The sequence below is a fragment of the Longispora albida DSM 44784 genome (assembly GCF_000379825.1).
Taxonomy (GTDB): Bacteria; Actinomycetota; Actinomycetes; order Mycobacteriales; family Micromonosporaceae; genus Longispora; species Longispora albida.
Map to the genome: position 1 here is coordinate 394,928 of NZ_KB903835.1, position 55,559 is coordinate 450,486.

54 protein-coding genes and 1 tRNA gene (2 of these 55 running past the window's edge) are annotated in these 55,559 nt (G+C 70.1%); 28 read left to right on the forward strand and 27 right to left on the reverse strand.

Annotation, left to right across the window (positions count from 1 at the left end; genetic code table 11):
- Together A3G1_RS0125170 and A3G1_RS0125175 are read left to right on the forward strand one after the other, a co-directional pair.
- Positions 1-378, forward strand: the 3' portion of a protein-coding gene (locus A3G1_RS0125170) for an Rv3654c family TadE-like protein (protein WP_018352268.1). 15 nt of this gene lie to the left of the window's left edge; only the last 378 of its 393 coding nucleotides appear in the window; its start codon lies off the left edge, out of view; its stop codon occupies positions 376-378.
- A gap of 531 nt (positions 379-909) precedes the next feature.
- A complete protein-coding gene (locus A3G1_RS0125175; protein ID WP_157641382.1) occupies positions 910-1,245 on the forward strand; it encodes a hypothetical protein in 336 nt (111 codons plus the stop codon).
- A 195-nt stretch (positions 1,246-1,440) separates the two neighbouring features.
- Here A3G1_RS0125175 and A3G1_RS0125180 read toward each other — a convergent pair whose 3' ends face one another.
- Both A3G1_RS0125180 and tmk read right to left on the reverse strand, forming a co-directional pair.
- Positions 1,441-2,625 carry a DNA polymerase III subunit delta' gene (locus tag A3G1_RS0125180; protein WP_018352270.1) on the reverse strand — a complete coding sequence of 395 codons (1,185 nt, stop codon included), beginning with the start codon at positions 2,623-2,625 and terminating at the stop codon, positions 1,441-1,443.
- Positions 2,622-4,778, reverse strand: a complete 2,157-nt coding sequence (gene tmk / locus A3G1_RS0125185; protein ID WP_083937093.1) for a dTMP kinase — start codon at positions 4,776-4,778, stop codon at positions 2,622-2,624. The genes A3G1_RS0125180 and tmk overlap by 4 nt, the downstream gene beginning before the upstream one ends.
- Between tmk and A3G1_RS0125190 the strand changes: the two genes are divergently transcribed.
- Positions 4,777-6,000, forward strand: coding sequence for an amino acid deaminase/aldolase (locus tag A3G1_RS0125190; protein WP_018352272.1), 1,224 nt, complete (start codon positions 4,777-4,779; stop codon positions 5,998-6,000). The genes tmk and A3G1_RS0125190 overlap by 2 nt on opposite strands.
- On the opposite strand, the gene A3G1_RS0125195 is transcribed toward A3G1_RS0125190, so the two are convergent.
- Positions 5,997-6,533, reverse strand: coding sequence for a TetR/AcrR family transcriptional regulator (locus tag A3G1_RS0125195; protein WP_018352273.1), 537 nt, complete (start codon positions 6,531-6,533; stop codon positions 5,997-5,999). The two genes, A3G1_RS0125190 and A3G1_RS0125195, sit on opposite strands and share 4 nt — an antisense overlap.
- A gap of 222 nt (positions 6,534-6,755) precedes the next feature.
- Between A3G1_RS0125195 and A3G1_RS0125200 the strand changes: the two genes are divergently transcribed.
- Positions 6,756-8,027, forward strand: a complete 1,272-nt coding sequence (locus tag A3G1_RS0125200) for a D-arabinono-1,4-lactone oxidase (protein ID WP_018352274.1) — start codon at positions 6,756-6,758, stop codon at positions 8,025-8,027.
- Positions 8,028-8,067: 40 nt separating this feature from the next.
- Here the strand turns inward: A3G1_RS0125200 and topA are convergent, their stop codons facing one another.
- A complete protein-coding gene (gene topA / locus A3G1_RS0125205) occupies positions 8,068-10,959 on the reverse strand; it encodes a type I DNA topoisomerase (protein WP_157641383.1) in 2,892 nt (963 codons plus the stop codon).
- Positions 10,960-11,160: 201 nt separating this feature from the next.
- On the reverse strand, positions 11,161-11,742 hold the full coding sequence (locus A3G1_RS0125210; RefSeq protein ID WP_018352276.1) for a hypothetical protein: 582 nt from the start codon (positions 11,740-11,742) through the stop codon (positions 11,161-11,163).
- Positions 11,743-11,829: 87 nt separating this feature from the next.
- Here A3G1_RS0125210 and A3G1_RS0125215 point away from each other — a divergent pair, with 87 nt between their 5' ends.
- The gene (locus A3G1_RS0125215) at positions 11,830-12,375 is read left to right on the forward strand and encodes a hypothetical protein (RefSeq protein WP_026212499.1); all 546 of its coding nucleotides are present in this window, start codon (positions 11,830-11,832) and stop codon (positions 12,373-12,375) included.
- A gap of 61 nt (positions 12,376-12,436) precedes the next feature.
- Here the strand turns inward: A3G1_RS0125215 and A3G1_RS0125220 are convergent, their stop codons facing one another.
- From A3G1_RS0125220 to A3G1_RS0125230, 3 genes are all read right to left on the reverse strand, one after another.
- Positions 12,437-14,779 carry a sodium-translocating pyrophosphatase gene (locus A3G1_RS0125220; RefSeq protein ID WP_018352278.1) on the reverse strand — a complete coding sequence of 781 codons (2,343 nt, stop codon included), beginning with the start codon at positions 14,777-14,779 and terminating at the stop codon, positions 12,437-12,439.
- A gap of 315 nt (positions 14,780-15,094) precedes the next feature.
- The gene (locus tag A3G1_RS0125225; RefSeq protein WP_018352279.1) at positions 15,095-15,496 is read right to left on the reverse strand and encodes an ATP-binding protein; all 402 of its coding nucleotides are present in this window, start codon (positions 15,494-15,496) and stop codon (positions 15,095-15,097) included.
- Between the two features lie 5 nt (positions 15,497-15,501).
- Complete coding sequence (locus A3G1_RS0125230; protein ID WP_018352280.1) at positions 15,502-15,843, reverse strand: STAS domain-containing protein; 342 nt, start codon at positions 15,841-15,843, stop codon at positions 15,502-15,504.
- Here A3G1_RS0125230 and A3G1_RS0125235 point away from each other — a divergent pair.
- Positions 15,801-18,215, forward strand: a complete 2,415-nt coding sequence (locus tag A3G1_RS0125235; RefSeq protein ID WP_083937094.1) for a DEAD/DEAH box helicase — start codon at positions 15,801-15,803, stop codon at positions 18,213-18,215. The two genes, A3G1_RS0125230 and A3G1_RS0125235, sit on opposite strands and share 43 nt — an antisense overlap.
- A gap of 70 nt (positions 18,216-18,285) precedes the next feature.
- Here A3G1_RS0125235 and A3G1_RS0125240 read toward each other — a convergent pair whose 3' ends face one another.
- The 4 genes from A3G1_RS0125240 to A3G1_RS0125255 form a co-directional block, all read right to left on the reverse strand.
- On the reverse strand, positions 18,286-18,723 hold the full coding sequence (locus A3G1_RS0125240; RefSeq protein WP_040479520.1) for an adenylyltransferase/cytidyltransferase family protein: 438 nt from the start codon (positions 18,721-18,723) through the stop codon (positions 18,286-18,288).
- A 62-nt stretch (positions 18,724-18,785) separates the two neighbouring features.
- Entirely contained in the window at positions 18,786-19,391 is a 606-nt protein-coding gene (locus A3G1_RS36785; RefSeq protein WP_157641384.1) for a hypothetical protein, read from the reverse strand.
- On the reverse strand, positions 19,384-19,638 hold the full coding sequence (locus A3G1_RS0125250) for a hypothetical protein (RefSeq protein WP_018352284.1): 255 nt from the start codon (positions 19,636-19,638) through the stop codon (positions 19,384-19,386). The genes A3G1_RS36785 and A3G1_RS0125250 overlap by 8 nt, the downstream gene beginning before the upstream one ends.
- Positions 19,638-19,964, reverse strand: a complete 327-nt coding sequence (locus A3G1_RS0125255) for a YbaB/EbfC family nucleoid-associated protein (RefSeq protein WP_018352285.1) — start codon at positions 19,962-19,964, stop codon at positions 19,638-19,640. Before A3G1_RS0125255 ends, A3G1_RS0125250 begins: the two co-directional genes overlap by 1 nt.
- Before the next feature lie 207 nt (positions 19,965-20,171).
- On the opposite strand from A3G1_RS0125255, the gene A3G1_RS0125260 reads away from it, so the two are divergent.
- The 7 genes from A3G1_RS0125260 to A3G1_RS0125290 all read left to right on the forward strand — a co-directional run bounded on the left by A3G1_RS0125260 (position 20,172) and on the right by A3G1_RS0125290 (position 26,510).
- On the forward strand, positions 20,172-20,354 hold the full coding sequence (locus tag A3G1_RS0125260; protein WP_018352286.1) for a hypothetical protein: 183 nt from the start codon (positions 20,172-20,174) through the stop codon (positions 20,352-20,354).
- Positions 20,355-20,420: 66 nt separating this feature from the next.
- Positions 20,421-21,404: a proline racemase family protein gene (locus tag A3G1_RS0125265; protein WP_018352287.1), complete on the forward strand. Its 984-nt coding sequence runs from the start codon at positions 20,421-20,423 to the stop codon at positions 21,402-21,404.
- A 12-nt stretch (positions 21,405-21,416) separates the two neighbouring features.
- Positions 21,417-22,283, forward strand: a complete 867-nt coding sequence (locus tag A3G1_RS0125270; protein ID WP_018352288.1) for an ornithine cyclodeaminase family protein — start codon at positions 21,417-21,419, stop codon at positions 22,281-22,283.
- A gap of 88 nt (positions 22,284-22,371) precedes the next feature.
- The gene (locus A3G1_RS36790) at positions 22,372-23,718 is read left to right on the forward strand and encodes a serine/threonine-protein kinase (protein WP_051110650.1); all 1,347 of its coding nucleotides are present in this window, start codon (positions 22,372-22,374) and stop codon (positions 23,716-23,718) included.
- A gap of 138 nt (positions 23,719-23,856) precedes the next feature.
- Complete coding sequence (locus A3G1_RS39035) at positions 23,857-24,750, forward strand: hypothetical protein (RefSeq protein ID WP_157641385.1); 894 nt, start codon at positions 23,857-23,859, stop codon at positions 24,748-24,750.
- Positions 24,751-24,819: 69 nt separating this feature from the next.
- Positions 24,820-25,491 carry a response regulator transcription factor gene (locus A3G1_RS0125285; RefSeq protein WP_018352290.1) on the forward strand — a complete coding sequence of 224 codons (672 nt, stop codon included), beginning with the start codon at positions 24,820-24,822 and terminating at the stop codon, positions 25,489-25,491.
- The gene (locus tag A3G1_RS0125290) at positions 25,491-26,510 is read left to right on the forward strand and encodes a HAMP domain-containing sensor histidine kinase (protein ID WP_018352291.1); all 1,020 of its coding nucleotides are present in this window, start codon (positions 25,491-25,493) and stop codon (positions 26,508-26,510) included. The genes A3G1_RS0125285 and A3G1_RS0125290 overlap by 1 nt, the downstream gene beginning before the upstream one ends.
- Positions 26,511-26,525: 15 nt before the next feature.
- Here A3G1_RS0125290 and A3G1_RS0125295 read toward each other — a convergent pair.
- Positions 26,526-26,599, reverse strand: a tRNA-Thr gene (locus A3G1_RS0125295).
- A gap of 162 nt (positions 26,600-26,761) precedes the next feature.
- On the opposite strand from A3G1_RS0125295, the gene A3G1_RS36800 reads away from it, so the two are divergent.
- On the forward strand, positions 26,762-28,342 hold the full coding sequence (locus A3G1_RS36800; protein ID WP_018352292.1) for a metallophosphoesterase: 1,581 nt from the start codon (positions 26,762-26,764) through the stop codon (positions 28,340-28,342).
- On the opposite strand, the gene A3G1_RS0125305 is transcribed toward A3G1_RS36800, so the two are convergent.
- Positions 28,339-29,160, reverse strand: coding sequence for a PSP1 domain-containing protein (locus A3G1_RS0125305; protein ID WP_018352293.1), 822 nt, complete (start codon positions 29,158-29,160; stop codon positions 28,339-28,341). The two genes, A3G1_RS36800 and A3G1_RS0125305, sit on opposite strands and share 4 nt — an antisense overlap.
- A gap of 173 nt (positions 29,161-29,333) precedes the next feature.
- A complete protein-coding gene (locus A3G1_RS0125310) occupies positions 29,334-30,611 on the reverse strand; it encodes an MFS transporter (RefSeq protein WP_018352294.1) in 1,278 nt (425 codons plus the stop codon).
- 95 nt (positions 30,612-30,706) lie between these two features.
- Here A3G1_RS0125310 and A3G1_RS0125315 point away from each other — a divergent pair, with 95 nt between their 5' ends.
- A complete protein-coding gene (locus A3G1_RS0125315; RefSeq protein WP_018352295.1) occupies positions 30,707-31,171 on the forward strand; it encodes a MarR family winged helix-turn-helix transcriptional regulator in 465 nt (154 codons plus the stop codon).
- 125 nt (positions 31,172-31,296) lie between these two features.
- On the opposite strand, the gene A3G1_RS0125320 is transcribed toward A3G1_RS0125315, so the two are convergent.
- Both A3G1_RS0125320 and A3G1_RS36805 read right to left on the reverse strand, forming a co-directional pair.
- Complete coding sequence (locus A3G1_RS0125320) at positions 31,297-32,118, reverse strand: LURP-one-related family protein (protein WP_018352296.1); 822 nt, start codon at positions 32,116-32,118, stop codon at positions 31,297-31,299.
- A gap of 69 nt (positions 32,119-32,187) precedes the next feature.
- On the reverse strand, positions 32,188-32,721 hold the full coding sequence (locus tag A3G1_RS36805) for an inorganic diphosphatase (RefSeq protein WP_051110651.1): 534 nt from the start codon (positions 32,719-32,721) through the stop codon (positions 32,188-32,190).
- A 220-nt stretch (positions 32,722-32,941) separates the two neighbouring features.
- Between A3G1_RS36805 and dacB the strand changes: the two genes are divergently transcribed.
- From dacB to folE, 8 genes are all read left to right on the forward strand, one after another.
- Positions 32,942-34,300: a D-alanyl-D-alanine carboxypeptidase/D-alanyl-D-alanine endopeptidase gene (gene dacB / locus A3G1_RS0125330; RefSeq protein WP_018352298.1), complete on the forward strand. Its 1,359-nt coding sequence runs from the start codon at positions 32,942-32,944 to the stop codon at positions 34,298-34,300.
- 25 nt (positions 34,301-34,325) lie between these two features.
- Entirely contained in the window at positions 34,326-34,838 is a 513-nt protein-coding gene (locus A3G1_RS0125335; RefSeq protein ID WP_018352299.1) for a phosphoribosyltransferase family protein, read from the forward strand.
- 4 nt (positions 34,839-34,842) lie between these two features.
- The gene (locus tag A3G1_RS0125340; protein ID WP_018352300.1) at positions 34,843-35,862 is read left to right on the forward strand and encodes a zinc-dependent metalloprotease; all 1,020 of its coding nucleotides are present in this window, start codon (positions 34,843-34,845) and stop codon (positions 35,860-35,862) included.
- Entirely contained in the window at positions 35,859-36,794 is a 936-nt protein-coding gene (tilS, locus tag A3G1_RS0125345; protein ID WP_018352301.1) for a tRNA lysidine(34) synthetase TilS, read from the forward strand. Before A3G1_RS0125340 ends, tilS begins: the two co-directional genes overlap by 4 nt.
- Before the next feature lie 118 nt (positions 36,795-36,912).
- Positions 36,913-37,464, forward strand: a complete 552-nt coding sequence (hpt, locus tag A3G1_RS0125350) for a hypoxanthine phosphoribosyltransferase (RefSeq protein ID WP_018352302.1) — start codon at positions 36,913-36,915, stop codon at positions 37,462-37,464.
- A 110-nt stretch (positions 37,465-37,574) separates the two neighbouring features.
- Positions 37,575-38,990, forward strand: coding sequence for a DUF11 domain-containing protein (locus tag A3G1_RS0125355; RefSeq protein WP_157641386.1), 1,416 nt, complete (start codon positions 37,575-37,577; stop codon positions 38,988-38,990).
- Between the two features lie 146 nt (positions 38,991-39,136).
- A complete protein-coding gene (gene ftsH, locus A3G1_RS36810; RefSeq protein ID WP_018352304.1) occupies positions 39,137-41,119 on the forward strand; it encodes an ATP-dependent zinc metalloprotease FtsH in 1,983 nt (660 codons plus the stop codon).
- A gap of 50 nt (positions 41,120-41,169) precedes the next feature.
- Positions 41,170-41,835, forward strand: a complete 666-nt coding sequence (gene folE / locus A3G1_RS0125365) for a GTP cyclohydrolase I FolE (protein WP_026212503.1) — start codon at positions 41,170-41,172, stop codon at positions 41,833-41,835.
- Between the two features lie 22 nt (positions 41,836-41,857).
- On the opposite strand, the gene A3G1_RS0125370 is transcribed toward folE, so the two are convergent.
- The 4 genes from A3G1_RS0125370 to A3G1_RS36815 all read right to left on the reverse strand — a co-directional run bounded on the left by A3G1_RS0125370 (position 41,858) and on the right by A3G1_RS36815 (position 45,927).
- On the reverse strand, positions 41,858-42,118 hold the full coding sequence (locus tag A3G1_RS0125370) for a hypothetical protein (protein ID WP_018352306.1): 261 nt from the start codon (positions 42,116-42,118) through the stop codon (positions 41,858-41,860).
- A 1-nt stretch (position 42,119) separates the two neighbouring features.
- Positions 42,120-42,746: a hypothetical protein gene (locus tag A3G1_RS0125375; RefSeq protein ID WP_018352307.1), complete on the reverse strand. Its 627-nt coding sequence runs from the start codon at positions 42,744-42,746 to the stop codon at positions 42,120-42,122.
- Positions 42,747-42,871: 125 nt separating this feature from the next.
- Positions 42,872-45,391: an FtsK/SpoIIIE domain-containing protein gene (locus tag A3G1_RS0125380; RefSeq protein ID WP_018352308.1), complete on the reverse strand. Its 2,520-nt coding sequence runs from the start codon at positions 45,389-45,391 to the stop codon at positions 42,872-42,874.
- Positions 45,392-45,447: 56 nt separating this feature from the next.
- Positions 45,448-45,927 (reverse strand): very short patch repair endonuclease, encoded by a 480-nt coding sequence (locus A3G1_RS36815; RefSeq protein WP_245563589.1) that lies wholly within the window; start codon positions 45,925-45,927, stop codon positions 45,448-45,450.
- 82 nt (positions 45,928-46,009) lie between these two features.
- Between A3G1_RS36815 and A3G1_RS40170 the strand changes: the two genes are divergently transcribed.
- Positions 46,010-46,621: a hypothetical protein gene (locus A3G1_RS40170; RefSeq protein ID WP_157641387.1), complete on the forward strand. Its 612-nt coding sequence runs from the start codon at positions 46,010-46,012 to the stop codon at positions 46,619-46,621.
- Between the two features lies 1 nt (position 46,622).
- Here A3G1_RS40170 and A3G1_RS0125395 read toward each other — a convergent pair whose 3' ends face one another.
- From A3G1_RS0125395 to A3G1_RS42135, 6 genes are read right to left on the reverse strand one after another with little or no spacing between them, the layout of a single operon-like run.
- Entirely contained in the window at positions 46,623-47,816 is a 1,194-nt protein-coding gene (locus A3G1_RS0125395; RefSeq protein ID WP_018352311.1) for an ABC transporter permease, read from the reverse strand.
- 24 nt (positions 47,817-47,840) lie between these two features.
- Positions 47,841-48,332, reverse strand: a complete 492-nt coding sequence (locus tag A3G1_RS0125400) for a DUF3180 domain-containing protein (protein ID WP_018352312.1) — start codon at positions 48,330-48,332, stop codon at positions 47,841-47,843.
- Positions 48,329-48,826, reverse strand: a complete 498-nt coding sequence (folK, locus tag A3G1_RS0125405; protein WP_018352313.1) for a 2-amino-4-hydroxy-6-hydroxymethyldihydropteridine diphosphokinase — start codon at positions 48,824-48,826, stop codon at positions 48,329-48,331. Before folK ends, A3G1_RS0125400 begins: the two co-directional genes overlap by 4 nt.
- Positions 48,823-49,179, reverse strand: coding sequence for a dihydroneopterin aldolase (gene folB / locus A3G1_RS0125410; protein WP_018352314.1), 357 nt, complete (start codon positions 49,177-49,179; stop codon positions 48,823-48,825). Before folB ends, folK begins: the two co-directional genes overlap by 4 nt.
- Positions 49,176-49,991 (reverse strand): dihydropteroate synthase, encoded by an 816-nt coding sequence (folP, locus tag A3G1_RS0125415; protein WP_018352315.1) that lies wholly within the window; start codon positions 49,989-49,991, stop codon positions 49,176-49,178. Before folP ends, folB begins: the two co-directional genes overlap by 4 nt.
- 9 nt (positions 49,992-50,000) lie before the next feature.
- Positions 50,001-50,816: a hypothetical protein gene (locus tag A3G1_RS42135; protein WP_018352316.1), complete on the reverse strand. Its 816-nt coding sequence runs from the start codon at positions 50,814-50,816 to the stop codon at positions 50,001-50,003.
- 209 nt (positions 50,817-51,025) lie between these two features.
- On the opposite strand from A3G1_RS42135, the gene A3G1_RS0125425 reads away from it, so the two are divergent.
- The 4 genes from A3G1_RS0125425 to A3G1_RS0125440 all read left to right on the forward strand — a co-directional run.
- The gene (locus tag A3G1_RS0125425; protein WP_018352317.1) at positions 51,026-51,316 is read left to right on the forward strand and encodes a hypothetical protein; all 291 of its coding nucleotides are present in this window, start codon (positions 51,026-51,028) and stop codon (positions 51,314-51,316) included.
- Between the two features lie 19 nt (positions 51,317-51,335).
- A complete protein-coding gene (locus tag A3G1_RS0125430; protein WP_018352318.1) occupies positions 51,336-51,698 on the forward strand; it encodes a hypothetical protein in 363 nt (120 codons plus the stop codon).
- Positions 51,699-52,120: 422 nt separating this feature from the next.
- The gene (locus A3G1_RS36830) at positions 52,121-55,138 is read left to right on the forward strand and encodes an ATP-binding protein (RefSeq protein WP_425411408.1); all 3,018 of its coding nucleotides are present in this window, start codon (positions 52,121-52,123) and stop codon (positions 55,136-55,138) included.
- A 56-nt stretch (positions 55,139-55,194) separates the two neighbouring features.
- On the forward strand, positions 55,195-55,559 hold the beginning of the coding sequence (locus A3G1_RS0125440; protein WP_425411409.1) for an MFS transporter. Its footprint extends 1,390 nt past the window's final position; 365 of the gene's 1,755 nt are visible here — the first part of the coding sequence; its start codon is at positions 55,195-55,197; its stop codon lies off the right edge, out of view.

The following is a 55,559-nucleotide window of genomic DNA, read 5'->3' on the forward strand; positions in this document are numbered from 1 at the left end:
GAGGCGAGCCGGGTATCCGTGACCGAGTGGCGTGAGCGGGGGTCGGCCTCAGTCATCGCGATGGGTACCGGTGCGCTCCTGCTGAGCGTCGGCCTGGCTTGCATGGGCATCGGCTCAGCGGTCGTCGCCCGGCACCGGGCCGGCAGCGCGGCCGACCTCGGGGCTCTTGCCGGGGCGGTTCATGCGATGGCCGGGGCCGAGGTTGCCTGCTCGGAGGTGGAGGAGATCGTCGCAGCCAACGGCGGGCGGGTCGCTTCGTGCACTGTGGACGGGCTCGACGTGCTGGTGGCTGTGGAGGTGAGGCCTGCCGGGTACGCAGGACGGTTCGGGGTGGCCCGGGCTGTTGCCCGGGCTGGGCCGTTGAGCGCGCCTGGGTGAGGGGGAGCTAGCTGGACTGGGGGTGGGCTGGTTCTGGGCTGGTGAGCTGGAGCCGTCTGCTGGGCAGTGCGGTGCGGGCACGTTTGGGCTGGCTGGCTGGCTGGAGGCTTGGAGGTGTCTCTGGGGTCGAGGCTGGTTGGTCGCTGAGGGCGCTGGTTCTCTGTCGCCACGGTGGTGTCGGCGCGGTTGGGGGCGGGCGTTGGTCCTGGGTGCGTTGGGCGTGGGGTAGGGCGATGCTGCGGAGTGCCCAGGCGCAGCATCGCCTGGCCCTGGCGAGAGGCTGGTGCTGGTGCGCTCACCGGGCGGGATCTTGGGGCAAGTCAGGGGCGGGNGGGGGGGGGGAGGGGGNGGGGCCCCCAGGAACAACCAAACAAATTTCAACAGCAAGATCGACTTACCCTCAACCGGCCAAGCCCCCCACCAGCAAAAACTCTCACACCTCCACACCAGCCCCCGCCCGTCAACCCACCAAAACTGCTACCCGCAATTTTTTGCGGGTTTGAAAGCTCCCCCTCCTGCACCATCCCCCGCATGAGCCGCCTATCAACAAAATCAAAAAGCATCCTGCGCCGTGAGGTCATGCAGTTCCGCAACTGGATGCGCCCGGACCTGACTGGTTTCGAGATCGGGTTCTTCGACGATCACGCCCTGGTCATGGCGCTCACAACGCGTGGCCGGTATCCGATGTGCGAGATCTGGTACGAGGGCAGGTTCCAGCTGTGGCGGTTCACGCTACCCAGCCCGGCCGGATTCCTGCCTGGACGGCTGGCTGACGGGGCGATTCTCTCGGAAGTTCACGACGTGCTCTTCCACGCGAGCTTTCAGGTACCTCGGCTGCCGGAGTACCCGCCCCAGCTAACCCCCTGACTGCCTCTACCTAGCCAGCCAAGACCAACCACCAAGACCAGCCAACTACTAGCGACCGGTTTGGACGTCCCATCAAGCCAAGGACCATCCAAACCGGTCCCCACCCTCAAGCCCGCCGCCACAGTGGACCAGAACCCTCACCCAGCCACCAAAGCAACCGACCAGCGAATCAATCCCCAAGGACCGCCGCGCAACTCACCCCTGCCACAACGACAGCATCATCGCCTCAACGGCAATCTTCGGCTTGACGTTGGCGTCGATCGCTTCCCGGCAGGCCAGGACAGCCTCCAGCCGCCGGAGCGCAGACTCGGGTGTCCACTTCGCCGCCGCCGCCCGCGTCATCTCCGCCACGTCGGCATGAACAGGGGCGGTCCCCGACTTCAGGGTGAAGGCCAGGACATCCCGATACAGCCCGGCGAGATCCATCAGCGCCCGGTCCAGAGCATCCCGCTGTGCCCGCGTCGCCCGTGACTTCTGCTTGCGCTCCAGATCCTTCAAAATTCCAGCGGTACCGCGGGCCGCAGCCGCAGCCCCCTTCCCGGTCCCGCCCGCCCCGAGCGCCGTCTCCAGCTCGGCTTTCTCCTTGGCGGAGACCTCGGAGACACTTGCCGCCGCTTCCTCCTCGGCCGAGCTGATCAGCATGGCCGCCGCGTCGAACGCCGCCGAGATGCTGGTCAGCTTTCGCGGAATGCCCAGTACCGCCTGCCGCCGGTCCCGCGAAGCCGGATCCCTGGCCAGCTTCCGGGCCCGCCCGACGTGCCCCTGAGCCGCCGCCGCGGCCCATGCCGCATCGGCCTCACTGGCACCGTCCCGGGCCACCAGCACGCCAGCAATGGCCGCCGCAGACGGCGTGGTCAGGCTGACCACCCGGCACCTCGACCGGATGGTCACCGACACGTCCTCCGGGTGCGTGGACGGCGTACACAGGAGGAAAACAGTCCGAGGTGGAGGCTCCTCGATCGCCTTCAGCAGCGCGTTGCCCGCCGCCTCCGTCAACCGGTCGGCGTCCTCGACCAGCAGTACCTGCCACCGGCCCTGCGTCGGGGAGCTCGCAGCCCGCAGCACCAGCGCCCGCATCTCGCTCACCGCGATGGACAGCCCGTCCGGTACCACAAACCGCACGTCAGCATGTGTGCCGCCCAGCGTCGTGTGGCACGCCGCGCAGGTCCCGCATCCGCCGTTCACGCACTGCAAGGCGGCCGCGAAGGCCCGTGCCGCCATCGAACGCCCCGATCCGGGCGGCCCGGTGAACAGCCACGCGTGCGTCATGGCACCTGCCGGTACCTGGTCTCCCCGCACGATCGCCGCAGCAGCTCCTGCCGCCTTCTGGAGTACCTCGACGGCCGCGCGCTGCCCGGCCAGCTCGTCGAAGACGGTCACGGGGCGACCGCCCGCTTCACCTGCACGGTCGGCAGCAGCGACTCCACGCGTTCCCTGATCCTGGCGGCCAGCTCGTCCTCACCCAGGCCCGCGTCGAGGATCTGGTACCTCGCGGGCTGCGCGGAAGCCAGGTCCAGGAAGGCGTACCGGACCCGCTCGTGGAACGCCAGCGACTCCGCCTCGATCCGGTCGGCCCCGCTCCGGGCCTTCGCCCGCGACAGCCCGACCGACGGGTCCACATCGAGCAGTACCACCAGATCAGGCTTCAGCGAACCGGTAGCCCATCCCGACAGCCACGCGATCTCATCCGCCACCATCGTCCGCCCCGCGCCCTGGTACGCCAGCGACGAGTCCACATACCGGTCGCTCAGCACGATCAGCCCGGCATCCAGTGCAGGCTTCACCACCGACGCGACGTGCTGTGCCCGATCAGCCGCGTACAACAACGCTTCAGCCCTCGGCGAGATCTCTTCTTTCCCGTCCAGCACCAGGCTCCGGATGCGCATCCCGATATCGGTCGCCCCCGGTTCCCTCGTGACGACAGGCTCATGCCCTTCGTTCCGCAGCCACGCCGCGAGCTTCACCAGCTGCGTGGACTTCCCCGCGCCCTCGCCGCCCTCGAACACGACGAACAGCCCGCCGGCGCGTTCCTCCGGCTGGGACACGGGCCGTCGCCGGACAGCGCCGACGATGTCCTTCAGCAGCGGGATGCCCTTGCGGTCGTCCATCTGCCGGAGCGCCACGAGGCCGGTGACAACACCCACGACTCCAGCGACCGCGAGCAGCACACGCGTGGACGACAGGTGGAACCCGAGAATCGCCCGCGTCCCGCCCAGGCCGACCACAAAGCCGGACAAACTAATACTGAGCATCAGCACGACGCGAACAGCGGTCCAGACGAAAGCGAACACCCGTCCGCGCACGTCATCACTGACCTCGGCACCCAGCAGCGTGATACCGGCCAGGAAGGCCATCCCGGCCCCGACACCGACCAGGATCGCGCCAGCCACCGCCACGGCCAGATGCGGAGCCAGCGCCAGCACCAGCACCGCCGAACCAGCCAGCACGATGCTGACCCCGAACCACCGCTTCCGCGACAACGCCCCGACCAGCACCGGCCCGAGCGCGATGCCAGCACCCAGCCCGATGAAGATGGCCGCGAACAAGATGCCGAAGGTCGCGTCACCGCCGCCGAGCGAAGAGGCGTAGAACTTGGCGGTACCGATGACGACGCCCCCGCCGGCGAACGCCCCCAGGATCCCGTAGACGAGCCCCCGCACCAGCGGCGTCCGCCCCACGTACCGCCAGCCGTCAGCGAACTGTCCCAGCAGCCCGGCGTTCTTGTCGTCCTGCTTGGCCGACCGCCCGCTGATCTCCTTGATCCCGAAGAACACCACGAGCGCGGTCGCCAGGAACGTCAGCGCGTTGAAGTACAGCGCGATGTTCTCCGACGAGGCCCAGGTGCCTTCCTTCGCCTTCAGCAGCGAGGACAACGCCGACACCGTCAGAGCCGCCAGCACGGGCATGACTCCGTACGTCATGATCAAACTAAGCTGGTTGGCCCGCTCCAGCCGCGCCTTCGGCAGCAGGTTCGGGACGGAGGCCTCTTTCGCCGGCGTCCAGATCATCGACACCGTCTCGATCAGCACCGTGGCCACGGCGGCCCACGTGATCGCGACCCGCCCGTCGTGCGCCAGGGTCCCCACGAGCGGAATGGACGCGAACAGCCCAAACCGCAGAAGATCACAAGCCACCATCGTGTACCGGCGGTCGAACCGGTCCGCGAACACCCCGGCCACCGGCCCCAGCACCAGCGCCGGCAGCAGCCGCACCGCGATCACCGTGCCGAACGCCGCACCCTGTGCCACGGTCGTGCTCGCCTGCGACGCCGCGAACAGCGCCGTGGCCAGCAAGCCGAGCCAGTCGCCGAACGACGAGACGCTGAGAACCATCCAGAGCCGGCGGAAGGGCCTGATCCTGAGGATCGACCGCAGCTCGGCACCGCCCGACAGATCGACCTGCGCGCTGATGACGAACCCCCTGAAACCCGGCCAACCAATACCTGCAAATACCTGCCGACCACTGTATAACTGTTGGCTTGCCGTCTCCGCGCCACCATCAATATGAACAGGTTTCGCGTTAAGGTGATGCATGCCCACCACGGCCCCTGGTTTTCCCGGCTCGCGTACCGCCGAGCCGGCCGAGGCGACCGCCGCCCGGTACGCCGCAGCGACGGCGCATCTCGATCCGCCGTTCGCGATCGTCGACTCCGCCGCCTTCGACGCGAACGCGAATGCCCTGCTCACACGGGCCGCCGGCAAGCCAATCCGCCTCGCGAGCAAGTCGATCCGCTGCCGCGCGCTGCTTACCGACGCCCTGTCCCGCCCGGGCTATGCCGGCATCATGGCCTTCACGCTCGCCGAGGCGAACTGGCTGGCGTCGATGGGCGTCAGTGACGACATCCTCGTCGCGTACCCGGCCGCCGACCGCGACGCGCTGTCGAATCTGCCCTGGCACGCGGACAAGATCACACTCATGGTCGACGACCCGGCGCAGCTCGACCTGATCGACGCGGTTCTCCCGGCCCAGCGCCCGCCGATCCGGATCTGCCTGGAGCTCGACGCTTCCTGGCGCCCGCTCGGCGTGCACCTGGGCGTCCGCCGTTCCCCGCTGCACTCGCCATCCGCCGTCGGCACCCTGGCCGCCCAGGTCATCGCCCGGCCCGGCTTCCAGCTCGTCGGCCTCATGTCCTACGAGGCGCAGATCGCCGGCCTCGGCGACGCCCAGCCCGGCCGCCCCGCCTACAGCCGCCTGATCCGGCTCATCCAGCGCCGCTCGGCCCGGGAGCTCGCCGACCGCCGGGCTACCGCCGTGGCCGCGATCAGCGAGCACACCAAGCTCGAGTTCGTGAACGGCGGCGGCACGGGCAGCCTGCACACCACCTCCGCCGAATCGGCCGTCACCGAGGTCACGGCCGGCTCCGGCCTCTACGGCCCGACGCTCTTCGACGGTTACAGCGCGTGGCAGCCCCAGCCTGCCGCCCTCTTCGCGCTCTCCGTCACCCGCCGCCCGACGTCACGCATCGCGACCGTCCATGGTGGAGGCTGGATCGCGTCCGGCCCGGCGCACCCGAGCCGCCTTCCCCAGCCGTACCTGCCGCGCGGCCTGCGCATCCTCCCCGCCGAGGGCGCTGGCGAGGTGCAGACGCCGTTGCGCGGGGCTGGCCAGGACCTCAGGGTCGGCGACCGGGTGTGGTTCCGTCACGCCAAAGCCGGGGAACTGTGCGAGCACGTCAACGAGCTGCACATCGTCTCCGGCTCCCAGATCGTCGACACCGTCCCCACGTACCGGGGCGAGGGCAAAGCCTTTCTTTAGACGTGCCGGGACAGGTACTCCTTGATCATGGCCTTACCCTCCGCCAGCACCTCCGGGTCCCCGCCCGGCATCCGGCGGAACGCCAGCTTGATCAGGGCGTCGCCCGTCTCGACCGCCACCGCGAGCTGGAGCTCCGGTGGCGTGACGCCGAACCGGTCGGCCAGCAGCCCGCCCAGCCGCGCGGCGATGGCCGCGTTGTTGTCCATCTCCGGGTCGAGCAGGTGCACGTCCACTACGTCTCCGAAGTGGAGCGTGCGGAACCCCGGCAGGTCCCTCCGCAGCGCGATGTACTCCTCGATCACCGCGTCGACCCCGTCCCACCAGTGGTCGAGCTGGTCGGCGGCGAACCGCTCCGAGATCCGCCGCATGTACTCGGCGAGGTTGCGCTCCGTGAGCGCCTGGACGAGTGCCCGCTTGTCCGGGAAGAACTGGTACACCGAGCCGATCGCGACCTCGGCCCGCTCCGCGACCAGCGTGGTCGTGAGCGCCTCGTAGCCGAGCTCGTCGACCAGGGCGGCGCAGGCGTCCAGCATCCGCTCGACTCGTGCGGCACTCCGCTCCTGGACGGGCAGCCGCCGCAAGGGTCCGCTGCGTACCTGGTTGACCGCCATGTCTCCGCCGCCTCCGTGTCCGTTACCTAACTGTCCGTACATCATGCCCGATTCGTCCACTGAGTCCTCACCCAGTCCCTCGGCCACGCGCACGAGCCGCCGGGAACCCTTGACGACGGCGAATATGAAGAGTACTCACATCACATGCACGCTTGGCGGAACTGGGCCGGAAACCAGTACGAGACCGCGGCGCTGGCCGTCGCCCCCGCTACCCGGGACGAGCTTATCGATGCGATCCTCGGTTCCGAAGGCTCCGTCAAGGCCATCGGTTCCGGCCATTCGTTCAGTGCGGCGGCCGTGACGACCGGGCTGCGGGTCGCACTCGACCGTCTAGCAGGCCTGATATCCATCGACGGCCATCTTGTCACCGTCCAGGCTGGCATGCCGCTGCACCGGCTCAACGCCCTGCTCGCCGAGCACGGCTTGGCCCTGCCCAATCTCGGCGACATCGACGCCCAGACCATCAGCGGGGCCATCTCCACCGGTACCCACGGCACGGGCCACCGGCTCGGCGGCCTGGCGACCTTCGTGGAGGCCGTCGAGCTGGTGACCGCCTCCGGCGAGGTCCGCAGGTACGCGCGGGGCGACGACGGGTTCGACGGTGTCGTCGTCGGCATCGGGGCCCTCGGCGTCCTCACCGAGGTCACTCTGCGTTGCGTGGACGCCTTCACCCTCCATGCCGCCGAGAAGCCGCTGCCCCTCGCCGACGTCCTCGCGGGCCTCAGCGAGCACTTCGCGGCCAACGACCACTTCGAGTTCTACTGGTTCCCGTACACGGAACGAGCGCTCACCAAGGCCAACAACCGCGTACCGGCCTCCGACCGGCCGTTGTCGGCGTTCAGGCAGTGGCTGGACGACGACTTCCTCTCCAACGCCATGTTCGACAAGCTCTGCCGCACCGGCCGGGCCTTCCCGAAGCTGGTCCCGTCGATCACGCGGTTCTCGGCCTCGGCCCTGTCCGAGCGTTCGTACACCGGTTCCTCGCACGAGGTCTTCTGCTCGCCGCGCCGGGTGAAGTTCGTCGAGATGGAGTACAGCTTTCCGCGTGAAGCGCTCCGCGAGGCGTTCGCGGGCCTCCGGGCCATCATCGCCAGGCTTCCGTACAACATCGTCTTCCCCGTGGAAGTGCGCTGTGCGGCCGCCGACGAACTGTGGCTGTCACCGTCCTACGGCCGCGACTCCGCGTACCTCGCCATCCACCAGTACACCGGCATGCCGTACGAGGAGTACTTCCGGCAGTTCGAGCAGCTCGCGCTCACCCTCGGCGGCCGGCCGCACTGGGGGAAGCTGAACTACTGGACCGCCGAGGACGCCAGCTCCGCGTACCCGCGCCTCGCCGACTTCACGAAACTCCGCGACGAACTCGACCCCGGCCGCCGCTTCGCCAACGACTACACAAACCGCGTGCTCGGCTAAACAACAGGGGTACCCGGAATCCGGGTACCCCTGAAAAAATCTACGACGAAGCCGCAGCCTTCGCGGCCTTCTTGGCGGCAGCCATCGCCTTCTTCACCGCGTCGGTGGCCTTCTGGGCCTCCGTCAGCTCCTTCTCCGGAGCAGCGGCCTTCTTCGCAGTGGTCTTCTTGGCAGCGGCCTTCTTGGCAGCGGCCTTCTTGGCAGGTGCCTTCTTGGCGGCAGCTTTCTTCGCCGGAGCCTTCTTGGCTGGCTTGGCCTCGTCCCCGTCGTCCGAAGCCTCGTCAGCCGAAGCCCCGGCGGCCTTCTTCGCGGTCGTCTTCTTCGCCGGAGCCTTCTTGGCGGCGGCCTTCTTCGTGGCCTTCTTCGCCGGACCGGCAGCCCGCTTCTCGGCGAGCATCTCCGAGGCCCGCTCGATCGTCAGCTCCTCGACCGTGTCACCCCGGCGCAGCGAGGCGTTGTACTCGCCGTCCGTCACGTACGGCCCGAACCGGCCATCCTTGATCACCAGCGGCTTCTGGGTCGCCGGGTCCACGCCCATCTCGCGCAGCGGCGGCTTGGCCGCGCCCCGGGCGGCCCGGGTCTTCGGCTGGGCCAGCAGCGCCAGCGCCTGCTCCAGCGTGATCGTGAAGATCTGCTCTTCACTCTCCAGCGACCGCGAGTCCGTGCCCCGCTTGATGTACGGGCCGTAGCGGCCGGACGTCGCCAGGATCTCCTCGCCGGCCTCGTCCTTGCCGACCTGCCTCGGCAGTGTCAGCAGCTGGACGGCCTCCTCGAAGGTCACTGTCTCCGGCGACTGCGTCTTCAGCAGCGAGGCCGACTTCTCCCCGCTGGAGACGTACGGCCCGAACCTGCCCGACTTCACCAGGATCGGCTCGCCGGTCTCCGGGTGCTGCCCGAGATCACGCTCGCCGGAACCGCCGAGGAACAACTCCTCGATCTTCTCGGCCGTCAGCTCGTCCGGCGCCAGGTTCTCCGGGATCGCCGCGCGGGCCTCGGTGTCCTCGCCCCGCTGGAGGTACGGGCCGTAACGCCCCACCCGGACCACGACATCGCCGTCGAGCGGGATCGAGTTGACCGCACGCGCGTCGATGTCGGCCAGCCGCTCGGTGACCATCTTCTTCAGGCCGCCCGAGCGCGCGACCGATCCCTCCGGCCCGTCCTCGCCGCCGAAGTAGAAGCCGCGCAGGAAGTCCACCGACGCCGCCTCGCCGCCGGCGATCTGGTCGAGCTCGTCCTCCATCGACGCGGTGAAGTTGTAGTCCACCAGCCGCGGGTAGTACTGCTCCAGCAGCTGGATCACCGCGAACGCCGTGAAGGACGGGATGAGGGCCTGGCCCTTCTTGAAGACGTACTCCCGGTCCTGGATGGTCTGCATGATCGAGGCGTACGTGGACGGCCGGCCAACGCCCAGCTCCTCCAGCGCCTTGACCAGCGAGGCCTCGGTGTACCGGGCAGGCGGCTGGGTGGTGTGCCCAGCCGGGTCCAGCTTGTCGGCCGTCAGCCCGTCGCCCTTGGCCAGGTTCGGCAGGCGGCGCTCGGCGTCCTCCGCCTCGGCCTCCTCGTCGTCCGAGGACTCCACGTACGCCTTGAGGAAGCCAGGGTCGGTGATCGTCTTACCCGAGGCGTGGAAGTCGCACACCTCGCCGGTGCTCGACGTGGCCCTGATCCGCAGCGAGGTCGAGTTGCCGACCGCGTCGGTCATCTGGGAGGCGATCGTCCGCCGCCAGATCAGGTCGTAGAGCTTCAGCTCGTCGGCGGGCAGCTCCTTGGCCACGTCGCCAGGAGTGCGGAACGTGTCACCGGCCGGGCGGATCGCCTCGTGGGCCTCCTGCGCGTTCTTGACCTTCTTCGCGTACACCCGGGGCTGCGGCGGGACGAACTTGTCGCCGTACAGCTCACGGACCTGCTGCCGGGCGGCGTTCAGCGCCGTCTCCGACAGGTTCGTCGAGTCGGTACGCATGTAGGTGATGTAACCGTTCTCGTACAGCCGCTGCGCGATCCGCATCGTCTGCGCCGAGGAGAACCGCAGCTTCCGTGCGCCCTCCTGCTGGAGCGTGGACGTGGTGAAGGGCGCGTACGGCCTGCGCCGGTACGGCTTCTCCTCCACCCGGTCCACAGCGAACGGCTTGCCGAGCAGCCGGGCGGCGATGCCCCGCGCGCCCTGCTCGTCGAGGTGCAGCACGCCCGACCGGGCGCGGCCCGTCGACGGGTCGAAGTCCTTGCCGGTCGCCAGGCGCTCGCCGTCCACGGCGGCCAGCGTCGCGTTGAAGCTGATCCGCTCCTCGCCGACCAGGGTCGCGAGCACGTCCCAGTACGTCGCGGACCTGAACGCCATCCGCTGGCGCTCCCGCTCGACCACGATCCGGGTGGCGATCGACTGCACCCGGCCGGCCGACAGGCCACGCTGGACCTTCTTCCACAGCACGGCGCTGACGTCGTACCCGTAGAGCCGGTCGAGGATGCGGCGGGCCTCCTGCGCGTCCACCAGCGCCTGGTTGATCTCGCGGGGGCTGGCCACGGCCGCCTGGATGGCCGGCTTGGTGATCTCGTGGAACACCATCCGGTGCACCGGCACCTTCGGCTTCAGCGTCTCGGCCAGGTGCCAGGCGATCGCCTCGCCCTCGCGGTCCTCATCTGTGGCCAGGTACAGCTCGTCGGCGTCCTTCAGGAGCGCCTTCAGCCGGGTGATCTGCTTCTTGCGGTCGGGGCTGATCACGTACACCGGGTCGAAGTCGTGGTCGACGTTCACGCCGAGATACGCCCACGGCTCCTTCTTGTACTCCTCCGGCAGGTCCTTGGTGCCGCGCGGCAGGTCCCGGATGTGCCCGATGCTCGCCTCCACCACATACCCCGGCCCGAGGTAACCGGAGATGGTCTTGGCCTTCGCCGGTGACTCGACGATGACCAAGCGGTTGTTCACGGAACGCGGCACGGTGCTCCCAACTCCATCCAGTCCCCAGCGCTGGCGGCTCTCCCCGACATGCAATCGCAGCCAATCGCAGCTAGCGATCAATTGCTAAACGTAACGCGTGGGCGGCGGTCGCGGACGCGCAGGTGTCAAATCAGCCCCGACAACCCGGACACGTTACACCGTTCATAGTCGAACGGGTAGCTATCTCCTCAGGGCCGGACGCTACAGCTTCCGGACCGGCCACTCGCCATCCGGCGCGCCGCGCGGCGGGGGCCCGACCAGCTCGGCGAGCCTGCTCATCCGGCGCTGGCCCGTGATCCGGTACGCCGGGCCGCCGGCCCGGGGGCCGACCAGTTCCGCCGGGAGTCCCGCCCGTTCGATCGCCTGGCCGACCTGAGCCCACGCGCCGGGGTCCGAGTGGCCAAGGTGGAGGTCGTAGCTGCGGTTGTCGCCGGGGGAGCCCGCGGCGATCGCCCACAGCCGGAGCTTGTGGCCGTCGAGTTCCAGCCCGGCCGGCGGGCGCTTCACCGCACCGTGCAGCCAGGAGGCCAGCGGGGCGAGCGCCTTCACGTACGCGGTGCGGATCGAGATCCGGTCCTCCACGGCCGGGGCCAGCTCGCCGCCGAGCCCCCGGGCCGCGTACTCGCCCAGCAGCGCCTGCGCCCGCCACTCGTCGGCGACCACGACGGACACCCGGGCCGTCCCGCCCATCCTGACCAGCTGGCCAGGCCCGGCCAGCAGCCCCGCGAGGTCCAGCGGACTGCGGTCGGTGGCCTCGGCGGCGAAGAAGGAAAGCTGGCTCATCACCGTCCAGCCTAGGGCCTGGGTACCCCTTTCCGGCAGGCCCGAGCCGCCCCGGCGCGACGCACCAGACTCACTAGACTCACCGGCATGTCCCGCCGCTGGCTCGCCTGTGCTCTGTCCGTTGTGCTGCTCGCCGGCTCCGTTGCGGGCTGCGGGTCCAGCGGTGACGTGGCCGCGGAGAAATGGGCGTCGTCGGTGTGCAGCGCCGTGGGCGCGTGGCAGGTGACCGTCGCCGACCTGACCAGGAAGGCCAACGAGGGCGTGGCGGCAGCCAAGTCGCCCCAGGAGGCCAGGACCAGCCTGCTCGCCCTGCTGGGCGGCGCGGAGACGGCCTCGGAGAAGGCCAGGGCCGGCGTGGTCAAGGCCGGCATCCCCGACGTCGGCGACGGCAAGAAGCACGCCGACTCCCTGGCCAAGGCGATCGGTGTGGCCCGCGACGCGTACGGCAAGGCGCGTAAGGCCGTCGAGGGGCTGGCCACCGACCAGGACAAGACGTTCTACGACGGCGTGGCCGCGGCGATGGAGACGCTGAAGAGCGAGTACAAGCCGGAGTCCGCCGACCCGACCAAGCTCTCCTCCCCTGACCTGCGCAAGGCCTTCGACTCCGCGGAGACCTGCAAAGCCAAGCAGTAGCAGGCACAAAGAAAGAGGGCCGGTGGGGAACACCGGCCCTCTCGTCTCACTCACTCAGCGTTCACGCACTGATTTTCTCGTGTACCTCGCTGCCGTTCGTCTCGTCGGCACCGACCGAGATGGACTTGCGCTTGCTGTTGATCACGGCACCCACGATGATCAGCGTCGCCACGGCCGCGATGGTGTACCGCAGCGCCGGGTTCGCGTCCGTGCCGAGGCTCATCGCGACCACTGCCGGGGCGATCAGCAGCGCGACCAGGTTCATCACCTTGATCAGCGGGTTGATGGCCGGGCCGGCGGTGTCCTTGAACGGGTCACCGACGGTGTCGCCGATGACCGTCGCGGCGTGCGCGTCGGAGCCCTTGCCGCCGAACGCGCCGTCCTCGACCATCTTCTTCGCGTTGTCCCACGCGCCACCCGAGTTGGCCAGGAAGACGGCCATCAGGGTGCCGCAGGCGATCGCGCCGGCCAGGTACGCGCCGAGCGGCCCGACACCCAGGCCGAAGCCCACGGCGATCGGGGCCATCACGGCGAGCAGGCCGGGCGTGATCAGCTCGCGCTGGGCGTCACGGGTGCAGATGTCGACGACCTTGCCGTACTCGGGCCGCTGCGAGCCGTCCATGATGCCCGGCAGCTCACGGAACTGCCGCCGCACCTCGAACACCACGGCGCCAGCCGAGCGCGACACCGCGTTGATCGCCAGGCCGGAGAACAGGAACACCACGGCCGCGCCGATCATCAGGCCGACCAGGTTCGCCGGGTTGGCCACGTTCAGCAGGTCGAGGATCTTGTTCTCGATGTCCGCGACCTTGGCCTCGCCGAGCGCGGTCCGCATGATCGTCGTGAACGCGCCGAACAGTGCGGTCGCGGCGAGCACCGCCGTGGCGATGGCGATGCCCTTGGTGATCGCCTTGGTGGTGTTGCCGACCGCGTCGAGGTCGGTCAGGGTCCGCGCGCCCTGCTCGTCGATGTCGCCGGACATCTCGGCGATGCCCTGCGCGTTGTCGGAGATCGGGCCGAAGGTGTCCATCGCGACGATCACGCCGACCGTGGTGAGCAGGCCGCAGCCGGCCAGTGCCACAGCGAACAGCGAGAGCATGATCGAACCGCCGCCGAGGAAGAACGCGCCGAGCACGCCAGCCCCGATCACCAGTGCGGTGTACACGGCAGACTCCAGGCCGACGGAGACGCCGGCCAGGACCACGGTCGCCGGGCCGGTGAGCGCCGACTTGCCGATGTCGCGGACGGGCCGCCGGGACGTCTCGGTGAAGTACCCGGTGAGCGCCTGGATCGCGGCGGCCAGCACGATACCGATGACGACGGCACCGATCGCGAACAGCTGCGGGTTGCCGCTGTGGTTCTTGATCGTCTCGTTGGTGGTGTCCAGCTCGGCGAAGGTGGCCGGCAGGAAGTAGAACGACGCGCCGGCGCACAGCAGGGCCGAGATGAAGGCCGAGGCGTAGAACGCTCGGTTGATCGCGGTCATGCCGCTCTTGTCGCTCTTGCGGAGCCGGGTGATGAACACGCCGATGATCGAGGTGATCACGCCCAGAGCCGGGATGATCAGCGGGAAGACCAGGCCCTCGCCGCCGAAGGCAGCGCTGCCCAGGATGAGCGCGGCGACCAGCATCACCGCGTAGGACTCGAACAGGTCGGCCGCCATGCCGGCGCAGTCGCCGACGTTGTCGCCCACGTTGTCCGCGATGGTGGCCGCGTTGCGCGGGTCATCCTCGGGAATGCCCTGCTCGACCTTGCCCACCAGGTCGGCGCCGACGTCGGCCGCCTTGGTGAAGATGCCGCCACCGACCCGCATGAACATCGCGAGCAGCGCGGCACCGAAGCCGAAGCCCTCCAGGACGGTCGGCGCGTCGCCCTGGTAGATCAGCACGACGAGCGCCGCGCCGAACAGCCCGAGGCCCACGGTGAGGAAGCCGACGACGCCACCGGTACGGAACGCGATCTGCATCGCGCCTTCCCGGCCGCCCTCCTTGGCCCTCGCGGCTGCGGCGACCCGGACATTGGCCCTGGTGGCCAGCGACATGCCGGCCCAGCCGATGAAGCCGCTGAACAGCGCGCCGACGATGAAGAAGGCGGAACGGCCGATCTTGATCTGCGTTCCGCCGTCGGCGGGCAGCAGCCACAACAGGCCGACGGCGATGACGACGAGAACACTGAGCGCCTTGAACTGCCGGTTCAGGTAGGCACTTGCGCCTTCCTGAACGGCACCGGCGATCTCCTGCATTTTCTGGGTGCCCTTGCTGGTGGCGAGCACCGCCTTGACGAGACCTGCAGCGAAGCCGAGCGCGAGTAGCGCGATGGCCGCGGCGATGATCACGTAGGTGGTGTTGTCACCGGTAAGGGACGCCCCCTTCCCGCCCGCCAGGACGAGAGTGGAACCGGACATTGCAGTCCTCCTGAGTACCCGATCGCCCAGAGAACGGCTTCAGGAGGGCGGCGGGCCGCTCCGTGGCCCGCCGCGGGCGGACGACGTCACCCGGCGCACCGGGGGTGTGACACGACTCGCGTACTCTAGCCGGAGATCGTGTCACGAGTCACACGTGTACCCACCTGATTTCGAAAGATTCTCGTCTCTGTGCTATGGATCTTGGCTGCGAGCCAAGATGGGGCGATCAGCACATAACAGGCATCATAGGGCACAGGAATCCCCTGACCTGCACAAACACGCAGAGGGTGCCGAGAACTAACCGGACGAACGGAGCTAACGGGACCGGGTCGGCCACCACAACGAGACCTGCGAGCCCAGCCCGCCCGGCCCGGGAATCACCTTGAGCACGTCGGCCGACTCGGCCAGCAGCGCGATGCCGGCCTCGGCCGCGACGGTCTCCTCCGGGTCGACGGACCCCTGTGGCTCGGCCGGCGCGTAGTCGAAGACCCGCACCTCGAAACCCGCGTCGTCGGCCAGCTCCAGCAGCACGAGATCGGACAGGCCGGAGCGGCGGTGCCGGGCGACGGCACGCGCGCACGCCTCGCCCACCGCGAGTTTCAGTTCCTCTAGGCGTTCCACCGCGACGCCGGCCCGCCGCCCGCAGGCGACAGCGACCAGCCGCGCCGTACGCACATGCGCCGGCGACGGTGAGAAGCGCAGCCGGACCGTCGGCATCGTCGCTACCGCGCTCCGCTCAGAGCGTCCGTCACCGTGGGATAGAGCTCGAAAACCTTCTCCAGTCCCGTGATCCGGAAGATCTTCAGCAGCCGGGGCTGGTCGCAGACCAGCACGAAGCTCCCGGAGCTGGCCTTGGCCCGCTTCAGCCCGCCGACCAGCACGCCGAGCCCGGTGGAATCCAGGAACTCGACCAGCTCCAGGTCGACCACGATGTCCTTCGCGCCACTGTCCGCCAGCTCGACCAGCCGCTCCCGGAGCTTCGGGGCCGTATACACGTCGATTTCCCCGGACACCCGCAGGAGTGTGCGGTCGGCGACGGCCTCGGTCTCCAGCGACAGCTCCATGTCGAGAATCTAACCATCTTTGCGGGCAGTATTGCGCCCTGCCGGCCGGGTTAGTCTGGTGCGTGCCCTCCACCGACCCCGCGACCCTGCTGGATCGGCTGGTGCGCGGCCGCACCGGCCTGGTCACCCATGTCGAGCGGGTGCCGGCCCGTGCCGGGTCACCGGCGGAATGGCCAGATTTTGTACCTGCGGCCACCCGCTCGGTTCTCGCGAGTCTCGGGATCGACCAGCCGTGGGCACATCAGGCGGAGGCAGCGGCAGCAGCCTGGGCAGGCGAGCACGTCGTGGTGGCCACGGGCACAGCCTCCGGCAAGTCCCTCGCGTACCAGCTCCCCGTGCTGGCCTCCCTCGGCACCTCCACCGCGCTGTACCTGTCGCCGACCAAGGCCCTGGCCGTCGACCAGTTCCGCGCCCTGGCCCCGTTCGGCGTGGCGGCGGCGGTGTACGACGGCGACACGCCCCGGCTGGAGCGCGACTGGCTGCGCCGTCACGCCCGCCTCATCCTCACCAACCCCGACATGCTCCACTACGGAGTCCTGCCCCAGCACGCACGCTGGGCTGGCTTCCTCCGCAAGCTCAGGTACGTCGTGGTCGACGAGTGCCACACGTACCGGGGGGTCTTCGGCTCCCACGTCGCCCACGTGCTGCGCAGGCTGCGCCGGTTGTGCGCGAAGTACGGGGCCTCACCGACCTTCGTCCTCGCCTCGGCCACCGTCAGCGACCCGGCGGCCTCGGCCTCCCGGCTGACCGGGCTGCCCGTCCGGGCCGTGACGGCCGACGGCTCGCCCCGCTCCGGCATGACCTTCGCCCTCTGGGAACCACCGCTGCTGCCGGTCTCCGGCCCCGTGCCGGCCCAGCGGGAGGGCGGTGGCGCGGGGGAGAACGGCGCCCCGGTCCGGAAGACAGCCCTGCGCGAAACCTCCGACCTGCTGGCCGACCTCGTGGCCGCCGGTGTCCGCACGCTCGCGTTCGTCCGTTCCCGGCGCGGGGCGGAGATCGTCGCCACGATGGCCAAGCGCGGGCTGGACGAGGCGGGCCTGGAGTTCCTCCGCGACCACGTCGCCGCCTACCGCGCCGGGTACCTCAGGGAGGAGCGCCGGGCGCTGGAGGACGCCCTGCGCGACGGCCGGATCGTCGGGCTGGCTGCCACCAACGCGCTGGAGCTGGGCGTGGACATCGCTGGGCTGGATTCGGTGCTGCTGAGCGGATACCCGGGCACGCTGGCCTCGCTGTGGCAGCAGGCCGGCCGGGCCGGGCGGTCGGGGAAGGCCGGCCAGGAAGCGCTGTGCATCATGATCGCGCGCGACGACCCGCTCGACACGTACCTCGTCCACCACCCCGACGCGCTGTTCCGCCGGCCGGTGGAGGCCACGGTCCTCGACCCGCAGAACCCGTACGTCCTCGCCCCGCACCTGTGCTCCGCCGCCTCCGAGTCCCCGCTGACGACGGCCGACCTGGAGCTGTTCGGCACGACAGAGGACTTCTGCGACCAGCTGCTCCGCCGCCGCAAGACCGGCTGGTACTGGACGGCTTCCCACCGCCCGGAGGTCGACCTGCGCGGGACGGGCGGCGAGCCGGTGGCCGTGGTCGAGTCCGGCACCGGCAAGCTCCTCGGCACCGTCGACGCCGGGGCCTCGCACACCCAGGTGCACCCGGGCGCCGTGTACCTGCACCAGGGTTCGTCCTATGTGGTCGACGAGCTGCACCTCGACGAAGGCGTGGCCCTCGTGCACCCCGAGGAGCCGGACTGGTCCACCCACGCCCGCGACATCACCGAGATCCGCATCGTGTCGACCAGGGACACCGTGGACGCCGGCCCCGTCCGGCTGCACCTCGGCGAGGTCGACGTCACCAACCAGGTCGTCTCCTACCAGCGCCGGCGGCTCGCGAGCGGCGAGGTGATCGACGAGCGGCCACTCGACCTGCCGGAGCGGCAGCTGAGCACGGTCGCCGTCTGGTACACGCTCGCCGAGCCGCCCGTCGAGGCAGCCGAGCTGCCCGGGGCACTGCACGCGGCCGAGCACGCGGCGATCGGCCTGCTGCCCCTGATCGCGACCTGCGACCGCTGGGACATCGGCGGCCTGTCGACAGCCCTGCACGCCGACACGGAACTGCCGACAGTCTTCGTCTACGACGGCCACCCGGGCGGCGCCGGTTTCGCCGAGCGCGCCTTCGGCACAGCGGTCAGCTGGCTGACCGCCACCCGGGAAGCGATCGCGGCGTGCGAGTGCCCAGCCGGCTGCCCGTCCTGCGTCCAGTCCCCGAAGTGTGGCAACGGCAACGACCCGCTGTCCAAAAGCGGAGCGATAGCCGTACTGGACACGATCCTGAAAGCACTACCGTCCCCAGACCCCGTCCCCACCCCCACGTAAAGCTGAACGACAGGCGCGCCCTCACCCCCGCAAAGCCCACCCGCCGACCAACCCCACCCTGCATCCAGCCCTAAACCCCCGTCTCAGCAATGATCCGCGAACTGGCGTCCGCCTTGTCGCTACCACCCACCCCGAAGACGATCTCGATGCCGAGTTCGGCGCACACGTCGGCCTCAGCGATCGACGCCGCGTCCCGCCGGTCGCCTCCGTTGGCGAAGATGATCCGGTCTCCGGGAAACAGCCTGCGCACCTCGGCGAGAGTGTCGCGGACCGAGCCGTCCCGGTCGGTGGCGAGCAGTACCTTGTCCACCACCCGGATGTTCTCCACGACCTCCGCCCGGTCGGACTCCCGGATGATCACTCGCCCCTTCTTGAGGATCTGCTGCTCGTCGTTGTTGACGATCACGATCAGCATGTCGGCGAGCGCCCGTGCTTCGCGCATCATGCGGACGTGCCCGACGTGCAGCGGGTTGAAATAGCCGCTGACCACGGCAACCGAACGTTTCATGACCTCACGTTAACGGGCTGCCAGGACATACCGCGCCCCCGCGACACCACCCGACCCCCCAGTCACAAAGCCACCGAGAACCCTCGCCCCGCACGTCCCCCACCTCTCCCCGGGGCCACGAACTCCACCTCGGACAGCCGTCCAGCCCACTCCACCCCTCCAGGGAACGGCCGGACCGCCGCCCGGAGGACCACGGCCCCGATCTCGGCCGCCGCCAGCGGATCGGATTCCGTTTTCACCCGAACGGCCTCCATCGAGCCGAGCGCCGTCCCCACAGCCTCGGCCACGGACCGCCGCACGAGCCCGACCCATTCCACGACGGCCTCCGCGTACGCGCGCGTCGCCGCCATCCGCTCCGCCAGCGCCTCCTGCTGGCGCACCACAGCCGTCCACTGTGTCTCGAAGGCGTCCCGGGCCGCCCCGTCCCACGTCACGTCCCGCAGGCTCGGCAACGGCCCCGGTACCGGAAGGCTCGCGCGCCGGAACGGCCCGTCGTCCAGGCTCACCGCGAAGGCGAGCGCCTCGCCCGGCGTCAGTCCCGCGTCGCGGATCAGGCCGAGTACGGGATGCCCGGCCGGTGCCCCGTACCGGGCCAGGCACGCGTCGACCCTGCCCAGCAGGTCCAGCCCCGGCCCGGCCAGCCGATCGAGCATCGAAACCTCAGGCATCGCCACCGCCGCCCAGCGCCGGACGGATATCGGCCCCGGCGTACCGCCCAGCGGCCTCCTCGACCTCCTCGGCGAGCCGGAGCAGCAGCTCGCGCTGTTTCGCCACCTCCGCAGCCCGCGCGCTGATCGCGGCCGCCCACTGTGCTGCGACCCCTTCCGCGTAGCCAGGAAACGTCACCGGTTCCGCCGCCGGATCACCCGGCACGGCGCCACGTACCCGCCCAGCGAACCCCTGCAGGTCACCCATCACGAACGCCCGAGCAGCGTGTACCCGGCGAACTGCTCGGCGTGCACCTTCTGCCGCGCCCACTCGGCGGCCTTCACCGAGGACTGGATGGCCGCGAGGATCGCCGCGTTGAGCTCGCTCGTGCTGCCGGTACGCCCCCGCTCGGCCACGGTCACCGCCCGGACCTCACCGCTCGCGGCGACCACCAGCTCGACCTGCCCGTCCGGCGAGCGCACCGTCACCTCGACCTGGCCGAGCGCCCGTTCGTAGCTGGCCTGCCGGGCCTCGATCTCCTCGTACCGCGCGATGGCCGCGTCCACCCACGCCGCGTCGTACTCCGGGGCCATTCATCAGTCCTCAGTGGATCATCGGTGTGCCGAGCGGTGACACTAATCGAACCGTGGCTCTCTGTGAAGACCCAATAACCCGCAAACGTCGATAAGTACGCCGGCTGCGGGGTCGGCACATTGACAGTAGTGCTTGCCTGGGCATCGACGCCCATACCATGTCCTGCACAGGCTGCACACCTGCCTGTGCCCGGGAAGGGGCTGCTCATGATGCGCTACGCCAAGTTCATCGTCGCCGCGACGGTGGCGGGCCTCACCACCCTCGCCTCCGCCATCACCGACAACAAGGTCACGCCGCAGGAGTGGGTGACCATCGCGCTGGCGGTCGTGGGGGCGATCGCGGTCTACGTCATCCCCAACAAGACCAGCGACACCAAACCGCCGCAGTAGCCCGGTCCTGGGGAGGCCACCGGAGCGTTGCTGGACCGGGCAACTAATATTTGACATAGTACCGCCATGCAGCAGCTCAACCCCGCCTCCGGCATCCTGGCCGGCCCCGTCGCCGCCGTCGACTACCACACCGCCGGCGAGCCGTTCCGGATCGTGCAGGGCGTCGAGCTGCCCGGGGCGACGGTCTGGGAACGCAGGGCAGCGCTCAAGCGCGCCATCGCCGAGGACGGCCAGCTCCCGGCCGCCGAGCTGATCCGCCAGCTGCTCTGCCGCGAGCCGCGCGGCCACGCCGACATGTACGGCGGGTTCATCGTCCCGGCCGACGACGAAGGCGCGGCGTTCGGCGTGCTGTTCTGGCACAACGACGGGTACTCGACGGCGTGCGGCCACGGCACGATCGCCCTCGGTACCTGGGCTGTCGACTCCGGCCTCGTCGACGTGCCGGCCGACGGCGAGACGGAGATCCGCATCGACGTACCGTCCGGCCGCGTCACCGCCCTCGTCACTACCCGCCAGGGCCGCGTCGAGCGCGTGACCTTCCAGAACGTCGAGGCCTACCCGCTCGGCCGCGACGTCCCCGCCGGACAGTTCACTGTGGATCTCGCCTACTCCGGTGCCGTGTACGCCGTCCTCGACGCCGCGCAGCTCGGCCTCGCTGTCGAGCCCGCGGACCTGCCGGCCCTGATCCGGGCCGGACGGGAGATCAAGGCAGCCCTGCGCGACGAGCCGCTCGCCACGCACGCAGGCGACGGCCTGTACGGCGTGATCTTCTACGACAGCCGCCGCCCCGACCCGGCTGGCCTCTACCAGCGCAACGTCACGATCTTCGCGGACGGGCAGGTGGACCGCTCACCGTGCGGCTCGGGTACCTCGGCCTGCCTCGCGCTGCTGGACCTTCCGGCCGGCCAGGTACTCCGGCACGCCTCGATCGTCGGGACGGAGTTCCTGGCCTCGGCCTCGGGCATCACGGGCAGCGCGTACCGCACCGGCACCAGCGTCTTCGAACTCGACCCGGCCGACGCCCTCGGCACCGGCTTCGTCCTCCGCTGACGGGAGAACAGCATGTTCGGCAACCTCCCGCTCGTCTCCGCGGCGGACCTCAGCACACTCCTGCCCATGCCGGCCGCCATCGCCGCGATCGAGGACGCGCTCGCCGCCGGGCTCGACCCCGAGGCGGACCCTGCCCGGTCCAATGTGCCCTTCCCCGCCGGTCAGATGCTGCTCATGCCCTCCGGCGACGAGCGATACGCCGGGGTGAAGATCGCGACGGTCGCCGACCACGGCCTGCCCAGGATCCGCGCCGTCTACCTTCTCCTCGACGGCCAGACCTTCGCCCCGCTGGCGCTCTTCGACGGGACGGCCCTCACGAGCCTGCGCACCCCGGCCGTCTCCGCCGCCGCGCTCAACCACATCGCCAGGCCGGACGCCTCCCGGCTGCTGGTCTTCGGCACGGGACCACAGGCCGAGGCCCATGTCGAGGCGGTGCGGGCCATCCGCGACATCGAGCACGTGGCGATGAAAGGCCGCAACGATTCTCGTACCAGGAAAGAGATCCAGGACGCCGACATCATCTGCTGCTGCACGACCGCCGAGACCCCCCTCTTTCCCGGCGCGTGGGTTTCGGCCGGCACGGCCGTCGTGGCGATCGGGTCGCACGAGCCGGGCAAGCGCGAGGTCGACACCGACCTGGTCGCGGCGAGCCAGGTCTTCGTCGAGTCCCGCAGGGCCGCGCTGACCGAGGCCGGCGACGTGATCCAGCCGATCGGCTCCGGTGTACCCGTCGACCTGGTCACGCTGGCGGACCTGCACGGCACGAAGCCGGACCCGGCCCGCCCGCGCCTGTTCAAGAGCGTCGGGATGGGCTGGCAGGACCTGGTGGTCGCCGCGGCGGCCTACGAGGCCCTGCCCGGCACCGAAAAATACAAATAGCGCAAATTAGCCCATCTACCGAGGCCGTCACCCAGGCCCGGTTTGCCCGTTGAGTGGATAGCCGCGCGTACCACTCCGAGAGGCACCAATGGGCGACCTTCACTTCGAGACGCGCGTGAACCGCGCTGGCGGCCGGACCAGCACCGGCCACCGGGCGATGATCGGCCAGTACGAGATCATCGGCCGCCTCGGCGCCGGCGGGATGGGCACCGTGCACCTCGGCCGGGCCCTCGACGGCCGGATCGTCGCCGTCAAGGTCATCCATCCCCGGCTCGCGGTCGACGAGCAGTTCCTGGAGCGGTTCCGGCGGGAGGCGGCCCTGGCCAGCCGGGTCGCGGCCTTCTGCACCGCCCCGGTGATCGACTTCGGTGAGGACGAAGAGGGTCCGTTCCTCGTCACCGAGTACGTCGACGGCATCCCGCTCTCCCGGGCCGTCGCCGAGCGCGGCCCGCTGCCCAGCTCGTCCGTGCAGGGTGTGGCGGTCGGGGTCGCCGCGGCGCTGACCGCGATCCACTCCGCCGGGCTGATCCACCGCGATCTCAAGCCGGGCAACGTGATCCTGTCCCTCTGCGGTCCCCGCGTGATCGACTTCGGCGTCGCCAGGGCCGTCGACGGCTCCTCCGACCTCACCCGCACCGGGATGATGGTCGGCAGCCCCGGCTGGATGGCGCCCGAACAGGCCAGGGGCGGACCCGTCACCCAGGCCGCCGACATCTTCGCCTGGGGCTGCCTCGTCGCGTTCGCCTCGACCGGCAGGCACCCGTTCGGCGACGGCGACTCGGTGACCCGCGTCCTCCAGATCCTCCACGAGCCGCCGGACCTCACCGGCGTGCCGGAAGGCCTCTACCCGCACGTCGCCCGCGCCGTCTCCAAGCGCCCCGAGGACCGCCCCAACGCCCGTACCCTGCTCTCCATGCTCAGCGGGGCCGGCGCTGACCTGACCGAGCTGGTCGCGCTCGCCGGCTACGACCCCGCACCGTCCCTGGCGAACCAGCCGCCCCGGCAGCGCACCCGCCGGCGCTGGCCGATGCTCGCCGCGCTCATCACGGGCGTGAGCGTCGCAGCAGCGGCAGCCGCCGTCACGTACCCGAGCCTGGTCAGCGGCACCGCGCCCGGCACGATCCTCCCGAGCCCCGCAGAGTCCGCATCGACTTCTCCGGCACCCGCCGCGTCACTCCACCGCAGCCTGCCCGCCACCAAGACCGCCCCCGGTGCGTCGCCGACCGTGCCCGCCAGCTCGCCATCGACCGCGCCCAGCGCCCAGCCCACCCAGGACAACCGGCCGGCCCCCACCCGCCCTCCCGTACCCACGACGCCACCGCCCGTGCCGCCAGCCCCGAGCCCGACGCCCCCGCCGGCCTCACCCACGCAGCCACCGGCCCCGTCTCCGACACCACCCCCGCAGACACCGGCCGCGCAGCCGAGTCCGGCCTGACCCGGCTAGTACCGATACGCCAACATGGCTCGTACGAATACACGACAGTCCATAGTGCCTGGTCAGGCCTAGTATTGAGCCATGTCTGCTTGGACTGAGGAATTCGCTCCGTCCGCATTGGCCGCCCTGGGTGTGGCGGTGAGGAAGGCTTTCGGCCTCACCGCTGTCGCGATCGGCATCAAGGGCGACGAGTCGCACACCTTCGGGTACCACCGATCCCGCAACTGGATCAACTCGAACGGTGACGGCTCTGCGGACTACTCCAACAAGCTCGCGCTCGACAGGTCCGGCAATGTGAACTGGCTGGCGGCGCTGGACATCAGCCTGTCGCCGGAGCAGATGATCGCTGTGTCGTCCCGCCTGCTCGACGGGATGCGGGACGGCGATCCGCGCCTGGCAGCCGTGCGCGAGTTCTACGGAACCGTCGACGGGGAGAACGTGACCGGCTGGGATTCCGCCACCGGCCGCGCGGTCTCCTCCGACGACAGCCACCTGTGGCACGTGCACATCAGTTTCTACCGGTCACGCGCCGCCGACGACCACAGCGGCGTGCTCGCCGTGCTGCTCGGACAGGAAGAGGAAGAAGAGGATATGGATCCGGTACAGGACTTCCGGCTCAAGCTGCTCTTCGACAACTGGGCGCCGTCCCGGGCCGACTGGGTGCGGGCCGGCGGGGAGGGCTCCGTGTACGACCAGGCCGCCCAGCGCGGTGGCGCCACGAACATGAACGCCCTCGCGCACGTCGACACCAAGTCCCGGATCGACGAGCTGAAAGCCACCACAGCCAGCAGCGTCGCCTCCCTGCGCGCCGAAACCCAGAACGGCCTCAACGCCCTCCGGACCGACACGCAGAACGGTCTCGCCGCCACCAGGACCGGCCTCGCCGACCTGAAGACGGTCGTGGAAGCCGTCCAGCAGCGCCTCGAACGCCTGAGCACCGGCAACATCGACCCCCAGGCCCTCGCGAAGGCCCTCCAGCCCCTCATCGCCGAGGCCGTCGCCACCGAACTCGCCAAACGCCTCGCCAGCTAGGGCGCGGCCTGCGCCATAGCGGCACGACGCCGGCACAACTCCTTCACAACCAGCCATTACCTTCATCTCGTGAACCAACGCCGGGTACTGGTAGTCGAAGACGAGCCCACCATCGCGCAGTCCGTCGCCGCACGGCTGCGCGGTGAGGGCTATCTGGTCGATATCGCCGGCGACGGGCCGAGCGCCGTCCGGGCCGCCGCCGCGCACCGGCCGGACGTCGTCGTCCTGGACGTCATGCTGCCCGGCTTCGACGGCCTGGAGGTCTGCCGCCGGATTCAGGCGGATCATCCTGTACCGGTGCTCATGGTCACCGCCCGCGGCGAGGAGACCGACATGCTGGTCGGCCTCGGCGTCGGGGCCGACGACTACCTGACGAAGCCGTTCAGCATGCGCGAGCTGGCCGCCCGGGTCGCGGTGCTCCTGCGCCGGGTGGAGCGGGCTGCTGTCACCCGGACGGCGAAGCTCGGACCGCTGGAGATCAACCAGGCCGAGCGCCGGGTGTTCTGCAACACCGAGGAAGTCCACCTGACGCCGACGGAGTTCGACCTGCTGCGCTGCCTCGCCGAGCGCCCGCGTGCCGTGCTCAGCCGCGAGCAGCTGCTCTCCGCGATCTGGGGCTGGTCGGACCCCGCAGCCAGCCGTACCGTCGACAGCCACGTCAAGACCCTCCGCCGCAAGATCGGTGCCGACCTGATCCGCACGGTGCACGGCGTCGGCTACGCCCTGGAGGTACCGAAGTAGTGGGTGACTGGCTGCGCCGGGCGCTCCCACGCCCCCTCGACCCGGTCCGCTCGATCAAGATGAAGATCGGGATACTGGTCGCCGCGTCGATCGCAGCCGCTGGCCTGGTCTTCTACTACGGCATCGGCTGGCTGCCCCCGTTCACCCTCGCCTCGGCGATGCTCGCGGCCCTGGCCGTCACCCAGGTGATCGCGCACGGCATGACCTCGCCCCTCCGCGCCATGACGGCGGCGGCCAAAGCCATGGCCCGGGGCGACTACCAGCAGCGCGTCCAGGCCACGTCCAAAGACGAGGTGGGCGAACTCGCCCGCGCCTTCAACCAGATGGCCGCCGACCTGGGCGAGGCCGACCGGCAGCGCCGCGAGCTGATCTCCAACGTCTCCCACGAGCTGCGTACCCCGATCACCGCCCTCCAGGGCGTGCTGGAGAACGTGGTCGACGGCATCTCCGACCCTTCGACGCTCAAAGCGGCCCTCACCCAGACCGAGCGCCTCGGCCGGCTCGTCACCGAGCTGCTCGACCTGTCCCGCCTCGAAGCTGGCGTCGTGCCTCTCACCAGGTCCACGTTCCTCGTCAAGCCGTTCCTGCACGAGGTCGCGACCCTCACCAGCGCCGTCGTCACGGCCCCAGACGACCTCACGATCACCGCCGACCGGGAACGCCTGCACCAGGTCATCGCGAACCTGCTGGCCAACGCCTACCAGCACGGCCCGGCGGACGGCCGCGTCGGCCTCTCGGCCACCCGCGACGGCTCGGCGATCCTGATCGAGGTCTCCGACGACGGCCCCGGCATCCCAGCCGAGGAACGCGAACTCGTCTTCGAACGCTTCATCCGGGGCAGGCGAGCTGCCGACGGCGGCACCGGCCTGGGCCTGGCCATCGCCCGCTGGCTCGTCCAGCTGCACGGCGGCACGATCGCGGTCGTCGGCGACGGCCCCGGCTGCACGATCCGCGTCACGCTCAGCAGCGAGGCATCCGGTAACGAAAAAGGCCAGATCCCCGGCACCCCGGGAACCTGACCTCTGAACTCTCGGAGCCGCCTTCGGGATTCGAACCCGAGACCTACGCATTACGAGTGCGTTGCTCTGGCCAACTGAGCTAAGGCGGCAGTCACGGCACTGGAAGCCAGTGTCGCCGGACCAGTGTACGTGACAGTGCCCCCGCGCGCGAACCGCCCCCGGCCCGCCGGCTGGCGGCTCGAAGAAAAGCCCTGACAGGTCGGTGACAAGGATCTATCGCCCGGCGCGCCGGAGACGTACCCTGCGAACCGATGGACGCCACACCCCCCGTGAGGAAGCAGCCGGTCGCCTGGTTCGCACCCGGGCAGCTGGCCGGTACGGCGCTGCGCGTCGTGCTCGCACAACGGTTCGGCGCGTACCTCGACAAGCGGGAACTCCAGGCGATGTTCGACCAGGAGGCCTTCCACCACGAGGCCGGCGGCGAGCTGTGGCTGGACTACGTGGCCGACGTCGGCGACGGCTTCGACCCGACGTACTCCGTCGCGTACCTGCTCGCACAGCCCTCCCTCGACCTCGGCGAGGACCTGGCCCTGCCCCGGGGCGACGTCCTCGTGATGGGCGGCGACCAGGTGTATCCGGCCGGGTCGGCCAAGGAGTACCGGGAGCGCTGCGAGGGCCCGTACACGATGGCCTTCCCCGACGGCGCGGGGACTTCGGGGCACGACACCAGGTCCCCGTCCCTGTACGCCATCCCGGGTAACCACGACTGGTACGACGGCCTGACCGCGTTCCTGCGGCTCTTCGGCAAGGGGAAGCACTTCGGGGGCTGGCGCAGCCCGCAGAGCCGGAGCTACTTCGCGCTCAAGCTGCCGAACGGCTGGTGGCTGTACGCGATGGACTTCCAGTTCGAGGCGTACATCGACGAGCCGCAGCTCGTGTACTTCCAGAAGGCGGCCCGCGAGCTCAAGCCCGGCGACCGCGTGATCATCACGACGCCGGCCCCGACGTGGGTGCACACGGCGGAACGCACCGACGCCTACGACACCATCCGGTACTTCAGGAAGAAGGTGATCGGCGACCGGGACGTGCAGGTCAGGGTGCACCTGTCGGGGGACACCCACCACTATGCACGGTACGGCGAAGCGTTCATCACCTGCGGCGGTGGCGGCGGGTACCTGGCCGGCACGCACAACCTCCCCGAGAAGATCATCGTCCGGGACGAGGTACAGCCGCTCAACGCCACGTATCCCTCCACGGCCCAGTCGAAGCGCTTCACCTGGGGCGCCTTCTGGCGCATCCCGCTCCGCAACCCCACCTTCGCGCTTCTCCTGGGGACGATCCACACGCTGCTCCTGCTGGCGTTCGTCTCGTCCCGGCCGCGCATTCTCACCATGCCGGTGCTCGCCATGATCGGCGTCGTGATCGGTGCGACGTGGGGCTTCACGGCCCTGGAGGCCAAGGTCAGGAAGAAGCGCCACCACATACTCTCCGCGATGCACGCCGCCGCGCACTTACTCGTGGCCCTCACCGGCATGTACATCTGGAACCGTCTGCCCTTTGTGGACCTGCCGCCACCCTGGGCCACGGCCTCGGCGGTCCTCTACCTGCTCGTCGTCTCGGCCGTCGCGGTGGAGGTGGTGGCGGCGCACCTCGTGCTGGCCGACCGGTTCAAGGTGAACAGCAACGAGCTCTTCGCCGGGCAGGGCATCATCGACGCGAAGTGTTTCCTGCGGATGCACTTCGCCCCGGACGGCTCGCTGACGATCTACCCGATCGGCCTGGCCCGCTCCGGCCGCCGCTGGATCCCCAACCTCGGCACTGGAGGCTCGGTGCTTCTCCCGGAGACGCAACTGCGGCCCCATCTCATCGAGCCGCCGATCAAGATCCTTTAGCCTTCCTCGTACGCCCTGCGCGACCCGCACACCGACGCGAGGTTGCACGCCGTCCGTGACCCGTCGGCGTCGAGCCGTACGACGACCGACTCGCTCGGCACGCTGTGCGCGACCACCCGGCCGTCGCCCTTGTCCGTGCCGACCCGGGCCCCGACGGCCGGCGCGCTCGCCTGGAACTGCTGGTACAGCGGATGTTCGTACTTGAGGCAGCACATCAGCCGCCCGCAGGCCCCGGAGATCCGCAGCGGGTTGAGCGGCAGGTCCTGGTCCTTGGCCATCCGGATCGTGACCGGCTCGAAGTCCGTCAGGAACGTCGCGCAGCACAGGTCACGGCCACAGGACCCGATCCCGCCCTGTACCCGTGCCGAGTCCCGTGCCGACAGCTGCCGCAGCTCGACCCGGCACTTGAGCGTCGCGCCGAGGTCGCGGACGAGCGAGCGGAAGTCGACCCGCTGGGGGGCCGTGAAGTAGATGGTGCTGCGATCGACGTCCGGCCCCGGCGTGTGGTCGATCGCGACGATCTTCATGGGCAGGTCGTGGGCGCGGATCAGCCGCTTGGCTGCCACCTTCGCCTCGGCCTTGCGCCGCCGGATGTAGGCGTCACGGTCGAGGTCGTCCTGGCTGGCGATCCCGGCCAGGACCGGGAAGCCCTCCGTGTCCTCGCTGACCCACTGCGCGGCCCACACGCACTCGGCCACCACGACACCGTCGTCGGTCGGCACCAGCACCCTGTCGCCGACCTGGGGGCTGTGGTCGCCGGGGTCGAGGTAGTAGAGCCGCCCGTAGCGGTTGAAGCTCACCGCGCACAGCATCCCCATGCCCGGCACTCTACCGGGCGGAAAAACGCCAAAAATCACCCGCAACCCTGACCAGGTGGTAGAAATATGACAGAGCGCGGCGCGCTCGCAGACCTGCGGGGGGTGCAGGGGCCTGCGGTGCCCTGTGCCGGGTCAGTGTGACCCAGGCACGGGCACCGCAGGCATAAACCTGTCTACGTGGAGGAGCCCGCGGCCGCGTACTCGGCCTCCTCGGCCTCCCGCCGCGCGATGCCCTCCCGGTTGTCGTAGCTGACGAACTTCGGGAGCAGCGCGGAGATCACGATCGTCCCGGCCACGCACAGCAGCCCGCCGGACACCACCGACCCGGTCAGCCCGAACAGCTTCGCCGCCAGGCCCGACTCGACCTGGCCGAGGGTCGGCCCGGAGGAGTACGAGATCACCTCGATCCCGGCCAGCCTGCCGCGCAGCCGGTCGGGGATCGTCTGGCCCCAGATCGTCCCCCGGAACAGGCCCGAGATCATGTCGGCGGCGCCGGCCAGCGCGAGGAACACCAGCGCCAGCCACAGCCAGTCCGACAATCCGAAGCCGACGATCGCCAGCCCCCAGCACGCCGCGGCGACCGCGACCGCGAGCCCGTGCCGGTGCACCCGCTCCGCCCAGCGCGACGTCAGCGAGGCCACCAGGGCGCCCAGTGCCGGTGCGGAGTAGAGGAGCCCCAGGACCCCGGGGCCGCCGAGTTTGGCGGCCAGCGCCGGGTACAGGGCCGTCGGCATGCCGAAGAACATGGCGTTCATGTCGACCAGGTACGTGCCCAGCAGCTCCTGCCGGTTCTTCGCGTACCTCAGCCCGGTCACCACCGACCGCAGGCTCGGCCGGTCGGCGGACTCCGGCGGGGCGACCGCGCGGACCATGAGCAGGCAGCCCAGCGAGATGACGTACGTGGCGAGGTCGAACGCGTACACCCAGCCGAGCGGCACGGTGGCGATCAGGAGCCCGGCCAGCGCCGGACCGGCCAGCATGCCCGTATTGATCATGGCGGAGTTGAGCGAGATGGCTGCCGGGAGCTGCCCGGCGGGCACCAGCCTCGGGAAGAGCGAGTCGAGCGCCGGGCGCTGGATGCCGAACACCGCCGCGGTCAGCGCCGCGAAGACATACAGCAGCCACAGCTCCCTCAGCCACACGGCATTCACGATCAGAAGCGCGGTCAGAACGGTGAATGCCAGCTCGGAGAAGAGAACGAGCTTACGCCGGTCGATATAGTCGGCGAGAGCACCGCCGACGAACGCCATGAAAAGCAGCGGGACCAGCTCGCACAGCCCCATGAAGCCGACCGCCAGCACCGACCCGGTCATCTCGTAGACCTGGTACGGCACAGTGGTGTGCGTGATCATTCCGCCGAGGAAGGTGACACTGCGGGCGCTGAATACCAGCCGGTAATCGCGGTGCTCGATCAGGGGGCTGAGGTCCGGCAGCCAGCGGTGTCTTTTCACGACGCAAAGTTTTTATTGCCCGGGACTGCCCAGTCGACACATTATTTCCGTGCTGGTGGTCACACGAACTATGAAGCGATGGCCGAAGGAGTCCCATGTCGCAGGCGCCGCCCCATACCCCGGCTGATGAGATCATTGGCCAGATCGGGCTCTTCTTCCGCCGGTCCCAGGCGTTGTACCAGCTGATCCGGCCAGACGAGGACCGGTCGCTGGAACGTCCCGCCTACATCCTGCTCGGCATGATCGAGACAGCCGGCCCGGTCCGGCTCACGGCGCTGGCGGTCACCGCCCAGCTGAACCTGTCGACGATCAGCCGTCAGGTGTCGGCGCTGGAGGGCGCCGGCCTGATCATCCGCGAGCAGGACCCAGCCGACGGCCGGGCCAGCCTGGTCCGGGTGAGCGAGCTGGGCCGGATCGCGCTGGAACGCAATCACAACCGCTGGCGGGACGAGCTCACCGCGATGCTCGCCGACTGGGACGAGAAGGAGCGCGACGAGTTCGCCCGCCTCTTCACCCGGCTGAACGAGGCGATGGCCGAACGGTGCGCTGAGGACAGATAGCGCGATCCCGTGGTACCGGTGAACGGGGCACCGGTCCCTCGCACCACCCACAGCGGACAGTCCATCATGGACACCGTCCCCGGAGCGCGGAACCCGGCACGAGCGGCCGGTACAAGGAAATGGGTCTAGCCGAGACCCCGCTCGTCCTGCTTGAGCGCGGTGTCGATGGTCAGCGCAGAGGCGACCACCATGCTCAGCAGCGGATCGGCCAGCGGCCGGTGGATCTGCACGACGTAGTTGTCGGCAGTGGTGAACATGGTCTTGAGCATGCCCTCCCAGGTCTTCGTCACCCGGGCGATCTCGGTGCCGGTGTGGTCGACGATGGCGAAGTTCCACGCCCGCCAGTTCTCCGCGCGGATCTCGCCGATCTGGTGACCGCCGGCCACCAGCGCGAAGCGGATCTTGCCGAACACGTTCTGCTGGACGATCTCGCCGACCGGCTGCCCGTCGCCGCGCTGCACGACCACCCGGGACTTCATGAACTTCGCCGGCCTGGTCAGCAGCAGCTGCACCCGCCCGCCGTTGTCCCTGACCTCCAGCTTGTGCGTCAGGAACTGGTCGACGCTCGTCAGGAACCGCAGCGCCTTCACCGCGCCGCTCTGCCCGACCTGGACCACCGAGCCGATCGGACGGCCCTGCTGGTCGAAGACGGCGTACTCGTTGTTCAGCTCGATCAGCTTGGTCTTCTGGTTGACCACGATCACGGGCTCGGTGAACAGGGTGCCGCCCCCGGAGGCTGCCTGCCGGACCCCGGCCTGCTGCTGGACCTGCTGCTGGATGCGGCCCGGGTCGTGCGCGCCTTCGACGGACAGTTCGAGAACGCTCTCGGGAGCCTGACGCTGCTGTGGCTGTGTGTGTGCCGTCCACTGCTGGCCGTCCCACCAGCGGTGCCCGGGAGTGCCGGAGGGGTCGGGATACCAGCCGGGAGGCGGGGGAGGGGTCGTCATGGCCCAAGGGTGACATGCGACGAGCCCGCCTCCCCAGTACGGGAAGGCGGGCTCGTGACGAAGATCTAGTTAGTGCTCGCCGAGCGGCGCCGCGGTCGGGGCGACCGGCACCTCGTGCTCGCCGGAGGCGGCCAGCCGGTCGATCGAGTTCTTGATCTCGGCCTCGGCCTCGGTCCGGCCCACCCAGGTCGCGCCCTCGACGCTCTTGCCCGGCTCCAGGTCCTTGTAGACCTCGAAGAAGTGCTGGATCTCGAGCTTGTCGAAGACCGGCAGGTGGTTGATGTCGCGCAGGTGCTCCTGGCGCGGGTCGTTGGCCGGGACGCACAGAACCTTGTCGTCGCCGCCCTTCTCGTCCGTCATCCGGAACATGCCGATCGCGCGGCAGCGGATCAGGCAGCCGGGGAACGTGGGCTCCTGGAGCAGGACGAGCGCGTCGAGCGGGTCGCCATCCTCGCCGAGCGTACCCTCGATGAAGCCGTAGTCGGCTGGGTACTGCGTCGCCGTGAACAAGGTACGGTCGAGGCGGATGCGCCCCGTGGCGTGGTCAACTTCGTACTTGTTCCGCTGACCCTTGGGGATTTCGATCGTTACCTCGAACTCCACGCCAACTCCCTTGTCGCGCATCGCTGTTTATCCAATCTAGTCTCAGGTAGAGCTGGCCGCAGGCAGAAAGAGGGGGCTCATGGGGAGGCATAGCACACAAGCGACGGGCTCGGAGCAGCCTGCGCCAGGGGCAGGCTACGATGCGCGCCCCACGCGCGGCACTGTATATGGCTCGTCACCATCTGTGCCACCCCAAGTGTCCGCGAATGCGGTACCCAGTGTGGAGCAAAAGCCGCGCAAAGGCCGGTGGATCGCGGCTTTCGCCGCCGTGACCGTGCTCGGCGCCGCCGGTGGGGCAGCCGTGGCGCTCGATCCGCTCGCCGAGCAGCCGAAGCTGTCGTTCTGGGCCGGCCTGCCGGCTGACGCCGCACCGGCCGCCGTGCTCGATCCGGGCAAAAAGGATGCGCCGGCCGTGACGCCGGCCGCGGTGAACGCCGCGATCTCCGCCGCGATCGCCGACCCGAGGCTCGGCACGAAGGTTTCGGCCGTCGTGGTCGACCTCGCGACCGGCGAGAAGCTCTACGACCGTGCCGCAGACACCTCGCTCACGCCCGCCTCCACGATCAAGCTCTCCACCAGCGCGGCAGTGCTGATCACCCGGGGCCCGGAGTACCGGATCGAGACCCGGGTGGTGGCAGGCCCCAACCCCGGTGAAGTGATCATCATCGGCGGCGGGGACACCACGCTCTCCGTCGACGGCAACGGCGCGTACCCGGGCGCCGCCAAGCTTTCCGACCTCGCCGAACAGGTCAAGAAGAACAACGGCGGCCAGCCGGTCACCAAGGTGATCGTCGACGGCACCCTGTTCCCCGGCCCGGCGGCCGGCCCCGGCTGGCTGCCCGCCGACCTCACCGAGGGCTGGGTGACGAACGTCACTGCCCTCGCGACCGACGGCGCCAGGGTCGACCCGAAGGGCGGCAAGGGCACGCCGCGCCACCTCGACGCCTCGGCTGTCGCCGGCGCGCAGTTCGCGAAGCTGCTCGGGCTCCCGGCCAGCGCGGTCAGCACGGGCAAGGCCGCGCCCGAGGCCAAGGAGCTCGGCAAGGTCTACTCGCCGACCATCGCCCGCCTCGTCGAGTACTCGCTGACGACCAGCGACAACATGGTCGCCGAGGTGCTCGCCCGGCAGGTCGCGCTCGCCAGGGGCAAGCCGGCCTCCTACGAGGGCGCTTCCGAGGCGATCAAGGAGGCGCTGACCGGGCTGGGGCTGACCCCGCCGGTACAGGTCGACGGGTCGGGGATGTCCGCCAGGAACAAGGTCAGCCCGAACTTCTACGGCGCGCTGCTCGTCCTCGCGGCCAAGCCCGACCGGCCGGAGCTGCGGACACTGTTCACCGGCCTGCCCGTCGCGGGGTACTCGGGCACGCTCGACGACCGGTACCCGACGACGAGCGACGGGGCCGGGGTGGTCCGGGCGAAGACCGGCACGCTGAGCGGCGTGGACTCCCTGGCCGGCATTGTCACCACGCGGGGCGGCCGCCAGCTCGGGTTCGCCATCATGGCCAGCGACACCCCGAACATGGACCAGGCCAGGGCGGCGCTCGACAAGGTCGCCGTCCTCCTGGCCCGCCTGCCGTGAGTGCTCGACCGGCCGTGAGGGCCCGGTGAGGAAGGCGCTCCGGGAGGCGATGCTTCGTTCGCTGCTGCGCGACCGGGTCCAGTTCGTCGGCGAGGGGTACCTGCACCTGCGGGCCTGGTGGCGTGACGCCGAGATCCTCGCGGCGCTCGGGCCGGCCCTCGCCGGGTTGTTCGAGGAGCGGCCGACGGTGGTGGCCGGGAGCCAGTCCTCCGGGTACATGCTGGGTCCGCTCGTCGCGGTACACCTGAAAGTGGGTTTCGCCGCGGTGCGCAAGGCAGAGCCGGGCCAGGTGTCCGCCTTGGACAGTGCGCCGTTGCGTGACGGCAGTGTCCTGGCGCTGGACCGTGGCGCGGTGGGCCCCGGCGACCGAGTGCTGTTCGTCGATGACCTGGTGGAGAGCGGTGAGCAGGCCCGGGCGGTCCGCGCGCTGGTGGAGCGGGCCGGAGCCTCGTGGATCGGTGCGGCGGTGGTCGTCGACATGGGCGAGGAAGAGTTCGCGGACGTAAGGGCTCTGATCTCCTACGACGCGCTACGTTAGGTGCATGACGCAGTTCGTGGACTGGGAGCTGGCCGCCGCGACCGCAGCGAGACTGGGTGGCTCCGGGCCGCGGGTCACCTACACCGAGGCGGCGGAGACCGTCACCGAGCTGCGCCGCCTGGCCGATGAGGCCGCCGGGCACGTGGAGGAGTTCACCGGGCTGCGCTGCCCGCCGGATCTGCCACCGATCCGGGTCGTGGACCGGGCCGACTGGGCACAGGCCAACATCGATGGCTTGAAGAACCTGTTCGGCACCCTCGTGCCCCGCATGGTGAACCAGGAGCCTGGCCTGCTGACCAGCCTGGTCGGCTCGAAGCTGACCGGAGCGCAGGCCGGCACGGTGCTGGCGTTCCTGTCCGGCAAGGTTCTCGGGCAGTACGAGGTGTTCTCTGGTGCTCCGGGGCAGCTGCTGCTGGTCGCGCCGAACATCACCGAGGTGCAGCAGCAGCTCGGCGCCGACCCCCGCGACTTCCGGCTCTGGGTGTGCCTGCACGAGGTGGCCCACCGGGTGCAGTTCACGGCCGTGCCCTGGATGCGTGGCCATTTCCTCGGCGAGATCCAGGCCTTCGCTGATGCGTCCCAAGGGGACACTGAGGCCTTCGGTGAGCGGATGCGCAAGGCTTTCTCTGCGCTGTCCGACGATTCCGTCAACCTGCTCGACGCCGTGCAGACCCCGGAGCAGAAGAAGGTCGTCGCCCGGCTCACGGCGCTGATGACCCTGCTGGAGGGGCATGCCGAGTTCGTGATGGACGGCGTCGGCCCGCAGGTCGTGCCGAGCGTCGAGGAGATCAGGGCGAAGTTCACCGCCCGCAGGTCCGCCGCCAACCCGATCGAGAAGTTCATCCGGCGGCTGCTGGGCATCGACGCCAAACTCAAGCAGTACACCGAGGGGCGGAAGTTCGTCTCGGCTGTCGTCGGCGAGGTGGGCATGGCCGGTTTCAACAAGGTCTTCGAATCCCCGCTGACCCTGCCCCGCACCGAGGAGCTGGCGGATCCGGCTGCCTGGATCGCCCGGGTGCAGTGACCGGTCCGTCCGCTGCGGTCGCTGCCGTCCGGGTGGCCGTCCGCCGTACCCTGCCCGCTTCCGGGCCGGTTCTGGTCGCGTGTTCCGGCGGTGCCGACTCGCTGGCTCTCGCCGCAGCGCTGGCCTTCGAGGGGCCACGCGCAGGCTTGCGCACCGGACTGGTCACTGTGGACCATCAGCTCCAGGAAGGCTCGGCGGAGCGGGCGTCACTCCTGGCCGCCTGGGCGGAAAACCACTTCGACTTTGTACGCGTGGAGACAGTCACCGTGAACCCCGGCGCCGGCCCGGAAGCCGCCGCGCGCACAGCACGGTACGAAGCACTCGAACGCGTGGCAGCCGAGACCGGCGCGAGCGCCGTACTGCTCGGGCACACCCAGGACGACCAGGCCGAGACGGTACTGCTGGCCCTGGCCAGAGGCTCCGGCCCGCGCGGGATCTCCGGCATGCCTGCCAGCCGTGGCGTCTACACCCGCCCGCTGCTGGACCTGCCCCGCGCCACCGTCCGCCAGGCGTGCGCCGACGAGGGGCTCGACAGCTGGGAAGACCCGCACAACACCGACGACCGGTACGCGCGGGCCCGCGTCCGCGAGCTCATCGGCACCCTCGGCGCCAAGGTCGTGGCCAACCTGGCCCGCACGGCAGCCCTCGTCGCCGCCGACTGCGCCGAGCTCGACCGGCAGGCCGCCGAGGCGTACCGGCCGGCTGAAACGCTCGACACCGCCCGCCTCGCGGCCCTGGCAGCCCCGATCCGCACCCGCGTCATCCGTACCTGGGCCCTCGCCAGCGGCGCGCTCCCCGCCGACCTGACCCACCAGCACATCCTCGCCGTCGACGCCCTCGTCACGAACTGGCGCGGCCAGGGCCCGATCCCCCTCCCTGGCAACGTGTCGGTGACCCGGCGGAACGGCAGGCTGGTGGCATCGGATACCTGAGTGTTCCGTTCCGGTACACCTGGTGCGCTGTTCCCGTCATGCCCGGCTTTCCTGAAGAGAACATGAAATCCGGGGGGTCGCCGTGCAGTGACTCAGGCCATCGGGCAGGCTATGGGTCATGGGGTGGTACGCCGACGACATTGACCGGATCATCGTCTCCGAGGAACAGATCAAGGAGCGCACCGCCGAGCTCGCCGCGCAGGTCGCGGCCGATTACGCGGACCGTGACGGCCTGCTGCTGGTCGGGGTGCTCAAGGGCGCCGTGATGTTCATGGCCGACTTCGCCCGCGCGTTCCCGCGGCCGACGGAGCTGGAGTTCATGGCCGTGTCCTCCTACGGGCAGGCCGCGACGTCCTCCGGCGTGGTCCGGATCCTGAAGGACCTCGACCGTGACATCGCCGGCCGGCACGTGCTGGTCTGCGAGGACATCGTGGACTCGGGGCTGACCCTGTCCTGGCTGCTGCGCTACCTGGCCTCGCGCGGCGCGGCCTCGATCGAGGTCGTCGCGCTGCTGCGCAAGCCGGACGCCGTGAAGGTCGACGTGCCGGTGCGCTACATCGGCTTCGACATCCCGAACGAGTTCGTCGTCGGGTACGGGCTGGACTTCGCCGAGCGTTACCGCGAGCTGCCGTTCGTGGGCGTGCTCAAGCCCGAGGTCTACAGCCGGTAACACTCCGTAATGGAGTGCGGCGCAGTGTCCGGTGCGGACAATTTTGTCGTACCCATTGGTTTACCACCAAATTAGACATAGAGTGTGACCATCCTCTCTAGGGGGTGGTCATGCTCCAACCTGCCTCTGTGCTGCGCGGACTGTGCAGCCTGCTTCTGGTACCCGTGAGCCTCGCCGCCGGGCCAGCCCTGCCCGCCGGGGCGGCCCCGGAGGGGATCACCCTCCGTTACTCCACGACCGGGCGAGGCGGCCTCGACACGGCCACAGCCCGCGATCCCGTCGGCGTACCGGAGAAGGCCGGCGTCAGTCACGCCCGGCTCTACTGGTGGGCTGACCTCCCCGAGGCCGGCGGCATCGCCACGATCGGCTTCCGGTCGCCCGGCGCCAGCGGCTACACCCAGATCTCCGGCGAACTCGAACCGGGCGAGGGCGGGTACCAGGCCACTGCCGACGTCACCGAGCAGGTCAAGTCCGGCGGGAACGGGCAGTACGAAGCCGTGGCCGGCCAGTGGACCCTCGTCGTCGCCTACACCCACGACGCCGCCCCGTACCGGCAGATCCTCCTCGCCGACGGCCTGGCCGCCGACGCCGAGCTGACCCTCGACCACCAGGGGACGGCCACGGTCGGCTGGATCGGGTACGGCGACCAGGCGGCCACGGTCAACGGCCAGCCGGTCGACCAGGGCGGCTCGGTCCCGATCGTGGCCGGCTCCCGCTTCCATGTGGCGGGCAGCGGCAACGGCCGGGGGCTGATCGGGGCGCTCTACGCGGCCGTCGACCTGCCGGCGCCCGACCTGACCGTCGAGGTCTCCGCGGCCGCCGAGCGGTACCCGTCTCTCGGCGACCCTGTCATTCCCGGCGTCCTGATCGCCTTCACCTACAAGATCAAGGCGGGGCCGGGTGCCGACCTGATCGGCCTGAGCCTGCTGGCGCCCATCCCGCAGGGCACGACGCTCGTCTCCGGGCCGGGCCAGGTGGAGTGGGGCCAGATGTGGGTACCCCTGGGCCGGATGGCGGCCGGGGCTGCCACCGAGCTCACCATGACGGTCCGGGCGGGGGAGGAGTCGGGCGGCAGCTCGGTACGCGGCACGGCGGCCGTGATCTACGCGCCGGCGTACCTTCCCGACTTCAGCCGGACCGCGATCGGCTGGTCCCCGGCCATCCGGATTACGCCAGCGGCGAACCTCGCGCTGCACAGCAGGCTCGACGTGACCGACGCGTGGCGGTACACCGTGAAGATCTCCAACGCCGGGCCCTCAGCGGCGTCCGACATCGTGCTCAGGGAAGCCGTCCACACCGTGCTCGGTCAGCCCGAACCGGTGCCAGGCTGCACTTTCACCGAGCAGTTGCTGACGTGTCAGGTCGGGGCACTGGCGAAGGGCGCTAGCGTGGAACTAGTACTCACCCTGCGACCGCAGGCACCCGTGCCACCCGGGACCAAGGTGCCCAACGCCGCCAGCGTCGCGGCGGCCACCCTGGATCCCGACCCGGGGGACAACGCCGTGGTGACCGCCGTCACACACTAGACGGCTAGCCACTCCGCGTTAACGGCTGGCACGGTGTACCGTCAAATATCCGGAGTGACTCCGGAGTCGCACCGTCGTGTCCGAGTGGTGCGGGGTGACTGGTCCGAGGATCGGGAGGGGCCGGGCGCGCGGCGTCCGCTTAAAGCATGGAACGTACTCGTATCTTCCGCAGAGCCTGGTTCTGGGTCATCCTCGTCATCGTCGCGGCGATCGTCCTGACCGGCGTCTTCTCCAGCAGCGGTGACTACACCAAGATCAAGACGTCAGAGGCCATCGCCCTGCTCAACGGCGACAACGTCAAGTCGGTCGTCATGCAGGACAAGGAGCAGACGCTCCAGATCGAGCTGAAGAACGCCGAGAAGATCGGCGACGCCAAGACAGCGGTGTCCAAGGTCCAGGCGCAGTACCCGGCCGAGACGTCCAAGCAGATCTTCGACAAGCTCATCGAGCAGAAGAACGCTGGCCGGATCGGTCAGTACAACGCCGACGTGACCCAGGAGAGCACCCTCGGCAGCATCCTGCTGAGCCTGCTCCCGCTCGCTCTCGTCGTGCTGTTGCTCCTGTTCTTCATGAGCCAGATGCAGGGCGGCGGTTCCCGCGTCCTCAACTTCGGCAAGTCCAAGGCGAAGCTGATCTCCAAGGACACGCCGAAGACCACGTTCGCCGACGTGGCCGGCGCCGACGAGGCCGTCGAGGAGCTCCACGAGATCAAGGACTTCCTCCAGAACCCGGCCAAGTACCAGGCTCTCGGCGCGAAGATCCCGAAGGGCGTGCTGCTGTACGGCCCGCCCGGCACCGGTAAGACCCTGCTGGCCAGGGCCGTGGCCGGCGAGGCGAGCGTGCCGTTCTACACGATCTCCGGTTCCGACTTCGTCGAGATGTTCGTCGGTGTCGGTGCCTCCCGGGTCCGCGACCTGTTCGAGCAGGCCAAGCAGAACGCTCCGGCCATCGTCTTCGTCGACGAGATCGACGCCGTCGGCCGTCACCGTGGCGCCGGCCTCGGCGGTGGCCACGACGAGCGCGAGCAGACGCTCAACCAGCTGCTCGTCGAGATGGACGGCTTCGACGCCAAGGGCGGGGTCATCCTGATCGCCGCCACCAACCGGCCGGACATCCTCGACCCGGCGCTGCTGCGCCCGGGCCGGTTCGACCGGCAGATCGCCGTCGACCGCCCCGACATGGAGGGCCGCCGCGCCATCCTGCGGGTGCACGCCAAGGGCAAGCCGTTCACGCCGGACGTCGACCTCGACACCATCGCCCGCCGTACCCCGGGCTTCACCGGCGCCGACCTGGCCAACGTGATCAACGAGGCGGCGCTGCTGACCGCCCGGGCCAACAAGAAGGCGATCGGCGACCACGAGCTCGAGGAGTCGATCGACCGGGTCGTCGCGGGCCCCGAGCGCCGCGGCCGGGTGATGAGCGACAAGGAGAAGCTGGTCACCGCGTACCACGAGGGCGGGCACGCCCTGGTCGCGTGGGCGCTGCCGCACTCGGCACCGGTGCACAAGCTGACGATCCTGCCGCGTGGCCGCTCGCTGGGCCACACGCTGATCCTCCCGGTCGAGGACAAGTACACCCAGACCCGCTCCGAGATGATCGACACCCTGGCGTACGCGCTGGGTGGCCGGGCAGCAGAGGAGCTGGTCTACCACGAGCCGACCACCGGCGCGGGCAACGACATCGAGAAGGCCACCGCGCTGGCCCGGTCGATGGTCACCGAGTACGGCATGAGCGCCAAGCTCGGCGCGATCAAGTACGGCACCTCCGGTTCCGAGCCCTTCCTGGGCCGGGACATGGGCCACCAGCGCGACTACTCCGACTCGGTCGCCGCCGACATCGACGCCGAGATCCGGGCGCTGATCGAGCTGGCGCACGACGAGGCGTGGGAGATCCTCGCCGAGTACCGTGACGTCCTCGACAACATGGTGCTCGAGCTGATGGAGAAGGAGACGCTGACCCAGGCCGACATGGCCCGGATCTGCGCCCGTGTCGTGAAGCGCCCGCCGATGTCGCCGTACAACGGTTTCGGCAAGCGCACCCCGTCCGACAAGCCGCCGGTCGAGATGCCGGGCAAGGCTGCCACGGACGAGGTCGTCGACGGCACCGTGGTCGAGGAGCAGTCGCGCTGAGCACCACCGATCCATCGGTCCCAGCCCCGGAGGAGTCCGGGGCTGGGGACCTGCACGATGGCCCGACCGGGGCCGACGACCTGGACTACCTGGCCGCGCGGCTGGTCGACGGCGGATTCGCCGGCCGGCCTGTCTCCGACGTGGTCGACGTGGCCCGGATCGAGCGGGCCGTCCGCGAGATCCTGATCGCGATCGGCGAGGACCCGGAGCGCGACGGCCTGCGCAAGACCCCGTCGCGCGTCGCCCACGCCTACGCGGAGATGTTCGCCGGGCTCCGGGTCGACCCGGCGGCCACGCTGAAGACCGCGTTCGAGGCCAACCACGACGAGATGGTGCTGGTCCGCGACATCGAGGTCACGTCGATGTGCGAACACCACCTTCTCCCCTTCCACGGGGTGGCGCACGTCGGCTACATCCCTGGCACGCACGGCCGGATCACGGGCCTGTCGAAGCTGGCCCGGCTGGTGGAGGCGTTCTCCCGCCGCCCGCAGGTCCAGGAACGCCTGACCGCACAGGTCGCCGACACCCTGGAGCAGCAGCTCCAGCCGCGTGGTGTGATCGTCGTGATCGAGTGCGAGCACCTGTGCATGGCGATGCGCGGCATCCGCAAGCCCGGCTCCCGGACGGTCACGTCCGCGGTGCGCGGCCGGTTCAAGACCGACGCCCGCTCCCGCTCGGAAGCCATGAGCCTGCTCAACCTGCACCGCCTGGCGTAGACCGCTGCGGCGTGGTGCCGGGCTAGATGATCATTTTGTACGTGCCTGCGGCGTCGAGGGCGCCGCGGGCCAGCGTGCCAGCCTCGTCGAGCCGGTCGCGGGCCTGCTGGAGGTAGCGGATCGCCTCGTCTGCCTTGGGGTGGGAGCTGCCGGCCGCAGCGGTGCGGATCCGGACGATCGCCTCGTCCAGCCGGTCGCACAGCCCCTGTACCTGGGTGACGACGTCCTCGGTGTCCCGGGTCGCGGCCGTGATGACCGCCTTGATCTGCTCGATGTTGGCCACGTCATTCTCCTCCGAAGAGCCACAGGAAGTACCAAAGGACCAGTAGCGGGGCGGCCGGGGCCAGGCAGATCGCCAGGCCGAGCGGCCGGGTGCGTGGCGGCTTGCCGCCGACAGCCGGGGTGTACAGCCAGCCGATGGCCGAGCCGCCGATGCCGAACGCGAGCCACGGCAGGATGATGAGCAGCGGCAGGATCAGCAGCAGCCAGCCGCCGGAGGCCGACAGCACGATGGCCAGGCCGAGCAGGAAGGCCCCGGCCGAGGTGGCGGCGTAGACGACCGAGTTGCGCATGCTCGCCGACCAGTGCGCGAGCCGGGGCGAGCGGCGTGAGCCCGCCTCGACGGCGGTGAGCTGGGTGCCGGCCCGCTCGGCGGCCTCACGGGCCCGGCGCAGCCCCTCGGCCAGGTCCGGTACGGGTGGCGGCTGTCCGGCCAGTACCGGCTCGGCCAGGTCGAGCTGCTCGTACAGCCGGCCGATCCGCTCCCGCTGTCCACTGAGGATCTCGTCGATCGCGGCCAGCTCGGCTCCGAGCGTGGACCGTGCCCCGGCGTGCCCGGCAGCGCTGGCCGCCTGCACGGCCCGGTGTGCTTCGAGCTGGCCGGCCAGGGTCGCGTAGTCGCGCCACGTCATCGAGTGCCCCTTGAGGATGCTGTCATCGGTATCTCCGGGAGCGGCGGGACGCCGGGTACCCGCGCGGGTGACTCCGGGCCCGCCTGCCACGGGTCGGGCGGCTCATGACCCGTCCGCTGTGGAGTTCACGCGTACCGCCCGGGGCGGACGTAGGGCACGAAGGTCGACACGCGGTCGGTGTGCCGGTCGATGAGCAGTGCGCGGTTGGGCCGGTACTGCCAGTCGAGCTGTGCCTGTCCCAGCAGCATCGCGACCTCCGAGCCCGGCAGGTTGAGCGTGACGAGGCAGGCGACGTCCTCCCGGCCGGAGGACCCGCCGATGTCCTCGTTGAACCGCCGCAGGCCGCGCCACCAGCCGAGCACGTGCACCCCGCGGGCCGGGCCGGAGCGGAGCAGGTCCCGCAGGTCGGCCAGCCCGGAGCGGCCTCGGTCCGGATCGCGCTGTTCGAGCATGCCGCTGGCGGCGTCGGCTCCGAAGAGGACGAGGTACGTGGCCTTCTGGCGGCCGTCGGTGGCCGGGTCGGCCAGGCCAGCGAGGGTGTTGCGCAGCGTGTACGCGTCGAGCAGCTCGTAGCTGTGCCCGAGCCGGTCGAGGTCGGTGACGACGTCCGCACAGACCGGGTCGGCTGCGGCGACGAGCGGGGCCAGGCAGAACCGTGCCTCGCCTGGTTCGTGCTGGCGCGCGAGTCCCAGGACGGCAGCGTGCAGGATGTCAGCCCCGACCTCACTCGGCCCGAGGACGGCGATGTGCCGGCCGGGGCTGGTGTCGAGGGGGAAGGCGGCCGTGGAGCCGGGCACGTCCACGTTCCGGCCGACGATGATCTCGGGGCGGCGGCGCTGGGCCGGGGCCTGGAACATCGGATCGGCCTGGACGTGCTGCTCCGCGTACCCCTCGAACACGCTCGGCGGCTCCGAACCGGCCGGCCGGGCCTGCCACAGCGCGTGCCGCAGCTCGGTCAGGGTGTCGGCCTCGGCGTTCGGGTCGGGGAACCGGATGATCGTGTCGTGCCCGGCCGCGCCGGCCGACACGTTGATGATCGCCTCACCGAGCCGGAGCGCCTGGGCGGCGTTGTTCATCGGGTCGAGCACCCCGCCGCCACCCGGGAGCGCGATCCGGGCGGCGAACTGGCCGAAGATGGACTCCTTCTTGGTGTACAGCGCCTCGACCCCGCTGACCGTCTGGCTGGCGAGGACGAGGTGGATGCCGTACGACCGGCCCTTGCGGGCGAGCGATTCGAGCAGGGCCACGGCGTCCCTGGCGAGCTGGTCGTTGCCGTCGAACAGCACCTGGAACTCGTCGATCACGCAGACGATCCGGGCCGGGGCGGATTCGAGGTCGGCGAGCTTGGTGACGCCGGCCCGCTTGAGCACACTCGACCGCCGGGTCATCTCGTCGTCGAGTTCCCGGAGGACGGCGACACCGTACTCCCGGTCGGACTCGATGCCGACGGCCCGCGCGTGCGGGATCCACGACGGGTCGCGCTCGGTCGGGGTGAACTCGGTGAAGCTCACGCCCTCCTTGAAATCCAGCAGGTACAGGGTCAGGTCGGCTGGCCCGTACCTCGTCGCCAGCCCGTACAGCATCGTCACCAGGAAAGCTGTCTTACCGGCACCCGACCGGCCGCCGACCAGCCAGTGTGGAGTGGCGTCGTCGAAGCTGAGCGTGTGTTCCGCCCGGCCGGCCCGCCCGACAGTGGTCCGCAGCCCGGCCCGGCTCGACTCCGACCAGCGCTGGGCGGGCAGCAGCGCTGCCAGTTCCGTACGGCTGCCCTGCTGTGCTTCGGCGGCGACCCGGGTGGCGATGCGCTCGATCAGCGCGTCCGGCGGGGCCTGGTCGACATGGATGGGAATCGTCGACGACTCGCCGCCGGGGCTGATCAGCAGCGCGTGCGCCGGGCCGAGCGCCAGCTGCGTACTCTTCGGCAGCGGCTGTCCGGTGTGGGCGGTCACGAGCAGGTGCAGCTTCGCGGCCGGGCCAGCGTGCGCGAGAGCGGCGATCCGGGCGGTGTCAGCCGGTTCGAGCAGCTCAGGGGCGGTGGCGATCACGACCAGCAGGTACGGCAGATCGTGGTGTGCTGCCTTGATCTGCCGCTCGGCCTCGTCCAGCACCTGCTTGAGCCCGTCACGGCTGGTGACCGGCGGTGGCAGGGTGCCACTCTCGAACAGCGGCCGGAACGGTGCGGTCGCCGCACCCATCGTCGCCGTGTCAGCGATCAGAATCCGCAGGTCACGCGGCGGAAGGCTCGCCAGCAGGCGAAGGAGAGCCGTCCGGATCAGCGCCGTCGCGGCAGGGTTGCGGGCGTCGGCGTCGATCGCGAGATGCCCGGCACCGAGCAGCGGCACGAGCAGCGGGAAGGAGGCGTCGGGCAGTGGCCGCGCCTCACCGACCCTGATCAGCCGGTGACTCTCCGGTACCGGGTAGTCGGCGTCAGCGGTCAGCGGCCCGCCGAGCCAGCCGGGAGCGATCTCCTGCGCCGTGCGGGCGATGCGCTCGGCGATGACCCGCTGCTCGGCCGTGGACTCAGCGGAGTAACCGCTGGCGGTCGGCACCTCCAGCGCGCGCCGGACCGCCGCCAGCAGTCCCGAGGCCTGCCGGTGCAGGGCGACCGCCTGCTCGACCCCGGACCGCAGAGCTCCCAATCCCATTTCGAGAACGCTAGCGCAGAGCGGGCACCCGATCCAGAACGCCGCCACGGGCGTTGTCAGGGGCGTCGTTCACTGTGGCCGGACAGAGCCGTGGTCACGGCGGTGATCGCGTCGTCGAGCGTCTCGTGTTCCCAGAGCCGGACCACCTGCCAGCCGGCCTCGGCAAGAGCCTCGTTGGCGGCCTTGTCCCGTTCGACGTTACGGCGGAGCTTCGGCGTCCAGTACCACTCGTTACTGGTCGGTTCCCGGCCGTGCACCGGGCACACGTGCCAGAAGCAGCCGTCCACGAACACGGCGACCTTGCGCGCGGTGAAGACGATGTCTGGCCGGACCCGGACACCGGACGGCAGGTCCAGCCGCAGGTCCTTCCGGTACCGCAGGCCACGCGCGTGCAGCGCCTTCCGCAGCGCCACCTCCGGCTTCGTGTCCGACCGGCGGTTGGCCTTCATGTTCCGCGACCGGCCCTCGTTCTTCGGCCGGGGATACAGCCCCCTGGCGTACGCCTGCTCGCGGGAATCCTTGCCAGTACTCGCCACGCCCGTGAACGTACCCCGCCACCTCCGCCAGCCGGTCGCGGCATCCTGCCCGGCATGGCCCGTACCGCGTACAGTGACCGGCATGAGCGGTGCCGAACCCGAGGAACCCATGTGGCCCATGGCCCAGCCCTCGAGCACCCAGCCACCAGCCACGATCCCCGATCAGCCCCCGGCAGCCGCAGAAGTCCCCGCCCAGCGCGCCACGGAACCCGCCGCCGGCCCGGCAGCCCCGCCCGCAGCCACCACGGCCCCGGCGAAGCGCCGCCTGGCCGGCCGCCGGATCGCGCTGATCGCCGGCATCGCGGCAGCCCTGGTACTGATCTCGGCAGGCTGGCTCGCCCTGAACGTCTACGACGAGAAAACCAAGATCGACCGAAGCACGCCGACGGTCGCGGTCACCCAGCTCGTCGACGCACTGTTCACCCAGCGCGACGAGTCAGCCGTCGCCCGCTTCAGCTGCAGGAAGCCACAGCTGGCACCGCTTCGGGACTTGGCGGCCGACCTTGCTCAACGTGAGAAGCGATTTAACACCCGCTTCGCCGTGACGGTGCGTAATCTTCAGCTCAAAGGTTCGTCCACTGTGGAAGTTGAACTTGGCCTGGCCGCCTCGGGTACCGAGGACGTTCAGCCGTGGATCTTCGAAACCGTTGACGAGGACGGCTGGCGGGTCTGCTCCGCCCGTAAGGCTGCCTGACTCAGACCTTGTACCGGGTCGGCGGCGTGTCCCAAGGGTCGATGTCCGCCCCGGCCCCTTCGCGTTCCTCGGCTCCGTGCCGGGGTGCCTGGTGCGGTACGGCCCACGGGGCCGGCGCCTCGTCCGGTTCCCTGACGGCCCACGGCGGCTCGGTGTCTCCATCGTTGGCCGGGTTCTCGCCGGGCCAGATCGGCTGGTCGGCTGGGTCGGAGAGCGGGTCGAGGAGCGTGGGCTTGGGTGGCCTCGGCTGGGTACGCCACTCGATCAGCCGGGTCACGAGCAGCCCAGCGATCAGGACCATCGCCGCCGTGCCAAGCAGGCCGAGCTGGTAGCCGGTGTTGTGGTTGAGCAGCTTGTCGAGCGCGATCACCAGGAAGACGCCGAGTACCGTGCCGGCCACTCCGCCGCGCCGCCCGTAGGCGCTGACGCCGCCGATCAGTACCGCGGCGAGCGCTGCCGTGCTCAGCGTGATCCCGAGCTGGGTGGCTTCGACGGGCTGCCGCATCGCGAGGGTGTGCATGATGCCGGCCAGGCCCGCCAGCCCGCAGGAGGCGACCAGGGTCAGCGCGGCCAGCAGCGAGGGCCCGGGGCCGGGCCGCCCGGCCGGGTCGCCGTCGATCCGGTACTGGGACAGCGCCCGCCGTGGCCCTCTGGCGAGCATCAGCAGCCCGCCGAGCAGCGACACGGCGATCGCGCAGACCAGCCAGATCCGGATCTCCTTCTCGCTGCGGTGTGCCGCGTTCTCCAGGCTGGGCACGTATGGCAGCGGGACGGCGACCGTCAGCAGGGCCAGGCCGAGGCTCGCGGCCCACGCGGGTACCCGGAAGACGCACACCAGCAGCGCCAGCACGAGCCCGGCGGCCAGGGCCCCGCCGACCGCGTACGCGCCAGCGACCGCGTACCCGTCGTAGTCGTGCCGGGCGAACAGGTTGCTGGACCACACCGCGACCGGCCCGGCGGCCAGGTTCACCACTCCGGCGCGGACGGTGAGTGAGACTCCGATCGCCAGCGTCAGGATCACCACGATCCAGACGAGGGAGTGCCGCAGCGAGGGCTGCCGGTACGTGTCGGGCTCGAGCGCGTACAGCGCGACCGCCACGGCGGTCACGGCACAGGCGAGCAGGACTTCCCACACGACGTGGACGAACAGCCGGTCCTTGCCCAGTGGCTGGGCGGCGGCGGCGTCAAGGGCCATGCCACGGGACCGTACCCAGTGATCTCAGTTCAGGGAAGGGCCTTCGTCGACATCCCTGGTCTCCGGGGGAATTCGGCACGAGTGTTCCAGCCACAAAGCCGCTGCCAGGAGTGCCGCCGAGGCCCCGAAACCCAGCAGGGCGCCGGGCAGGTCCTGGTTGGCTGCCGTGAGCCGGTCGGAGGTGGCCCACAGCCACAGGGCGATCGCGCCGTACCCGCCGGTGCAGATCGCCCCGGCCAGCGAGGACGCCTTGGCCAGCACCGCGAACCGCGCGACGGTCAGCGGTTCGAGCGGCGCAGCGCCCGGCTTCCGGGCGATGCGGGCCCGGGTGGTCCAGGCCGCGTACGCCTCCGCGCAGGCCAGCAGCCCGAGCGTCAGGGCTGGCAGCCAGGTCAGCCGGGGGAAGTCGCCGTAGTACCTGTCAATGAGCACCCAGACCAGCGCTGCGGTACCCAGCCCGGCGACGAACAGTGTCGCTGCGCTGGTCGGGCGGAGGCTGGGCGTGGGCTCGGTCATGCTTTCAACGTACCGATCCGGAGCACGCCGCGGGCATCCGCCGCCAGGGCCGGAGTGTCGAGCAGGGCTGCGACGGTGCCGTGGCCGGGGAGTTCGGCGCCCGGATCGATCTCCAGCCACGGGACGAGCACGAAGGCCCGCAGGTGCGCCCGTGGGTGCGGCAGGGTGAGTTCGGGGTCGGCGGACAGCACCGGATCGGGGTCCCAGACCATGATCACGTCGACGTCCAGCGTGCGCGGCCCGTACTGCCGTTCCGGGTCACGTACCCGCCGCGCGTCCGACTCCAGCTGCCTGGCGACGACGAGCCAGTCGGCCTCGCCCTCCACGAGCAGTGCCGCGTTGAGGTATCCGGGCTGGCCGGCGTCGCCCCACGGCTCCGTCTCGTACACGGAAGAGGATCTGAGCAGCACCGGGGACAGCGCGCCGGCGACGGCGCGCAGGGTGGCGAGACGATCGCCGAGGTTGGACCCGACGGACAGTAGCGCCCGGCTCATGATCTGCGCACCGTGACGGACACGTCGGCGAACTCCTGCTCGATCGGCGCCTGCGGCTTGTGGACGGTGACCTCGCAGGCCCGGACCCGCGTGTCTGCCAGGCATGCGCTCGCGAGCCGGTCGGCCAGGGTCTCGATGAGGTTCACCGGCTCGCCAGCCACGATCGCAGCCAGCTGGGCGGCAAGCTCGCCATAGTGGACGGTGTCGGCCACGTCGTCGCTCGCCGCCGCCCGGGCCAGGTCCAGCTCCAGCACGACGTCGACCACGAAGTCCTGGCCCTGGCGCCGCTCGAACTCGTACACGCCGTGATAGCCGCGCACCCGCAGGCCGGTGAGTGTGATGCGGTCGGTCATCGTTCCTGTTCCATCCGGTGGAGCACGGCAAGGACATCTGCTGTCGCGCGGACGTCGTGCACGCGCAGTCCCCACGCGCCGCCCTGCGCGGACAGCAGACTAATCGCGGCAGTGGCATATTCGCGGCCATCAGCGGCGCGGGGAGTGCCATTCTTGTCTGCCAGGAGTGCGCCCAGGAAGGATTTCCGGCTCGCTCCGATCAGCAAAGGCAAACCCAATTCATGGAGTACCGGCATGCGCGCCAGCAGCGGCCAATTGTGCTCACCGGTCTTGGCGAATCCGAGCCCCGGGTCGAGGACGAGCTGCTCACGTTTCACCCCGGCGGCCAGCGCCTCCGACACACGCGCCGCCAGCTCGTCGCGGACCTCGGTGACCACGTCGGAGTACACAGCCTGCGACTGCATGTCCCGCGAGTGGCCGCGCCAGTGCATCAGCACCCACAGCACGCCGGTCTCGGCGGCGACCCGGGCCATCCCCGGATCGGCGAGCCCGCCCGACACGTCGTTGATGATCGAGGCCCCGGCCGCGACGGCCTCCGCCGCGACAGCGGCCCGCGTGGTGTCCACACTGATCCTGACGCCGGACCGGCTCAGCTCCCTGATCACCGGGATGATCCTGGCCAGCTCTTCGGCCTCGTCGACCCGTGCGGCACCCGGCCGGGTCGACTCGCCGCCGATGTCGACGTAGTCAGCGCCCTCTGCCGCGAGTTCCAGGCCCCTGGTGATCGCGGCGGCCGTGTCCAGGTGCCTGCCGCCGTCGCTGAACGAGTCAGGCGTGACATTCAGGACGCCGAGGATGACAGGTGTACTCACCTGACCAGGCTAATCCCGCTCTTCGGCCGCCTCGGGCCCGGCCTCGTCCAGCGGCCACACCGCCAGCTCGACCGCGCCGGCCGCCGACACGGGCAACTGCACGAGCCCGATCGGCATGAGGCGGAAATCCGTCAGCCGGACGAACCGGCGGCCCGCACAGTCCTCAGCGGCCACCACCACCAGCCACGTACCCGCGGCATCCAGGTACACCCAGCCCAGCTGCGCGTCCTCCGGCACCGCCGGGTCGTACAAGACCGCCCCCGCAGCCCCAGCCGCCATCACCGGGTCGGCCTGCGACGTGCCATTTACCTGCGGCGTGCCGTACACCTGCGGCGTGCCAGCCACCTGGGGCTGCACCGGTACCTGCGGCATCCCGGGCATGCCCGGCACCAGCACCGGCAGCAGCGCCGCACCCTTCGCGTACGCGGAGATCTCCACCCGCCGGACCAGCTTCGTCACCCCGAGCAGCCCCGCGAGCAGCACCAGCGCCCCGGAGCCCGCCACCAGTACCCAGTGCCAGAGCGGAGTCACCGGCACCGACCACACGACCCCGCCAGCCCCGGCCGTGGCCAGCAGCAACCCGAGGGCCACAGCGGACACCGCGAGCGGCCCGGTACCCAGGTGGGGCCGGCCAGCGGTGCCGAGGGCCACCGTGGACGCTCCAGCGCCGGGCACGGTGCTGCGGCCGCCCGCAGCCCTGGCCGTGGCCACGCCGACCCGGAGGGCGCGCGCGGCCCGGGCGACGCCGAGGTCATATCCGCTTAAACCCGCCATCAGGAGGCCGGCAAACATGATCATCGTGCCGGCGATCGCCATCCGTACCATGCCACACCTCCCTGGTCGGACCTGGTGTGCCGGAAGGACCTCGTGCACAGTCTTCTTAGCTTGTCTGCCCGTTGGGCGCAATGTAGGTTCATGCTCACCGTGAGCTTCACTCACGACACAAGGTCGCCGCTTACTACCACTCAGCTTGGTTTTCCGGAAAGCTAGACAAATGGCGGCCGGGGTGCCCGGTCGCAGCCGGGGAGGTCCACATGTCCGTGATGGAATTCGCGCAGGCCGCGCAGTCCGCCGGCCCTGTGCTGCTCGCCGCCGACCCAGAAATCAACACGACTGGTGTCCTGGGCTTCTTCGCCACGAAGATCGTGCCGATCCTGCTCGCCGTGCTCGGCGTGATCTTCATCGGCCGTGCCAACAAGGGCGAAGTGTCCAAGGTGCTCACCAGCTCCGCGATCGCGATCGTCGGCATGGTCTTCGTGGCCGGCGCCGCGACGCTGTTCTTCCTCGGCGAGTATCTGATCAAGCTCCTGTTCACCAAGCAGTGACTGCTGAGACGGGCTGACCATGCGGCTGAGGACAGATGACGACATCTACCGGGCTCGTCTGGTCTACCTGGGCCCGCCCGGGTACACGCTGCCGGTCCACTTGCCGTACGCGCAATATGGACTTTTCATCGCGTTAGTACCCGTTTTCATGTTCATTCACTACCTGTTCAGCCTTAAGGTTGACCTGTTCCCGGCGTGGGAGATCGCGCTGGCAATGGTGACCACGTCGTTCGTGTTCCGGCATGTCGACCCGGACCGTCCTGCCCGCATGGTCATCCGCACCGCGCTCACCGACTGGCGCCGGACCACGGAACCCCGCACCGAACAGCGGGAACCCAGGCTGGTCGCCCGTCGGGTGCTCATCCGCGAGGAGCTGACATGACCACCGCCCCAGGCAGGCCAGGCGAGCCGACCCCGGCAGCTGGCGAGAAGCCGCCGGTCCCGGGCCAGGCGGGGCCGGTCGCGGTCTTCCGCGCGCCCGGCGCCGACATGAGCTCGTCGATCCTGGACGCTGACGACGCGACCCTGTCGCCGTTCCTGGGCCTGGTCACGCCGTCAGCGCCAGAACAGGCCGCCGCCGAACGCCCGGCGCCCCCTGCCGTACCCGCCCCGCCGGCCGGCCGTCCCGCTGTGGACCGGCCGGCTACAGGCCGTCCCGCTGTGGACCGTCCTTCCGGAGACCGTCCTCCTGTGGACCGTCCTCCCGTGGACCGGCGCGCTGCGGAGGCTCCGCGACGCGAGCCGGTCCGCCGCCGGATCGAGGAGCCGGGACACCAGCAGGTCATCCCGCCTGCCGCCCCGGGCATGCCGCCCACAGCGCCTCAGGCTGCCGCGACCGCGCCGCCAGCGGCACCTCGCCGCCGGCCCGAGCCGCCCGTGCCTCCTGTCGTGCAGGCTCCATCCACTGTGCCCCCGCGCGCCCCGGAGCCTCGCCCGCAGCCGGCGCCACCCGCTCCGCCCGTTGTTCCACCCACGCCGCCCACCCCGCGCCCACCGGACTCCGACCCGCTCGCCCAGCACGTAGACGAGCTGTTCTCGGCCGCCGTCGAGGCAGTACGGGCACCGGCGGAGACTGGTGAGCAGCTCGCGCCGAAGGTCACCGGCCGGGCCAGCGCCCCGCCCGGCTCCCGCCCCGACCGGGACAACCGGCCCACGGAGGACATCCGCATCGGACGGCGGCCCCAGCCGGTCGTGCCCGAGCCGGTGCGCGCCGACCCGAAGCCCCGCCGTGTCCCGAGCAGGGCACTCCAGCCGATCCGCGACGGCGTGCCGAAGCGGCAGCTCCCCAGGTTCCGTGACCGCGACCCGGTCGCCGACATGGCGATCACCGAGGTCGCCGGGCACCTGACGTTCACGCCGAACACGATCACCGCGTGGTACTGGCTGCCGGAGGTCCGCTGGGCCTTCCGGCCGGACGCCGAGCGCGAGGCGCTGATCGTGGCGATCTCCGAGCAGTACGCCGGCCTGGCGGGCTTCCGCCTCCACCTGCGCCGGACGACCATGCCGTTCCCTGCCGACGAGTGGGCGCGCACAGTGGACGCCCACACGCCCCGGCCGCTCCCGCCGGTCCCCGGCGCGCCGAGCTGGGGTGACCACCTGGTCAACGCGCAGAAGCACCTGCTCCAGGTGAACCACGCCGAGGGGCAGACGTATCTCGGCATCACGTTCGCCCGCCGGACGCTCGGCGACTCGCTCAGCGAGAAGATCAGCCGGATGTTCGGCAAGGGCGTGACCGAGTCGGAGCGCAAGCGGACGGCGCGGCTCGTCGAGCAGTTCGACGAGGTGCTGGGCGCGTTCGGCATGCGCGGCCGCCGGGTCACCGTCAAGGAACTCGAGTGGCTGCTCTACCGCTCCGTCGCGCTGTGCATGTCACCGCCGCGCGAGATGTCCCCGGTCGGCTCCGGCGAGTGGGAGCGCGGGGACCTGCTGGCGATGACCGAGCACATCGAGCGGTACCGCACGCCGTACGGCTCCACCGTGAAGCTGGTCAACCGGCTGACCGGCGAGGAACGCCACGTGTGCGTGCTGACCGTGGGCCGGATGGAGCCGCTGGAGATCCCCGAGCGGCACGAGCCGTGGCTGCACTTCCACGAGCGGCTGCCGTACCCGATGGAGATCTCCAGCCGGGTCGACGCGCTCGGCCAGAACGACACTTTCAAGAACCTTGAGCACCGGCTGCGCATGATCCGCTCCCAGCAGCGCGACTACGCCGACCACGGCATCGACGCGCCGCCGGAGCTCGAACGCCTCGCCCAGCGGGCGCTCGGCATCGGTGACGAGGTCACCACCGGCCTGCCGATCGACGCTGCCCGCGTCCACGGCTGGCACCGGATCGCCGTCGGCGGCAACAGCCGCGAGGAGGCACTCGAACGCGCCCGCAAGCTCATCCAGATGTACTCCCGTGAGCTGCGCGTGTCCCTCCAGCACCCGAAGAACCAGGACTGGCTGGCCCGCGAGTTCATCCCGGGTGAGCCGATCGCCAACTCCGGGTACGTGCGCCGGATGCCGGTCAAGCTCTTCGCCGCCGCGCTCCCGCAGGCCGCGTCCACCGTGGGCGACCGGCGCGGTGACCTGATCGGCCGCACCGCTGGTACGTGCCGCCGGCCGGTGTTCCTCGACGTGCACTTCCCGACCGAGGTACGTGAGCGCTCCGGGCTGGCCGTGTTCGTCGCCGAGCCCGGCGGTGGCAAGTCGACCCTGATGGGTGCCCTCGGCTACCTGGCCTCCCGGCGTGGCGTCCAGGTGACGATGCTCGACCCGTCGGGGCCGCTCGGCCGGCTGTGCGAGATGCCGGAACTCAAGCCGTACTCCCGCGTGCTGAACCTGACCGGCTCCGGTCACGGGACCCTCGCGCCGTACGCGCTGATCCCCACTCCACAGCGCACCCACTTCGCCGTCGGGTCCGAAGGGGACCGCGAGTTCCAGATCGCGCTCGGCAACGCCCGCGCCGAACGCCGGATGCTCGTCCAGGACATCTGCTCGATGCTCGTCCCGCCGCAGGTGGCCCGCGAGTCCCGCACGGCCACGCTGCTCAGGCACGCCGTCCGCAAGGTACCGGCTGAGGAGACAGCGACCCTCGACGACATCGTCAAGGCGCTCCAGGACGGCGACGACCACTCGCGTGAGCTGGGCAATCTGCTGCTTGACACGGCGGAGATGCCCCTGGCGCTGCTGTTCTTCGGCCGTCCGCCGGAGGGCGCCCTCGGCGACGACAAGACGCTCACCGTGATCACGATGGCGGGCCTGCGCCTGCCAGACCTCAAGATCGAGCGTGAGTACTGGTCGGCGGAGGAGCAGCTCGCCCTGCCGATGCTCCACACGGCACACCGGCTGGCCGTGCGGCGCTGCTACTCCGGGGACATGCACCGGCGCAAGCTCGTCGGCCTGGACGAGGCCCACTTCATGGAGGGCTGGCGGTCCGGCCGGTCCTTCCTGGTCCGGCTCGCCCGCGACTCCCGAAAGTGGAACCTGGCAGCTTTGGTCGCCTCCCAGAACCCGAAAGACATTCTCGGACTCGACGTGCAAAACCTCGTGTCCACTGTGTTCGTGGGACGGATCGCCGAGGACTCCGAGATCGCGGAGGAGGCGCTGCGCCTGCTCAGAGTGCCGCGCGGGGTCGGATATGAGCAGACCTTGGCGACACTCTCCCAAGTTGAGGCATCATCACAGGATCGGCTCGGATTCCGGGAGTTCGTGATGCGCGACGTGGATGGGCGGGTGCAGAAGGTGCGAGTGGACATCTCCTACGTGCCAGGCTTGCTGGACTTCCTGGACACCACGCCGATGACGGCTGCGGAGGCTACTGCACAGGAGAGTCAGTAGTGTCCGGCCATCGTCGCTGGGCAGCCATTCTTCTCACCGCACTCGTCACGGGCCTGATGCTCGTCGTACCGGTCGCTCCGGCCGGTGCGGCTGCCCCGTGCAGCCTGGAGGAATGGCGGGAGCCCGGCAAGCTCACCGAGTGCGTCGACCGGCTGCAGAAGGTCAGCTCGGCGCGCGCCCAGTGCCTCAAGGCCCCGACGCCGAGCGCGCCGGACTCCGGGATGGCCGGCTGGTTCGCCTCCCGCCCCGAGTCCTCCCGCAAGCCCGGCGTGACCGGCATGTACTCCAAGTACGGCTACGCCGGGTACGACTTCACCACCTACGACATCGACTGCGTGCAGACCACGATGCACCCGTCGTACAAGTTCGAGAACACGATCGCCAACGGCGAGTTCATGCTCGCCACCGGGATCGTCGGCGC

What these genes read in the sequence shown, in the direction of transcription:
- A3G1_RS0125265 (WP_018352287.1), top strand. Translation starts at nt 20,421, where the DNA reads ATGCAGCAGCTCAACCCCGCCTCCGGCATCCTGGCCGGCCCCGTCGCC.
- A3G1_RS0125260 (WP_018352286.1), top strand. Translation starts at nt 20,172, where the DNA reads ATGATGCGCTACGCCAAGTTCATCGTCGCCGCGACGGTGGCGGGCCTC.
- A3G1_RS0125225 (WP_018352279.1), bottom strand. Translation starts at nt 15,496, where the DNA reads ATGCCGACGGTCCGGCTGCGCTTCTCACCGTCGCCGGCGCATGTGCGT.
- A3G1_RS0125340 (WP_018352300.1), top strand. Translation starts at nt 34,843, where the DNA reads ATGACGCAGTTCGTGGACTGGGAGCTGGCCGCCGCGACCGCAGCGAGA.
- A3G1_RS0125305 (WP_018352293.1), bottom strand. Translation starts at nt 29,160, where the DNA reads ATGGGGATGCTGTGCGCGGTGAGCTTCAACCGCTACGGGCGGCTCTAC.
- A3G1_RS0125255 (WP_018352285.1), bottom strand. Translation starts at nt 19,964, where the DNA reads ATGGCCCCGGAGTACGACGCGGCGTGGGTGGACGCGGCCATCGCGCGG.
- A3G1_RS0125230 (WP_018352280.1), bottom strand. Translation starts at nt 15,843, where the DNA reads ATGGAGCTGTCGCTGGAGACCGAGGCCGTCGCCGACCGCACACTCCTG.
- A3G1_RS0125270 (WP_018352288.1), top strand. Translation starts at nt 21,417, where the DNA reads ATGTTCGGCAACCTCCCGCTCGTCTCCGCGGCGGACCTCAGCACACTC.
- A3G1_RS36790 (WP_051110650.1), top strand. Translation starts at nt 22,372, where the DNA reads ATGGGCGACCTTCACTTCGAGACGCGCGTGAACCGCGCTGGCGGCCGG.
- hpt (WP_018352302.1), top strand. Translation starts at nt 36,913, where the DNA reads ATGGGGTGGTACGCCGACGACATTGACCGGATCATCGTCTCCGAGGAA.
- folK (WP_018352313.1), bottom strand. Translation starts at nt 48,826, where the DNA reads ATGAGCCGGGCGCTACTGTCCGTCGGGTCCAACCTCGGCGATCGTCTC.
- ftsH (WP_018352304.1), top strand. Translation starts at nt 39,137, where the DNA reads ATGGAACGTACTCGTATCTTCCGCAGAGCCTGGTTCTGGGTCATCCTC.
- A3G1_RS0125195 (WP_018352273.1), bottom strand. Translation starts at nt 6,533, where the DNA reads ATGCTGGACGCCTGCGCCGCCCTGGTCGACGAGCTCGGCTACGAGGCG.
- A3G1_RS0125210 (WP_018352276.1), bottom strand. Translation starts at nt 11,742, where the DNA reads ATGAGCCAGCTTTCCTTCTTCGCCGCCGAGGCCACCGACCGCAGTCCG.
- A3G1_RS0125240 (WP_040479520.1), bottom strand. Translation starts at nt 18,723, where the DNA reads ATGAAACGTTCGGTTGCCGTGGTCAGCGGCTATTTCAACCCGCTGCAC.
- A3G1_RS42135 (WP_018352316.1), bottom strand. Translation starts at nt 50,816, where the DNA reads ATGGTACGGATGGCGATCGCCGGCACGATGATCATGTTTGCCGGCCTC.
- A3G1_RS0125320 (WP_018352296.1), bottom strand. Translation starts at nt 32,118, where the DNA reads ATGACGACCCCTCCCCCGCCTCCCGGCTGGTATCCCGACCCCTCCGGC.
- A3G1_RS0125400 (WP_018352312.1), bottom strand. Translation starts at nt 48,332, where the DNA reads ATGACCGAGCCCACGCCCAGCCTCCGCCCGACCAGCGCAGCGACACTG.
- A3G1_RS0125250 (WP_018352284.1), bottom strand. Translation starts at nt 19,638, where the DNA reads ATGGGTGACCTGCAGGGGTTCGCTGGGCGGGTACGTGGCGCCGTGCCG.
- A3G1_RS0125200 (WP_018352274.1), top strand. Translation starts at nt 6,756, where the DNA reads ATGCACGCTTGGCGGAACTGGGCCGGAAACCAGTACGAGACCGCGGCG.
- A3G1_RS36830 (WP_425411408.1), top strand. Translation starts at nt 52,121, where the DNA reads ATGCCGCCCACAGCGCCTCAGGCTGCCGCGACCGCGCCGCCAGCGGCA.
- A3G1_RS36785 (WP_157641384.1), bottom strand. Translation starts at nt 19,391, where the DNA reads ATGCCTGAGGTTTCGATGCTCGATCGGCTGGCCGGGCCGGGGCTGGAC.
- A3G1_RS0125375 (WP_018352307.1), bottom strand. Translation starts at nt 42,746, where the DNA reads ATGACGTGGCGCGACTACGCGACCCTGGCCGGCCAGCTCGAAGCACAC.
- A3G1_RS0125395 (WP_018352311.1), bottom strand. Translation starts at nt 47,816, where the DNA reads ATGGCCCTTGACGCCGCCGCCGCCCAGCCACTGGGCAAGGACCGGCTG.
- folB (WP_018352314.1), bottom strand. Translation starts at nt 49,179, where the DNA reads ATGACCGACCGCATCACACTCACCGGCCTGCGGGTGCGCGGCTATCAC.
- A3G1_RS0125355 (WP_157641386.1), top strand. Translation starts at nt 37,575, where the DNA reads ATGCTCCAACCTGCCTCTGTGCTGCGCGGACTGTGCAGCCTGCTTCTG.
- A3G1_RS0125175 (WP_157641382.1), top strand. Translation starts at nt 910, where the DNA reads ATGAGCCGCCTATCAACAAAATCAAAAAGCATCCTGCGCCGTGAGGTC.
- A3G1_RS36800 (WP_018352292.1), top strand. Translation starts at nt 26,762, where the DNA reads ATGGACGCCACACCCCCCGTGAGGAAGCAGCCGGTCGCCTGGTTCGCA.
- A3G1_RS0125430 (WP_018352318.1), top strand. Translation starts at nt 51,336, where the DNA reads ATGCGGCTGAGGACAGATGACGACATCTACCGGGCTCGTCTGGTCTAC.
- A3G1_RS0125220 (WP_018352278.1), bottom strand. Translation starts at nt 14,779, where the DNA reads ATGTCCGGTTCCACTCTCGTCCTGGCGGGCGGGAAGGGGGCGTCCCTT.
- A3G1_RS0125380 (WP_018352308.1), bottom strand. Translation starts at nt 45,391, where the DNA reads ATGGGATTGGGAGCTCTGCGGTCCGGGGTCGAGCAGGCGGTCGCCCTG.
- A3G1_RS0125215 (WP_026212499.1), top strand. Translation starts at nt 11,830, where the DNA reads ATGTCCCGCCGCTGGCTCGCCTGTGCTCTGTCCGTTGTGCTGCTCGCC.
- A3G1_RS40170 (WP_157641387.1), top strand. Translation starts at nt 46,010, where the DNA reads ATGAGCGGTGCCGAACCCGAGGAACCCATGTGGCCCATGGCCCAGCCC.
- tmk (WP_083937093.1), bottom strand. Translation starts at nt 4,778, where the DNA reads ATGCATCACCTTAACGCGAAACCTGTTCATATTGATGGTGGCGCGGAG.
- A3G1_RS0125425 (WP_018352317.1), top strand. Translation starts at nt 51,026, where the DNA reads ATGTCCGTGATGGAATTCGCGCAGGCCGCGCAGTCCGCCGGCCCTGTG.
- A3G1_RS0125315 (WP_018352295.1), top strand. Translation starts at nt 30,707, where the DNA reads ATGTCGCAGGCGCCGCCCCATACCCCGGCTGATGAGATCATTGGCCAG.
- A3G1_RS0125190 (WP_018352272.1), top strand. Translation starts at nt 4,777, where the DNA reads ATGCCCACCACGGCCCCTGGTTTTCCCGGCTCGCGTACCGCCGAGCCG.